Raw genomic sequence first — 57,671 nt, 5'->3', positions numbered from 1 at the left:
GGTCTGGGCCATCCCGTTCGGCATCATCGGCGGCCGGCTGTACCACGTGTTCTCGTCGCCGGACGCCTACTTCGGGCCGGGCTTCGACGGCACCGGCGACCTCTCGCTGATCCCGCAGATCCAGCGCGGCGGCCTCGGAATCTGGGGCGCCGTGGTGCTCGGCGTCGTGGGCGCCTGGATCGGCTGCCGCCGCAGCGGCGTCAAGCTCACCGCTTTCCTGGACGCCGCCGCACCGGGCCTCCTGCTTGCCCAGGCTGTAGGCCGGTGGGGCAACTACTTCAACCAGGAACTCTTCGGCAGCCCCACCACGCTGCCGTGGGGCCTGCAGATCGACGCCGACAACGCCAACTTCCCGGCAGGCGTGCCTGCCGACACCCTGTTCCACCCGACGTTCCTCTACGAGTCCCTGTGGAACGTGGCGGGCGTCCTGATCCTGCTCGCCCTGGACCGGAAATTCAATTTCCGCCGGAGCAGGCTCTTCTGGCTGTACGCCATGTATTACACCCTGGGCCGGGTCTGGATCGAAGCCATGCGCATTGACGATGCCGAACAGATCTCCCTCTTCGGCATCACCACCAGGCTGAACGTCTGGACCAGCATCCTGGTCTTTTCCGTGGCCCTGGTTGCCTTTATCCTGTTGGGCAGGAAGGGCCGTCCGGAACCGGACAGCGTGTACCTTCCCGGCCGCGAACCGGCGAAAACGGTCGCCGGAAATGCTGCCGGAAACACCGGCGATGAGGTCCGTGATCCGGACCCCGTTGTCTCAGATACTGAAGCGCGTGATAATCTCCCTGATAACCAAAGCGGTTCCAGGCCCACTTCCGCCCCCACGGAAGAGGCCACGGCGGTACCGGCGGGCACCAAGCCCGGCACGGACGCAACGGCTTCCGGACACTCCGGCAGCACAGCCACAGGAACCGCACCCGAGGCCGGCACCAGCAAGTAGCCGCCGGCCACGCAGGGCAGCAGAGCCACCGCTCGGAGCTCCCGAAACCACAACGTCGTGGCATGGGGCCCAGTCTGGTCAGCATAGAGCTGCTGCCGGACGAAGCCCTGGGCAGGGGCCTGCGTAACCGTTAGTTCAGCAGGCCGGGCTGACCTACAATTTCCAGTAAGTAACACTTTGTTGTGCCCATGTGAGCGGTGCCCGACGAGTGGGGCCAATGGTGTCCCTTCCATACGCACGATCAGGAGGAAGGACGTCTCCCATGACCCAAACTCTTCACACTCCCAGCTGGTCCGAACCGGATCAGCCTGAGGCTGCCATGTCGCCGTTCAAGCGCTTCGCAGCCCTGCCGGAGGCCGCCGGGCTCTACAACCCCGAGCAGGAGAAGGACGCCTGCGGTCTTGCGATCATCGCAACACTCCGCGGCGAACCCGGGTACGACATCGTCGACGCCGCCCTCACCGCCCTGCGCAACCTCGAGCACCGCGGTGCCGTGGGCGCCGACGAGGGCACCGGTGACGGCGCAGGCCTCCTGATGCAGATCCCGGACGAGTTCTTCCGGGCCGTCACCGAGTTCGAACTGCCCGCGCCCGGCCAGTACGTGGCCGGCACCGCGTTCCTGCCCGCCGAGCAGCGGGAAGCCGACGCCGCGAAGGCAGGCATCGAGGGCCTCGCCGCCGATGAAGGACTCAAGGTCCTCGGCTGGCGCGAGGTGCCCGTCGTCGCCGACCTCGTCGGCGCCATGGCCCGCGCCTGCATGCCATACTTCTCCCAGCCCTTCCTCGCGTCCGCCACGGGCGAGGAGCTGGACCGCAACGAACTCGACTCGCGCGCCTGGCGTATCCGCAAGCGCGCCCAGAACAAGTTCGGCGTGTACTTCCCGTCGCTGTCCTCGCGCACCATCGTGTACAAGGGCATGCTCACCACCGCCCAGCTGGAGCCGTTCTACCCGGACCTCTCAGACAAGCGGTTCAAGACCAAGCTGGCGATTGTCCACTCCCGGTTCTCCACCAACACCTTCCCGTCCTGGCCGCTCGCGCAGCCGTTCCGGACCATCGCGCACAACGGCGAAATCAACACGGTCAAGGGCAACCGCAACTGGATGCGCGCGCGCCAGTCCCAGCTCGCCAACCCGCTGCTGGGCGATTCGCCCGAAGAGCTGTACCCCATCTGCACCCCCGGCGCGTCCGACTCCGCGTCCTTCGACGAGGTGGCCGAACTCCTCTGGCTGTCCGGGCGGCCCATTACGCACTCGATCATGATGATGATCCCCGAGGCGTGGGAAAACCACGCAACGATGGATCCGGCCCGCCGTGCCTTCTACGAGTACCACTCCCTGCTGATGGAGCCCTGGGACGGCCCCGCCGCCGTCTCCTTCACCGACGGCAACCTGGTGGGCGCAACCCTGGACCGCAACGGCCTGCGCCCCGGACGCTTCTGGATCACCGAGGACGGCCTGATCGTCTTCGCCTCCGAAGTGGGCGTCATCGACGTCGAACCCTCCAAGGTAGTCAAGAAGGGCCGCGTGTCCCCGGGCAAGATGTTCCTGGTGGACACCGAGTCCGGCCGCATCATCGACGACGAAGAGGTCAAGGCTGAGGTTGCCGCCGCCAACCCGTGGGCGGAGTGGGTCAAGGACAACCTGATCGACCTTAACGACCTTCCCGAGCGCGAGCACGTGGTGCACACGGCTGCGTCCGTGAACATCCGCCAGCGCACCTTCGGCTACACCACCGAGGAACTGAAGATCCTGCTGGGCCCCATGGCCCGCACCGGCGCCGAGCCGCTGGGCGCCATGGGATCCGATACCCCGGTGGCCGTGCTGTCCAAGCGCCCCCGCCTGCTGTTCGACTACTTCGTGCAGTCCTTCGCGCAGGTCACCAACCCGCCGCTGGATGCCATCCGCGAAGAGCTGGTCACATCGCTGACGTGCGCCATCGGCCCCAACGGCAACCTCCTGGACACCAAGCAGGTCCGCCAGCCCCAGGTCCAGCTGCCCTTCCCGGTGATCAACAACGACCAGCTCGCCAAGATTGCCAACATCGAGGACGCCGACGGCAACCGCGTGGCCATGAAGGTCCGCGGCCTGTACCGCCCCGAAGGCGGCGAGAACGCCCTGCGCGCCCGGCTCACCGAGATCTGCGAACAGGTTTCCGGAGCCATCAACCGCGGTGTCCAGTACATCGTGCTCTCTGACCGTGACTCCAACGCGCAGTGGGCACCCATCCCGTCGCTGCTGCTGGTTTCCGCCGTGCACCACCACCTGCTCCGCAGTGCCAACCGCACCAAGACCGCCCTGGTGGTCGAGGCCGGCGACGTCCGCGAGACGCACCACGTGGCCGTGCTCATCGGCTACGGCGCTTCGGCGGTCAACCCGTACCTGGCCATGGAATCCGTGGAGCAGCTGATCGCTGCCGGCGACGTCACCGGCGTCACCCCGCAGGACGGCGTCTACAACCTCATCAAGGGCCTCGGCAAGGGCGTCCTGAAAATCATGTCCAAGATGGGCATCTCCACGGTCGCTTCCTACACCGGCGCCCAGACGTTCGAGGCCCTGGGCCTGGGCCAGGAACTGGTGGACGAATTCTTCGCCGGAACCCACTCCCAGCTCGGCGGCGTGGGCCTGGACGTTATTGCGGCCGAGGTCTCGGCCCGCCACCAGATGGCGTACCCTGAGGGCGGCATCGAGCAGCCCCACCGCCCGCTGCTGGGCGGCGGCGAGTACCAGTGGCGCCGCGACGGCGAACCGCACCTGTTCAACCCGGAGACTGTCTTCCGGCTGCAGCACGCAACCCGCGAACGCCGCTACGACATCTTCAAGGCGTACACCAAGGGCGTGGACGACCAGTCCACCAACCTGATGACCCTGCGCGGCCTGCTCAAGTTCAAGAATGAGCGCCCGGCTGTTCCCCTCGAGGAAGTGGAGCCCGTCTCCAGCATCGTCAAGCGGTTCTCCACCGGCGCCATGAGCTATGGCTCCATCTCGCAGGAAGCCCACGAGACGCTGGCCATCGCCATGAACCAGCTGGGCGGCAAGTCCAACACGGGCGAAGGCGGCGAGGACGTGGACCGGCTCCTCGATCCGAAGCGCCGTTCCGCGGTCAAGCAGATCGCGTCCGGACGTTTCGGCGTGACCAGCCTCTACCTGACCAACGCCGACGACATCCAGATCAAGATGGCGCAGGGCGCAAAGCCCGGCGAGGGCGGCCAGCTGATGGCGCAGAAGGTCTACCCGTGGGTGGCCCGCACGCGGCACTCGACCCCCGGCGTCGGACTCATTTCCCCGCCCCCGCACCACGACATCTACTCGATCGAGGACCTCGCGCAGCTCATCTACGATGCGAAGCGCGCCAACCCCTCGGCCCGTGTCCACGTCAAGCTGGTGTCCGAAGTGGGGATCGGTACCGTGGCGTCCGGCGTGACCAAGGCGAAGGCCGACGTCGTACTGGTCTCCGGCCATGACGGCGGAACCGGCGCCTCGCCGCTGAACTCGCTCAAGCACGCCGGTGTCCCGTGGGAGCTCGGCCTTGCCGAGACCCAGCAGACCCTTATGCTCAACGGCCTGCGCGACCGCGTGGTGGTCCAGGTAGACGGCCAGCTCAAGACCGGCCGCGACGTTGTGATCGCTGCGCTGCTGGGCGGCGAGGAATTCGGCTTCGCCACCGCTCCGCTGGTGGTGGAAGGCTGCATCATGATGCGCGTCTGCCACCTGGACACCTGCCCCGTGGGCGTCGCCACGCAGAACCCTGAACTGCGTGCCCGCTTCACCGGCAAGCCCGAGTTCGTGGTCAACTTCTTTGAGTTCCTTGCCGAGGAAGTGCGCGAAATCCTGGCCGAGCTCGGCTTCCGCAGCCTGGAAGAGGCCATCGGCCACGCCGAAGTCCTCGACACCCGGGAAGCGTTGGACCACTGGAAGGCCGACGGCCTGGACCTGGACCCCATCCTGCACGGGCTGGAGTTCGACGACGACGCGCCGCTTCGGAACATGACCGGCCAGAACCATGAGCTGGACAAGCACTTCGACCAGCGCCTGATCACCATGGCCACCGAAGCGCTGACGGACCGCAGCCCGGTGAAGATCGCCGTGGACGTCATCAACACGGACCGTTCCGTGGGCACCATGCTGGGCCACGTCGTCACCAAGACGTTCGGCACGGACGTGCTGGCCACGGACACGATCGACGTCACCCTCAACGGCACCGCCGGCCAGTCGCTGGGCGCCTTCCTGCCCGCCGGCATCACCCTGCGGCTGTACGGTGACTCGAACGACTACGTGGGCAAGGGCCTGTCCGGCGGCCGGATCATCGTCCGCCCGGACCGCACCAACGTGTTCAAGGCCGAGACGAACGTCATTGCCGGCAACGTGATCGGCTACGGCGCCACGAGCGGTGAAATATTCCTGCGCGGCCAGGTGGGCGAACGCTTCCTGGTCCGCAACTCCGGTGCCACGGCCGTCGTCGAAGGCATTGGCGACCACGGCTGCGAGTACATGACCGGCGGCCAGACGCTGATCATCGGACGCACCGGCCGCAACTTCGGCGCCGGCATGTCCGGCGGTACCGCCTACGTCCTGGACCTGGATACTGCCAAGGTCAACAAGGATGCCCTGCAGTCCGGCGAACTCCAGCTCCGCGAGCTGGACGCCGAGGACCGCGACATCGTGCACGGCCTGCTGGTCAAGCACGTGGAAGAAACTGACTCCCAGCTGGCTGCGCGCCTCCTCGAGAACTTCGACGACACCGCAGCCCGCATTACCAAGGTGCTGCCGCGCGACTACGCGGCCGTGCTGCAAACCCGCCTCGACGCCATTGAAGAGGGCCTCGACCCCGACGGCGAAGAAGTGTGGTCTCGAATCCTGGAGGTAACCGGTGGCTGATCCACGCGGATTTTTGAAAGTACGCCAGCGGGAAACCCAGCCACGGCGTCCCGTTCCCGTCCGCATCATGGACTGGAAGGAAGTGTACGAAGCTCAGGAAAAAGGCACCCTGAAGGCCCAGGCCGGCCGCTGCATGGACTGCGGCGTGCCGTTCTGCCACCAGGGCTGCCCGCTGGGCAACCTCATTCCCGAGTGGAATGACCTGATGTGGCGGGACAAGGGCGAGGAAGCGATCGAGCGCCTGCACGCCACGAACAACTTCCCCGAGTTCACCGGCCGCCTGTGCCCTGCCCCGTGCGAGGCATCCTGCGTCCTGGGGATCAACCAGCCTGCCGTCACCATCAAGCAGGTGGAAGTTTCCATCATCGACGAGGCCTGGGACAACAACTGGGTCCACCCGCTGCCCCCGACGCGCCTCACCGGCAAGACCGTCGCCGTCGTTGGCTCCGGCCCTGCCGGCCTCGCCGTCGCACAGCAGCTGACCCGCGTGGGCCACACCGTTGCCGTGTACGAGCGCGACGACAAGATCGGCGGCCTGCTGCGCTACGGCATCCCCGACTTCAAGATGGAAAAGGAGCAGGTGGACCGCCGCGTCGAGCAGATGAAGGCCGAAGGCACCCGCTTCCGGACCGGCGTCGCCGTAGGAACCGACGTGACATGGGAGCAGCTGCGCCGCCGCTATGACGCCGTCGTGGTCTGCACCGGCGCCACCGTCCCGCGCGACCTGCCCATTCCGGGCCGCGACCTGGACGGCATCCACTTCGCCATGGACTACCTGGTGCCGGCGAACCGCGTGGTGGCGGGGGAGACGGTGGAGAACCAGATCAATGCGCAGGGCAAGCACGTTGTCATCCTTGGCGGCGGCGATACCGGCGCGGACTGCCTCGGCACCGCGCACCGGCACGGCGCTGCATCCGTGACCACGCTGGCCATCGGCAAGCAGCCGCCGGCCGAGCGCGCCAGCCACCAGCCCTGGCCGACGTTCCCCACCCTCTTCGAGGTGGCCAGCGCCCACGAGGAAGGCGGCGAGCGGACCTACCTCGCGTCCACCGTGGAATTCGTTGGCGAGAACGGCAAGCTGACCGGCGTGAAGGTTGCCGAGACGGAGTTCGTTGACGGCAAGCGCCTGCCCAAGGCCGGCACCGAGCGGATCATCCCCGCGGACCTGGTGTTCCTGTCCCTGGGTTTCACCGGCGCGGAGCCGGCGGGCATCACCGAACAGGTGCACGCCGAATTCGATGGCCGCGGCAACGTGTCCCGCGACGGCTACTACATGACCAACACCGAAGGTGTCTTCGTGGCGGGCGACGCCGGCCGCGGACAGTCCCTCATCGTGTGGGCCATCGCCGAAGGACGCGCCGCCGCCGCAGCCGTGGACAAGTACCTGATGGGAAGCACCATCCTGCCGGCTCCCGTCGCGCCGACGGACCGCGCCATCGCCGTCCTCTAATGCAGCACCGGGGGCTTAAGTTCACCCCCGCGACAACTTAACCAATGCAAGAGACCAATAGGGTAGGTATATGAGACGCGCAAAAATTGTGGCTACTTTCGGCCCGGCAATTGCCAGCTATGAGAACACCCTCGCGGTGCTCCAAGCCGGCGTTGACGTCGCCCGGATGAACATGAGCCACGGCGATTACTCCGTGCATGACAACACCTATGACAACGTCCGCAAGGCAGCGTCCGACCTCGGCAAGCCCGTGGCGATCATGGCCGACCTGCAGGGTCCGAAGATCCGCCTGGGCCGGTTTGTCGACGGTCCCCACGCCCTTGCCGAGGGTGACACCTTCACCATCACCACCGAAGACGTTCCGGGCACCAAGGACATCTGCTCCACCACCCTGAAGAGCCTCACCGAAGACGTCAACGTGGGCGATGCCCTGCTGATCGACGACGGCAAGGTGGCCCTGCGTGCCATCGAGGTGGACGACGTCAAGGTTGTAGCCACCGTAACCGTGGGCGGCATGGTGTCCAACAACAAGGGCATCAACCTGCCCGGTGTTGCCGTCAACGTCCCCGCGCTGAGCGAAAAGGACGAGGACGATCTGCGCTGGGCCATCCGCCGCGGCGTTGACCTGGTTGCCCTGTCCTTCGTGCGTGACGCCACGGACATCAAGCGCGTGCACGAGATCATGGACGAAGAAGGCCGCCGCGTGCCGGTCATCGCCAAGATCGAAAAGCCGCAGGCCGTAGACCAGCTCCACGAGATCATTGACGCGTTCGACGCGATCATGGTGGCCCGTGGCGACCTGGGCGTGGAGCTTCCGTTGGAGGAAGTGCCGATCGTGCAGAAGCGCGCAATCGAGCTGGCCCGCCGCTGGGCCAAGCCGGTCATCGTGGCAACCCAGGTGCTGGAATCCATGATCGACAACCCGCGCCCCACCCGTGCAGAGGCTTCCGACTGCGCCAACGCGGTGCTCGACGGTGCCGACGCCGTGATGCTTTCCGGTGAGACCAGCGTGGGCAAGTACCCGATCGAAACCGTCAAGGTCATGGCCCGGATCATCGAATCCACCGAGGTCCACGGCCTGGAGCGCGTCCCCCCGCTGGGGACCAAGCCCAAGACCCGTGGCGGCGCCATCACGCGTGCCGCCGTCGAAATCGCCGACCAGCTGGACGCCAAGTACATCTGTGCGTTCACGCAGTCCGGCGACTCCGCACGCCGCCTCTCGCGTCTGCGCCCCATCAAGCCGGTCTTCGCCTTCACCCCGGTGGAGCAGGTCTGGAACCAGCTGGCCCTCACCTGGGGCATCCAGCCGGTGCTGGTGCAGATGGTGGACCACACCGATGCCATGACGGCACAGGTTGACCGCAGCCTGATGGAGATGGACCTCGTGCAGGACGGTGACCTGGTGGTCATCGCTGCCGGTTCCCCTCCCGGAAAGGCCGGTTCCACGAACTCGCTGAAGGTGCACAAGGTGGGCGACCTCGCCGACTCCACCCGCGCGGGGGAAGTCACCAGCAACAAGGAAAAGCTCGGCCCCTGGCCGGAAAAGAAGAAGAAGGCCTAGCCTTTCTGACAACGAAAAGGACCCCTGCCGATTGGCGGGGGTCCTTTTTGTTTGGAACGACGGTTAGTTCACCTGATTGATAATGGTCTCGGCCACTTCGCGCATGCTGAGGCGGCGGTCCATGGAGGTCTTCTGGATCCAGCGGAAGGCTTCCGGCTCCGTCAGGCCCATCTTGGTGGTTAGGAGGCTCTTGGCGCGCTCCACGAGCTTGCGGGTGGCGAACTGTTCCTGCAGGTCGGAGACCTCGCTTTCGAGGGCCTTGATCTCCTCGTGGCGGGAGAGTGCGATCTCGAGCGCGGGGATGAGGTCTGCGGGGGTGAAGGGCTTGACCACGTAGGCCATGGCGCCGGCGTCGCGGGCGCGCTCCACGAGTTCCTTTTGGCTGAAGGCGGTCAGCAGCACCACGGGGGCGATGCGGGCCTTGACGATCTTCTCGGCTGCGGAGATGCCGTCCATAACGGGCATCTTGACGTCCATCAGGACCAGGTCCGGCTTTAGTTCCTCGGCGAGCTGGACGGCCTTTTCGCCGTTGTCCGCCTCACCCACTACGTCATAGCCTTCGCCGCGCAGGATCTCGATGATGTCGAGGCGGATGAGGGTTTCATCCTCGGCCACAATGACGCGGCGCGCCGGCTGGGACGTGGGTTTTGACTCCGTCTGTTCAGTCACGGGATCTCCTTGGAAAGGTACGGCGGGGACATCACTATCTTAGGTGCCCCCGGTCCTGTACTTGATCTGCATGGTCGGTTGCGGCGTCGGCGGCGCGATTCTGGAATTCAGCCTATCTGCATGTAGAGTAATTCCGCGTACGTGAAGCAATCGCGTTGCTCACAGTCAGCTGTGGGCGTACTCTTTGGCTCCATGTATTCCGCGCCCGAGTGGCGGAATTGGCAGACGCGCCGCACTCAAAATGCGGTATCGAAAGGTGTGTGGGTTCGAGTCCCACCTCGGGCACAGTGTTTCCGCAGGTCAAGGGCCTGTTTCCTCTTTGGGTGTTGACAAAACCGCCCAAGGTGTTGACAGCGGCGTACCGTTTTTGGTGTGGCAAGCATTCGGAAACGCACCAAAAAGGACGGCTCGTCGTCCTACATGGTCTTGTGGCGGGACCCGAAGAGCCGCGAGCAGCAGGGCCTGACAGTTGCCACGATCGTCGAAGCTGAAACCCTGAAGAGGCTTCTCGACGCCAACGGCCAGTCGTTCGAAATCGCGCAGCATGCCATGCTCTCCAACGAGAAGCGCACACCTACCGTTGCTGAAGTCATTCAGGAGCACATCGACCTGCTGATCCGCCCGTCGAGCGGAACCACGAAGACGTACCAGACGATGCTGGACCTGCATATCCGGAACGTCATCGGCCACGTGCCCGTGGACAAACTCGATTACCGGCTGATCGCGCACTGGGTGAAGTCGATGATGGCGAAGGGCAAGGCCCCGAAGACTATTCACAACGTGCATGGCCTGATCTCGGCAGCCATGAATACGGCGGAGATGCTCGGCTACATCACGCGGAACCCCTGCCGTGGGGTGCAGCTACCGGGCGTTGAGAAGGCCGAGGACGAGGCGATGTTCCTTACCCATGCGGAGTTCAGCCTCATCATGGAGGGGATGGGGGAGCGGTACAAGGCCTTCACCAACTTCCTGGTCATGACCGGTACCCGTTTCGGGGAGGCCACCGCCCTATCTGTCGCTGACGTCGACCTGCTCTCGAAACCGCCTACGGCCCGGATCAACAAGGCCTGGAAACGGGACGGCCAGAACCAGTTTTACATTGGGGCGACGAAGACAGGTGCCGGTAAACGGACCATCGGGCTGAACCCCGCGCTTGTGGAATTGCTGATCCCGTTGGTGGCGAGCAGGCCCGGGAAGGAACTTGTGTTCACGACGCCCAAGGGCGAGCGCATCATCCACAAGCTCTACTGGCACCACTACTGGGTGCCTGCCGTTCGCACCGCCCAAGCAATTGGCCTGACCAAGAACCCCCGCATCCACGACCTCCGCCACACCCACGCGTCCTGGCTGATCCAGGACGGGGTGCCCTTGTTCACTATCTCGCGCCGACTCGGGCATGCCTCCACTCGGACTACAGAGCAGGTGTACGGGCACTTGATGCCGGAGGCCCTGCAGGCTGGTGCTGACGCGACTGAGCGGTCGATAACGGCCTTTCTCCGCTGACTGCGTCTACAGTGCGTCGGCCTGGATGCACGGGCAAAAATGCGAGGGTTTGCTCCAGCACGTCTTCGGTCATGTCGCTAAATCCCCCGGAGTGCATGAATCTGAGAAACATGCACCATTCCTTGGGAGTTGTCGTGGACATCGAATTCTTTGAGCCCGCAGAAGCCGCGGCGCTGATGCGCTGCACAGAGTCCTGGTTGCGTGATGGCGCAACTAGTGGACGCTTCCCTCACGCTTGCTGGGGAAAGGGCAAGATCATCTTCACCTCGGAACACATCCTGGAAATCGCCAAGTTGAGTGAGATCCTCCCCGGCAGCACGGGTTCCTCGCTCTCCGGCACTGGGCCCGTGACGAAGGAAAGGCTCATCGGTACTCGGTCCAGAGTCAGACTGGCTACGGCGCGTTGAGCAAACGTGACGTTTCCCGTGAGGGCGATGGTTCGAACAGTTGAGGCAACCAATGGCACCCGTAGCGGACCCCGGAGAGTACTAATGGCGCGGACGTGTGGCAGGCGCCACGGACCCGGTTACCTGCGGCAGGTGGTGGTCAAAGCTAGCGTGGAACAACGCCCTGTAACCAAAAGGACCATTAAGACCACCTGTTCTCCCGCCGAAGCCCTGGCCGCTGTCATCGCAATGATGCTGGCTGGGTCATTAGTAGGTTGTGACGCCGCAGCCAACGCTTACGAAATCATCGAGGCTGCTCCAGGCGCCGCCGCCGCTGCGCCGGCCGCTGTAAGTGACGCCGTCAAGGCCCTTGTACAACTGGAGAGCATGCGGGTGAAGGGGCGCGCTCCGAAGACCGGCTACACCCGCGATGAGTTTGGGCCGGCGTGGGCTGACGTTGACCGCAACGGCTGCGATACCCGCAATGACATTCTCGCCCGCGACATGACGAACGAGACGTTCAAGTCAGGCACCAACAACTGCGTGGTCGTGACAGGAAGGCTGGCGGACAAGTACACCGGCACCACCATTAACTTCACCCGCGGACAAGACACCAGCTCCGATGTCCAGATCGACCACATCGTCGCTCTCAGCGACGCCTGGCAGAAGGGCGCACAGCAGCTCAATGAGGTCCGGCGCAAGGAACTTGCCAATGATCCGCTGAACCTTATGGCCGTCGACGGTCCAACCAACAGCGCCAAAGGCGACAAAGACGCTGCCACGTGGCTGCCTCCGAACGAGGCTTTCCGGTGCGAGTACGTCACCCGCCAAACTGCTATCAAAGCGAAATACAGTCTTTGGCTCACGCAGGCCGAGTGGGACGCAATCGTGAGGACACTGAAAGGCTGCATTGGATGAGGGCACGAAGCGCCACCTAGTTGATGACTACGTTCATAGGCCGTTAAGGAGATCTACGGCGTACAGCATGAGCTCAGCCGCATTGGTTTCGTTGAAGAGGTGCTCCTCGACACCTTCGTGTCTCGGACGACAGCACATAGGCACACCCGCGTCACATAGGCATGGTCTCCGATCCTGGTTGTAATCTTCGACTAGACATCTAATTGGGGGAATCATGCAGTTCAAACCTGCCGCCGGGATCTTCGTAGGCGGCGTCACAATGTCTATCTGTGCGCCGCTCCTCAGCAGCGCATCGGGTTTCTTCGCGACCATGGCATTCGCTCCGGGCGATCAGTCCCTGGCAAGCATCTTTACCGCCATTGCCGTGCTCGGTGGCATCCTGGCCCTGATCGGGTTCATCATGGTCGTAGTTGCTACCTACCGAGCCTTGGTGAAGATCGACGCACTCCCGATTGCCCCCACAGCACGTCCCCGAGAGCCCTGGCCAACAGATCGTTAGCCCTGGCGAACGGGCTTGAGGTCAGCTCGTATAGTCACGAGCTCCACGAACCATGTGCACGTTGTTCGGCGATAAAGGCTCCGAGGGTCGGTTCGTAGGGCTGCTGCATCGAAGGCCGCACATTCCTTGCTCATACGCTCCTAAACTTCCCCAGCGAGCGTCCCAGCCAGGCAGATAGCCGCTTTGTTCGTGGCTTGATCCCGGCCGGCAATTTCCGGTTCAGGTCCCAGGACTTCACTTCTTCAGCCTCCCAAATTTCGAACTGATCGTCGGCACGGTTGCCGTGCCTGTACTCTGCTTCCTCCCAGAAGACGGGCAGCGCGTCCAGGAACACCACGTGCCGGCCATCGGGCAGGTCCAGTTGAGGAATCAGGTCATCGGGGCGCTCGGTCAGGACCCAGCCGGTGAAGTCCCGGCCCTTGATGACCTTCCAGCCACCGGCAACGAACACGCCATGCCGCGGCACTGTTCCGCTTTTCAAGACGCTGAGGGCCATGTCGGCGAAGCCTTCCAGGACAGCTTCGTCTCCGGCCTCCACACCCACGAAAAGTTCGACGGCGTGGTGGCGGGCGTCCGGGCCGTACGGGCTGGCGCCCGCGGAGGCGTAGAAGTGGACGCCCCGGCGGCTGGTGCCGGCGGGCCATTCGAAGACTCCCAGCTGCTGACGATGAAAGAGTGCAGCAGCCGGTCCGGGTTTTCGTCGAGGAACATACCTTGACATCGGGCTACTAGTTCGTGGATATGGGTCACTTGAACCCTCGCGGACGCAATGACGGAAAGGCTTCACCTTCACCGGCCCGTGTTTCTGACGTTCAGTCTTGACGGAACGTCGACGTCTGCTGGTTCGAGCTCGGGACGGACCCTGCGGAACCTCAGGGAATGCCGGAACGATTGGCCGGACCAAGCCGCGTCGGCAAGGACCTCAACGACGACGGGATCAACGAGCGTCAGCTCGGTCGGTGACGCGTCACGATTGAAGCGGTCCAGGGTTGTGCCCTTCACCACCGATGGCCAGGGGTGGATTCCCGCGGGCGGCCGCAACCAGGGGGCAAGTGCCCTGCTGTCAGCAGGTTTCAACGTGGAGCTGCGGCCGACGATTCGCAGCTCGCCATCGATAGGCAGCCCGGCCACGATCTCGGTCGGTCGCTCCATGGGTCCGATGACGGCAGCGCAAATGACGTCCACCTCTGAGACGTGCTTGGCCTTAAGCCAGATTCGTTTCCCGCCCATGTAGGCCTGACGGCTGCTCTTGGCCATCAGTCCTTCCATGCCAGCCCCGGCAAGACCTTCGAACCACTGGTGTGCGAGGTCCCGTTCAGTCGTTTGAGGGGATAGCGAGAGCGGGGGAGCCCAGACCGTTGCCAGCTCCTCCAGCAGGGTGCGACGATCCGCCAGCGTCAGGTCCCTGGCGTCGTGTCCGGCTACACCGAGAATGTCGAAGCAGACAAAATGGACCGGGCTCTCTGCAGCCATAGATTGCAGTCTCTCCCTTCCTGCGGACAACCTGCGCTGGAGGGCTTCAAAGTTCAACCTCCCCTCTGACCACACCACAGCTTCGCCATCGACTACGCAACCAGGCAGAACCATGGACGCTGCCGCCTCTGCCAGGTCCGGAAAATACCGTGTCAGCTCTTTGCCCTGGCGCGACCATATGCCCACCCGGTCGCGGTCCCGAAAAATTAGGACCCGGTAGCCGTCGAACTTCGGCTCGAAAAGCATCTGACCAGGCAACGCTGCAGGCGGAGGAACGCCCTTCACAGCCTTCGCCAACACCACCTCCAGCGGCGGGTGAAGCGACGGAGGAATTACCTGACCAGGCTCTGCCATGCCCTCAGAATAGGCCTTTCTGTGAGGATGCAATATTTAAAAGGGTGCGCTGATGAATCTGAGCGCTGGTCGATTTGTCGCTACCCGTATTTGCACGACGTGTGAAGGGCGAATGGTCTTCGGAACTCAATATGCCCCTGCGGAGCGTGACATACAACGTGGTGGCTCAAGTGGATGGCGGCCTGCAGAACGCAATCAACTTGATAAGGGACAACAACTGACACTTGGCCGCAGTGAAGGGCCACACCACGTCCACGCTCGCTGGAGCGCGCCGGGCTTTTTCCGCAGAACGAGTGGCAGAACCGGTACAGGGGAACGGATAAGAAGCGACTCAAGAACCGATAGAAAGACCCCCGTGAAGCAGAGTATATTCACCCGCGTGCCCCAGCTCGCCAAGGCCAACCTGAACGCCCTCGTGGACTCCGCGGAAGACCCGCAGAAGATGCTGGACCAGATGGTCCGCGAATACTCGAACAACATCCGCGAGGCCGAGGCCCCCGTCGGCCAGACCATCGGCAACCTCCAGATGGCCGAGGACGACCACGCCCGGGCCGTGAACGACGCCAACACCTGGGGCAACAAGGCGATCGCGCCTCCCGGAAGGCCGACGAGTTCCGCGCCGCCGGGAAAAGTGTCGACGCCCACAAGTTCGATGCCCTCGCCAAGGTCGCCCTCGGCCAGTAGATGACCGCCGAATCCACCGCCAAGGCCCAGGAGCCGAACCTGGCAGCGCAGAATCAGGTCCTCGACAAGCTCAAGGGGGCACGACCAGATGCGGGACAAGCTGCCGAGCTGACCGCAAAGCGCAACCAACTGGTCAACTCGCTCGCTCCCGCGTCGCCGCCCCACAGTCCCAGGTCCACGATGCGCTCAAAGCCCTGGACGCCGGATGCCCGACCTCTGCCGTCGGCCGGTACGAGGAGAACATCCGCCGCCAGAAAGGCACCTCCTGGGCCAGCAGGAACTCGCCACCTCATCCCTGGAGGCGCAGTTGGCCTCCCTGGAAGACCTCGGCGAGCAGACCGAAGTGGAAGCACGGCTCGCAGCTCTCAAGTCCATCGACCGGAAGGCCATCGACTACTAGGACGCACCGCCTTCTTCTGATTTTGTTGTGCTGCTTGGTGCCTTAGGCATCTTCACGTTCCGGATTTTCCAGTCGGAAAAAGTTGGACTGGTTTCCGTCGCTTCGCTGCTCTTGATAGATGAAATTGAGTCGGCGGGCATCAAATGTGTTGAACCATTCCTCCCAGCTGACGCGGCGCAGGTTCTTGTCCTCGCCGCCAAAATCGATGCGCAGAACGCCCAGGTGGTCACCATGCTCCGTGCCCTCAACGGTTGCCGGAGTGCCACCGCGTTCTTCAGCCCACTGCCTGATGACCTCGCGATGAGTGGTCGCTAAGCTGCGGCCTTCGCGTTCAGCCTCATCCTCCGTCGAAGTAATTTCCTGCGAATACTTCAGTGACTTGGAGGAGGCTTCGCCATGCCGGATCTTGCCGCCTTCCGGACCGGCGCCCAAGTCCTCCGGATCAGTATCCTCACCTTTGCCTCTGCTGGCTCCGCCTGCCTTCGATCGGGCGTTGACCACTTCCTTCACCAGGTCTTCCTTGCGCATCCCGGATGCGCCGGCAATGTTTTCCTCCCTGGCCTCCTGGCGGAGTTCGTCCACCTTCATCTTGCGCAGCTCGGTTTCGCTCACATCCGGGGTGTTCGGAGTATCGTTGCCCGGTGTATCAGCGCCATGCTGCTTGCTGCCGCCTTTCCGACCGGTGCTCACGTCGTCCGTATCCGAACCGTCACCTTGGTCTTCGTCCCCATTGCCCTTCGATCGGGCGTTGGCGACTTTCTTCACCAGCTCTTCCTTGCGCATCCCGGATGCGCCGGCAATATTTTCGTCCCTGGCCTCCTGGCGGAGTTCGTCCACCTTCATCTTGCGCAGTTCTGTTTCGCTCACATCCGGGGTGTTGGGCGTCTGATTACCAGGCTTGTCGCTCATAGCATTCCTCCTCTGACGGGACCAGCAAAATAATAAGGCTGCTTACTGTCTAGTCCGTGTCGGGAACGCCGTCAAGCTTGCATCTAGTGTGAAAGCCGTCGACCATACTGATGTAGCTCTGGACATGTCCAGAGCGGAGGCGTTCAATTGAAGCTGGGGCGTCTGCGGTGCTCCGGTGGCAGCTGTCGATGGCAGCCACGCTTGCTGTCCGCTGCGAGGAGGGGGCGGTATGGACCAGCAAAAATCGGATGAACAGGGGCCAGCGCAGGTTGCGGCTGCGGCGTTCGTATCACTGCGGCTACCCAGCCACCTGACGCTGGAGAGGCTCATCGTAATCGTGGCTGTCCGACGACGGCGTCGAATCGAGATCGAAGCCACGACGATCCTCAACGGCACGTCCGTCTGCGGTCTCTGGTTGTCGACGGATACTCGGGAAATCATTTTGCACGCCGTCACGGACTCAGCGCTCCATAGGCAGCAGTTCATCCTTCATGAACTTGGACACATGATCCTGCGCCACGATGAGCTGGGAATTTCCTCCGACTATGCAGCCAGCCTCTTTCCCAATCTTGACGGAGAGATGGTGTCGCGAGCTTTGGCACGGAGCAGCTTCGTCGACGATCTGGAGGCCGCAGCTGAGACTCTCGCTGATCTTCTTGCCGGCGCTATCCGCGACAGCACCATGGAGCCAAGGTCATTTGAACAGGTCTTCGGGTGATCCAGGCAGTCGCGGCCACGGTCATCTGGGGCCTCGTCCTGTGCTTGCTGCCCGGCGCGCGCACGAGGAAAGACCACAGCATCCTCGTTGCCGCCCTCGCGATCGCAACCGCGCTCACCCTGAACGTCGATCCAATCTATCTCGCGGGTGATCGAGCCCTCGGCGGCCACAACCTCCTGGATCTCCTCGCGAACATTTTGATGGTCGTGGGAATCTACTTCCTTTCCCAGGCGATCCTCCGGGCCGCAGAGCTTAATGATGCACCTGTGTGCAGAGACCGTCGCGGCCTCCTAATTTTGGGTTTAGTCTCCGTGGGGCTGGTCCTTGCATTCCTCTGCATTGAAGCACCGGCGTCCTCAACAAAATTCATGTTGGATTACGGGGACCAGCCTGCTGCCGCCCTCTATTCGGCGATCCAGTTTGTCTACATCGGGGTGGTCGTCGGCGTGACCGGATACGTGTGCTTCAGATTCCGACGGCGGATGGCCGCTTCCTACTTTCGCGTCGCCTTCACCCTCATTGGCATTGGCTGCTTCCTCGCTCTCGTCGTAGTGTTCTCAGTCTTGGGAATGGACCTAGCCCATCTTCTCGGAGACCACTCGACCATGCAGCAGTTGGCTGCCATCTACGACACCAGTTTTGTCGGGGCGATGTTGTTCCTGTGTGCTGGACTGGCCCTGCCGCCAGTAGCACGCCGGATCGTCCAGCGAACGCAACAGAGGACTCAAGCTGACTTACTCGAAGACCTCTCATCCACTTGGGAGAAAGCAACAGCTACCCGCAAAGATGGACGCTTGGTGACGCCCGTTGGAGTCATTGAGCGGGGGGACCCAGAGACGCGGCGGCTTCATCGGATGCTCGTCGAGATCGAGGATGCTCTCCTGATGGATCCCGCGGCTGCTAAGTTGCTGGATGAAGCTGATTTTCAAACATTAACTCGCACAGAGAATTACCTCGCTTCCCATAGGGACACGCAGGGTGGTCGATTGGACACGACGCGACGGGGGAGGGGAAAGAACCCAAGTGGCAGATGATGCCGTAGAACCCCTGGAGCCGCCGCAGGCCAGGCTCGCTCGCAAGATCAATCTCTTGCTGGATTTGTATGAGTCCCGAGGAGCAGGGCCCTTGTCCTACAGGGAAGTCAGCGAAGCTATGTCCCAACATGGCACGCCGTTGTCGCGGTCAAGATGGGCCTACATGCGGAGCGGTGACAGCTCCCTGGCTATGGACAAGGGTCTGCTGCAGAACCTTGCGGCATTCTTCGGCGTGGATCGCCGATACCTTCTTGATGACTCAACAGAGATACCGGAACTCGTGGAAGCCCAACTCAACCTCCTTAGGTCGATGCGGGAGGCTCGCGTGAAAAATTTCGCAGCAAGGCAATTGCAGGATTTGTCTCCCGAGACGCTGGCGCGACTTAGGGAGGTCATTGACAAGCATGTCAGGAGCGCAGATGAAGACTCCTAAGATGCTGCGCCTTCTCACCATTGCAGCCGTATGCGCATCTTCAGTGACGTTCTTGGGAGCTGCCTACTTTGCGCGCAGGGTGGTCGTGCCGAGCACTTCACGACGGGAGGATCTTTCCATCAGGAAAGTCTTCTCCGGCGAGGATGGATCCCTGAGGATTGAACTGCCAGCGACCCCATTAACCAGAGCACCAGGCCGCTACAGCTTGTGGTTCGGCAACGGCAAGGGCCATGCCTGCATTGGTGCTGTCGTAGACGAAGGCACGAATGCGGGAACAGTGACTCGGCTCGTGGAGCGAGTCGACTCCGGTGACATACACGCTGCTACCGCCGGCATTTGGAGCGGGTACGCATACTCCAAACCAGAGCAACTGGGCCTGCCTTTTGAGGACGTGGAGATTCCGGTCGACGGCGGTATGGCACCAGCATGGAAATTCGCGCCCACGGTCGCCGGTCCAGTGTCTTCGACGTGGGCCATCCACGCGCATGGAATGGGTGGAAAACGAGCCGGCGCCCTTCGCGGTGTTCCTGTTGCGAGCAGACTCGGCATCACATCGCTGGTCGTGTCGTTCCGGAACGACGGCGAAGCGCCGCCGTCGAAAGATTCCCGGTACTCCTTGGGCCAGAACGAGTGGTTGGATGTCGAAGCGGCTATTAGGTACGCCGTGGACCACGGCGCAGAGCGGCTCGTATTCTTTGGATGGTCTCTTGGCGGTTCCATGGCTCTGCGTGCAGCAAACCTCTCAGCCCATTCTGATCGGATCATCGGCCTGGTGCTGGTGGCTCCCGTCCTGGATTGGACTGAGACCCTAACGTCTAACGGGAGCGCCAGTGGATTGCCGAAAGTTATTGCCAAGGCTGGGCTGAGCATGTTGGGTTCGAAAGCAGGCCGCTGGGTCACGGGCCTCAAGCAATCCATTGACCTCTCCGCGCTGAACTGGGTAACCCGCGCCGGTGACCTCAAGACGCCGACCCTCATATTGCATGGGATCGACGATAAATCGACACCGGTCACAGTCTCTGAGCGATTCGCTGAGCTACGACCCGACCTCGTTCAGTTGGTTCGGTTCAAGGTTCCGGGACATTCACTCGAGTGGAATGCCGACACCGAGAGGTGGGAGTCATCCGTTACGCGGTTCCTGAAGTCGCTGCCCGCGGATTGAAACGAAGCCGCAAGGTCTGCAAGTTCCCTTTCGACCTCATCCGGCCGCGCTGTGTACGTTCCCGACCCGAGGATGACTACGCCTGCTTCGCATAAAAGACTCAGATGCTTGCGTATGGAGGAAACAGACACGTCGAGGGCTGCAGCGACTTCGCGGCAGGTCGCCGGGCCATGGGTGAGCAAATAGCGAATGAGGCGGCTTCGCGTCCGGTTCATCAGGATGTTCGCCATGAAGACCACAATCAAGTGACGAGGGAATCGCTTGTAGCCCGCTGTAGACGGGTCTACAGCAAAACGATACGCTCATGCACATACGGATGGAAGGACGAAGCCCCGCTTATTGCATGTGGGGTTGGCCAAGGCAATACTGGGCACAATTAGTGACTCACTGACGATAGTCATGTCTGGTCTGGGAGGTGAAGCGTGTCTGGAGACGACAAAGGTCTCAAAGGCGCGGAACTGTCTCCCCAAGCCGAACTTGCACGCCGCCTAAACTTGCTGCTCGACGTCGTCGTTGCAGAGCGAGGACAACCCGTCACATTCCGCGAAGTCCAGCAAAAGCTGGCGGAGAAGGGCATCAAGCTTTCCAGGGCCCGCTGGTTCTACATGAAGGACGGCACAGGCAGGCTGGTGAGCGACCCGGCGCTACTGGGCGCCTTGTGCGACATCTTCAATGTGGATCCGGCATATCTGATGGGCAGCGACGCCGCAGATCTTCCCGAGCGCATCGATTCCCAGCTTGAGTTTGTGAAATCTCTCCGCGCTGCGAGAGTGAAGACGTTCGCGGCCCGCACCCTTGGCGACGTATCACCAGAGACACTTCGGGCGATCACGGAGTATCTGAACAAGGACATCAGCCGCCGGCCAGAAGGGGAGAGGGCCGAGGCCGGTCCGCGGTTAGACGCGGACGAGGCGCCGGAGCGCGCCGACTAAACGTCGGGCTCATCTTTCCAGCCCACTGCGGCTACTTTTCCATCAAGTACTTGAGGTGGGCGTCGAGGAGTTCCTTGATCCGGATAGGGTTCGCCGAATACCGCGGTGACCGTCCCTGCCTACGCCCAGGCTCGACGTCGACCATGACCACACCGGCCTCTTCGAGTGCGGTCAGATGCTTGGCCACGCTGGGATCGCCCGCGCTGACAGCAGCGACGATGTCTCCGCGCGTCGCCGGCCCGCTGGCCGTGAGGAATCGAAGAATTTCGTTTCGCGCCCGGTTGCCGAAGGTTGCGACGGCAGCTTCGACGTCGGCCGACCAGGCGGCATCGTGAGGCTGCGTAATTCTCGGCATAAAGTCATTCTTCCCGAAGGCAGCGCAAAAAGTAAGAACAGCACTCTTGACGATACTTTAGCTATCGTCGACAATAATTCTTGTAGCTTCTTCTGATCGTTGTTGGATCTTCGCATCCACTAACTGGGGTGGCCGTTTGCGCGACTCTGCGAACTACTCGATCTGAACAGTCAAAGCGGTGAAGCCATGGAGATTGAGGCCAAGGCGTATCAATCTACAGAAGGACCAGAGACGGTCGCTGACGTTGATGTCTCATTGCGAAGCGCACCTCCGCCGGGAGAACCCGTCATCCAGATCGACCAGATCATGGTCGCGGTCGATGGGGTGCACCGTTACGTCACTTCTCGGCTCGCGCGTATCGGGCGATCCTGCGATGTGGACGATGTCATGCAGGACATCCGGGTCGCCGTTTGGGACGGGGTTGCGCGTGGACGCTACCGGGAGCTGCCCGGTATCCCGTTTGAAGCGTGGGTCCAAGGTGTCTGCAATAAGATCTGCGCTGCCCACATCCGGCGCGAGCTTAGCCATCAAACGTTGCCCTTGCTTGTTGACTTCACGACGACGGAAAGCTCTCCGGAGCTTCTTGCTGTCGTCCATGCCGGTGCAGCAGGAAACGACGTCGAGAACTATGTTGATCAGGCCTGGGCACACGCCATGCTCGGCCTGGTCCAGCGCAGCGTAAGCGAGGAAACCTGGAGGCTTGCCGTATCCAGCCTCACAGGGCCGAGACATTACGGACCTCCGTCTCCCAAGGACCGGCGTCGCTGGCATGCCGTAACCGTCGTTCGTCAGACCGCTAAGACAATCAACACGGCATTGAACTGCCACCCCGAACCCGGACTAGGCGTCGACGATCTCTGCCGGTGCGCTGCCAACTGCCTTCCCACAAACATTCTTCGAAGCGTCGCGGAGACTATCGTCCGTCCGGGCCTGCGGGGACTGGATAGGTCCGTTCAGATGGCCGCTCTGGCTTGTGAACTCGGCGTCACTGAGAGGTACATCGCGGTGAATATCGGATTTGCCCGGCAGCTGTACCAGGCAGCTTGGCGCGTGCTTCAGCACGAAGTTCATAGACCGGCTCTGTAGGTCGTGGGTTTCGGACATCGGTTTGGACGATGAATTGGTTCCGTAGAGTTAGCCGCCGGGAGTGGCTGGCGGCAGGGCTGGTTGCCCTGCTCATGATTAGTGCGGTCTTCCTACTTTGGCCTGCCAATAGCCCCAGCGAACCGGTCCCTCCGACCACGTCCGCAACCGCGCCTTCAGGGGCTAAGCCATCAGGCACTGCCACTGCACCAGGCGATACGTCCGGTGTTCCTAACGAGGCGCTCGCTACGGCGGAGGCAACGCCGGATGCTTTGCCACGTACCCGCGATTACCGGGCGCTCGCTGTAGCGGCAGCAAAGGGAGTCTATAGCTGGGACAGCCGTTCGTCGTCGTACTCGGATATATATGCCAGGGTGCGGTCCTGGTGGGAGTTGCTGCCTGATGGATCCAATCCCTTATCTGTGCTGGTTCGAGAGTTTGAAGGGACAGGCGTGACAGCGGGGACGTTCACCACCCTGGCAGACCGGTCCGCTCGCCGAAGCGGCACCGCTGAATTCCTGCGCTGCGATCTCGAGTTGGCCAAAGTTCAGGAGTATCCGGCCCCGTGGGAGGGCCTTCACGTGTGCACGGTGACGGTGCAAGTTGTGGACGAGTCCAGCAACGGCAAAAGTGCCTATGCGGCACCCGTTACGGTGATGGTCAACTGTCCTCCTGCCACCACCGCTCCATCTGGACGCTGCGCCATGGTTGCCTTCTACGCAACCGCAGAGAGAATCGTTTACTAGTGGCTGGACTGGTGGCCGTCGCAGGCTTCATGCGGCGCCGGGCATTGGTGAAGGCCGTATCGGCTGCCGCTTTCCTCGCTCTGATAGTTGGCGCCATGGCATTTGCCGGAGGCGTGGCGGCGCTAACGGGTATGGCGCGCCAATCCGCAGTCGCCTGTACACCAGTGGGATCCGAGGTGGCCACTGCCCCTAACGTCACTGGTGCCGGTTTGGAAGTTCGGAACGCCGGACGCTTGCTCTACGAGCTGACGCCTCGTCAGGAGAGCGTTGCACGGACATACATCGCGGTCGGCAAGCAGCTTGGAATACCGCGCTCCGGGCAGATCATCGCCATCATGATGGCGCTGCAGGAGTCAAGCCTGCGTATGCTCGCGAACCCCAGCGTGCCAGCTTCCCTACATTTCCCCAATGACGGCCTCGGACGTGACCACGACTCGATCGGTTCGGCCCAACAACGTCCGGCGGCAGGCTGGGGGACCGTTGAGCAACTGATGGATGCCTCCTATAACGCGCGTGCCTTCTTCGGCGGGCCGTCGGGACCGAATCAGGGCAGTCCTCGAGGACTGCTGGATATTCCCGGTTGGCAGACAATGGACAAAGGTCTGGCGGCCCAAGCCGTCCAGGTGTCTGCTTTTCCTGAACTGTATGCACGTTGGGAGCCGGCGGCCACGGCAATCGTGGCTGCGCTTGAGGGCGGCACTGCTCCTGCCTCTTGTGCAGATTCCTCGCCAGCGCCTCGGCCTACGGGATCTTCAGGTAACTTGAGCCAGCTACGGCAGGACATTCTGAAGTTCACCAAAGAAGGTTTGGGCGGAAGATATGTGTGGGGAGGGACTGCCTTCAAAGCCTGGGATTGCTCCGGCTATGTGCAGTGGATATACAGGCAAGCCGGAATCGAGCTGCCCCGAGTAGAACAGTGGCGCGTTGGTGTCCGAACAGAGGATCCCCAACCAGGGGACCTCGTGGTTCAAAACCCGCAGGGGCCGGATAACTGGGGTCACGTCGGCATCTACGCGGGTGACGGCCTGATGTGGAGTGCCCTCAACCCGGCGGTAGGGACACTGCTGCACCCCGTCAATTGGAATCCTGGCGCGGCCTACTTCGACCTGCTAAGGCGCTGAGTACATCTAGCCTGAACGTTCGGCCACAGGTAGCCCTTGTGCTGACCCTCTCACGGGAGTCTTGCTTGCGACCGCCGGAAGGCTAGCTAGCCTTTCGGAGCTACTAATTCACCACCTGCAGCGCATGAACGATGATGGCACTTGCTTCGCCAACTGCTGGAGGGCAACCGGCGCCCGCATCGCTGCAGCGGGTGCACAGGAAGCGTCTCGAGCTCGGGCGGCGGTGCAAGGGCACGACCTGGTGTATCTGCTCGACGCGAATAAGAAGCTCAGTAAGCATGCGGCACGCTAAAGAATCCTCTTGCCGGCCAAGGGCGCCCCAATGCCGTTATTTATGTCTGATAGTCCTGGGCCAGGACAATCCCTAGGAGCACATTCGAGCGGCATGTTGCTACGTTGAATATGAAACCTACAATCGTATTCACCCGCTAGGAGTCTGTTCGCCTGAGTCTTCTTGCGCTTCTTTTCGAAGTGCTTCAATCAGTTCTTCGATTTCGTCCACTGGAATGTCGCCGACCCCCAAGAAGTTGAACAGCAATTGCCCACCGTTGCCCAGTTCGAAGTCCGCTAGATCCATATTGAACAGCCCGAGTCCCAGCCGGGGTGTCTTCTTTGCCGGTGCACCCATGATGCTGAGTCCGAACGGCCCCATTGCCCTAAGCTCCTCGTGGACGGCCCATCCTTTCCACGAATTGATACCTTGACCGACTTCGATGCCGCCGAGGTCGAATTCTTCCTTCCGCCCAATCATGGAAATTAGGCTGTACTGCGTCCACGTAAGTCGCTCAGCGGTGTTGATCATCCAAACGGCCGTTTCCAGAGGGATCTCGTCGTGATAAGCAATCTGCGCGAGAAGACAGCCCAAATACTCAAGTTTCCTCTCCTGCGGCTCACGTTGGGCGGCGATGAGGACTGCCTCCACGACTTCTTCTCCTGGGCTTGGAAACCCCTTGCTACTTGACCAAAAGCCATCGTTTCGCACTCGGCCGCCATCATCTTGAATCTGCTTCATAGATTCCATGGCGAAGATCATCACAGCCCCAAGCCGATGCTCTTCCTTGCGACTCATTATTCGATTCGCGAGATCGTGCGCGACGCCAGCGACTACAGGGCCGGCGGCAGCACCGATATACGCAGCTTCCGGTCCGGCGGCACTAAGCAACATACCGATGCCTACTGCACTGACATCCCCAAGCGAGTCGGTCGCGCGAGCGATTATTTTTTCAAGTCTTCCATCCGGCATATCCAAGATATACATCACGTGTTCGGAAATCGCCGGGAGACGTAGTGGGCAAGTGTCATCTCCACTTCACACACCTGAGAACCCATCGCTACTAGAATCGAGCGACTAAAACTTCTGCGGCAAGAAAGTGAGACGAAAGGTTTAGTCGAACTGTTCTGGCGACGGAATGAAAGTCATGTCGCTCCGCACCGCGGCCTCCATGAACCCGTGAGCTCATCTGCTCACTCCATGGAATACAACGGACGGAGCACCAATGTTTTTCGCAGCGGTGGACCCGGGGATCACCCCGAACGCGAGCTTTCCCTTTCTGGAATCGCTCAAACAGATAGGCGGCGGCATCCTCGTCGGCGCCTTCATCATCATTGCCATCGTGGCGATCATCGGTGCCGCGATGCTGCTGGCCGGCAAGCTTAGCCAGTCGTCGCGCCTTGCCTCCGGTGGGGGAGTGATCCTCCTGTGGACAGGTCCGGTGGCTGCCATTCTCGGCGGCATCAACGGCTACATCCTCTGGTCGCAGACCGCCTTCCCACTCGGGTTCTAAGTCATGCCCGTTGAGTGCGACCTCAATGGATGGTGGCCGCCCGGCTGCGGTTTGGTCTCACAAACGAACGACAACGCCATGGGCGCAGTCACGTCCCTCTTCGCCAACATCCTCCAAAACATGGCCTCCTGGCTTTGGGCCTTTATTACCGGCGCCTTCTCTGTATCGAACGTCGACGACTCCCAGTGGCTCTCCATCGAGGGTCTGACGAGCTGGTGGGTCGTCGTCATGATGACGCCCCTCGTCGTCGTGATGATCCTCCAGGTCCTGTCGGGCCTGATCAGCCAGCAGCCGAGACGGATCGGCCGCGCGATGCTCGGCGGCGCAGCCGCCATTCCACTCGTCGGGGCTGCCGTCTATCTTGTTCGGCAACTCACGCGGGCGAGTGACTTAGCCTCAGCCGCCTTGCTCGAATCGATTGGCTCGGACCCATACCTCGTGTTCATGAGGCTTTTTGGATTCGAACGGGCACCAGAAGGAAGTGGTCGAGAATGGAACTTGGTCTCGCTGGCACCTGGGACGACAGGGGGCCCAGTCGGAGCCGTCGTCGTCACAGTGATGGCAGTTATTGTCGTGTGGATCCTTGCCTTCATCCTGATGTGCTCAATGATCTTCCGTTCCTTTGCGCTCGTCGTGTTAGCGGCCGTCGCGCCGGTGGCCCTGATGCTGCTGCCCTGGGACAAGACAAAATCCTGGGCACGCCGCTGGTGCGAGGTGGTCATTGCCCTGGTGTTGGCGAAACCCTTAGCAGGAACGGTCTTGGCCGTTGCGGTGAAGCTCTTTGCAGAGTCCAAGTCCTTTGCCGGATTGGCAGCCGGAACGGTGGGTATGGCGCTTGCCTGCGGCGCCCCTTTGATGGCCCTGCGCTTGGTTAGCTTCGCGGGCGGGGAACTCGCGGCAGCGGCCCAAACGGCCGGCGGGGGCCATGTTCTGTCCCGCAGCAGTAGTGTGGCGGCTCGGCAGATCAGTAGGCAGACAGGGGGCCGCCTTACACTCGCGAGCCTGGTAAGTCGTTCTGCAATGACTCGCCCCATCAGCTCAAGCCGCAGTATTTTCCCGACTCAAGCGCTGGCACCCGCTGTCCGGTCCGGGATGCCGTCGAACCAAGGCGACGGGGGCCAATTGTCCCTGAGAAGCGGGCCCTCGACAGGAGCTCCGAACACCCTGCACTCACCAGGGTCGCAGCAGGGGTTGGTGCGCGTAGATCCTCACGAAAAAGGCGGGACTGCCCCAGCAAACGCGCGGCAGGCCTCAGTCGGAGGCGCCGAACCGCGAGCGCATCCCAACGAAAGCGCACCGGACCCTTCGAGGGCGCGGCCTCCGAAACCCCAATCACCAAGAATCAACCCTCCGAACGGAGGTACCCCACATGTCTGAGGACGCGCGTGCCCTTGAGGCCGTCAAATTCCCGAGGTACGAGCGCCGCGGCTTCTTCCTTGGCCTCAAGTGGTATCAGTTGCTGATCGTCGCAGGGGGAGGGGCGGTTGCCATCGTGGCTTCTGCGAGCAGTGGGCCGGTCGGTCTGTTCTCCTCCGGGCCCCTATGGCTTGGGCTTATGCTGCTCGGGCTCCTCCAGTATTCCCGAATCCCTTATCCGGTATGGGCGAAACAGCTCGCTTTGTTCTTCTACAGGGCCGCGGTGGGACAAACCCGGTTCCTTGCAAGACCCACGGCTCCACAGCTTGCTGGTCGGCTCGCTCTGCCCGGCGGCCTCGGCAACCTGGAGATCAGAACAACGGCCGGTGGAGAATGCTTCGTGGTCGATCGCCACGGCAGGGAGGCTATCGCGGTGCTGCGCTGCAGCACGCGGTCCTTTGCACTCCTGGATGCGGATGACAAAGCCTGGGCGGTCCAGGCCTGGTCGCGTGTGCAAGCGGGCATGGCCCAGCGGCCAGGCGTAGCAAGAATCGCGGTCCAGGATTACACGTTGCCCTACCCGTCGTCGGCGCTCTGGGAGTTCTACAAAGACAACGCCCCGCCGGCACAAGCCGACGAGAAGGCTGCGTGGGGACAACGCGCGTATGAGGACTTGCTCGGTGCAGCCGGATCAACCATGAGCCACGAACTCCTCGTGGCGGTAGTCCTGGACACAAGCAAGGCTCGACGGCGGATCAAGGAGTCCGGCGGAGGGCTGGTAGGCCTGGAACGCGTCCTGCGGCTGGAAGTCGAGGCGATGAAAACGTCGCTGGGTACCCACAGCGTGAAGGTGGACGAGTGGATTGGCGAACCCGGACTGCTAACCATCATCGGTGCCGCATTCGATCCCGCTGCTTTGCCGGCTGCTAAAGCGCCGGCGGCGGAAGCCCCGCCGTCGGACGAGCCGGCAAGTAAGGCGATGGATACCCTCCACCGCCACGGCCCGATGGCAGTTGAGGAACACTGGACCTACCTGCGGACCGACACCGGGTTCCACCAGACTTTCTGGATCGCTGAATGGCCGCGCCAGAAGGTCTTCCCGGGCTTCCTGCACCCCTTGATCTATGTGGGAGAATTCCGCCACACGTTCACGGAAGTTATACGGGCAGTGCCTACCGCGGAAGCCCTCCGTGACATCCGCTCCGCCCAGGAGGCGCATGAAACCCGTCGCCGTATTAATGCCCGCTTCGATAGGCCTCTCACCCGTGAGCAAAAGGCCGAGGAAGAAGAAGTGATCCAGAGGGAGGAAGAGATCGTCGCCGGCCATGGTGACGTCCGCCCGGCTGCCTACATTACGGTTACCGCGACTTCGCTCGAGGACTTGGCACGGCATCGCCAGGAACTTGAGTCCGCTGCCGCAGGAGCATTCGTTGAGCTTCGGCTTCTCTACGGACAGCAATGGGCCGCGTTTGTCGCCGGCAGCCTGCCGCTTGGGAGGGGACTGCGTTGAAACAAGCATTGAAAAGCTTCGAGTATCTACCGTCGGGAAAGAACCGACCGCAAGGGAAAGCACGACGGCGGCCCGCGCCACCTGCCGCAGGGTGGGCGAGTGCCGGGGAAGGCAAGAAGCAGCGCGACCCCCAGGGGCTTCGCCTCGCGGGTGACTGGGGGAGTAACGAGCCAAACTCGCTGCGGGGTCCGCATCGGTTACGGCCCGCGCCCCACCGTGCATCGACCATGACGTTTGCGGCCGCCTACCCGTTCCTTACAGAGTCGGGGCTTGGACACGAGGGAACCTACATCGGCACCGACGTGTTCGGGTCGGGGGCCTTCTCCTACGATCCATGGATCCTGTACGACAAGGGGGTCATCAGCGGCCCCTCCATTGTTGTGATCGGGACGGTTGGCACCGGCAAGTCAATGTGCGGCAAGTCGTTGGTAACGCGGTCAATCACCCTAGGACGAAAGGCAGCTGTCGCGTCTGACCCCAAGGGCGAGTGGGTTGCGGTAGCGGAGGCTGTTGGCGGCAAAGTCATATCCATTGGCCCGGGCCGCCCTGCAAGGGTGAATCCCCTCGACGCCGGTCCCCGCTCCACTGCCCTTACAGAGGCTCAGTGGCAAGCGGTGGTGAGGCAACGCCGTCGCTATCTCCTGGGGGCCTTGGTTTCACTCATGCGGCAGGGCACGCCCCTTCGGCCTGTGGAGCACACGGCCTTGGACATCGCACTCATGGAAACCATGAGAGAGAACTCAAACCCAACCCTGCCCATGGTGCTGGACCACCTCCTCAAGCCGTCGAAGGAGATGACCGCCCTGGTCGGCTCAGACGGAGCAACCGCCGTCAGCCATTCCCTGCGACGTACAGTGTCCGGTGATCTCGAAGGGATGTTCGACGCACCATCCACGGTGGCCTTCGACGCAGACGCTCCCATGATGGTGATGGATACGTCAGCACTGATCGGCGCATCCGAGCAGGCGCTTTCGCTGGCCGCAGCGTGCGGCGCCACGTGGTTGGAAGCGGCCATCACCAATCCCGACGGCGGGAAGCGGCTTGTGGTGTACGACGAGGGTTGGCGGATGCTCGCAGATCCGTACATGTTGGCAAAGATGAGCGAGCAGTGGCGACTCGCCAGAACCTACGGGATCGCGAACCTGCTCATCATGCACAAGGTCGCGGACCTGAACGAGATCGGTGACAGCACGAGTGGACACAGGCAGAAAGCCCTGGGCCTGCTGACTGAGGCTGACACCAGGGTCATTTACCGGCAGAAGCACGATGCGATGCGCCTGACCAAGGAAGCGCTCGGCCTGACCGAAGCTGAATGCGAGCATGTTGAGAACCTTCCGAAGGGTGTCGGGCTCTGGAAAGTGGGCAACCGCTCCTTCATCGTTGCCAATCGAGTGACCACTGACGAGCTTGCCGTTTTCGGGACAGATGACAGGATGCTGTGAGACGGCCAGCGAGCTCGCGGGCGGCAAGCGACAACCCTTTGGTCACGGCTGGGCTTTTCGCCGCCGCAGCCTACGTAAGTCTCTGCGCAGTGGTGCAGGCAGCAGCGCACGTGGCCGGCTCTTGGCAGTGCGGCACCATGCCGCCGTCGCCCTTCAACCCTGCCGCCGCCGTCGGACTCATCGCCAACAGAGTGGAATGGATCATTGTTCGCCGGGCTGATTGTGTGCTTGGCACAGACAGCGTCTGGTGGGTTCTCACCCCGGCTCTACTGCTGGTTGGTGCGCTCGCCGTCGGTGCGGTGGTCCTTTGGCGGCGATGGAAGCAATCGGGTGGTTGGCTGCGCCAAGACATCTTGAACCGCGACGGCGTTGCCCGCCGTGCGGAGATTCTTCACGATTTTGGCGCGAGGGCCGTGCGGAAAAGAGGAAAGTTCACGCGTCCAGGACTCGCGAATCCTTCAGTGCAGGACGTGTCATGGATGCTGGGCCGCTCCCGCGGTGTCACCGTCCACGTCTCCACGGAAGAGTCGTTGGTGATTCAAGGTGCTCCGCGATCAGGCAAGGGGCTTTATGTCGTCATCAACGCCATCCTTGACGCGCCGGGTGCTGTGGTCACGACGTCAACGCGCGCGGACAACCTCGTGGTGACGATGAAGGCACGGACATCCGGAGGCCGACCCGTCACCGTTTTTGATCCGCAGGGCATGTCAGGACTTCCATCGTCCCTTCGCTGGTCGCCCGTACGTGGGTGCGAGGACCCTGACATTGCTACCCGGCGGGCGCTAGTTATCACGGCGGACACCGAGATGAAGGGCGAGAACGCTGCCTGGCAAAAGCGCTCGCTGATAGTTCTTCAGTGCCTGCTCCATGCTGCGGCGCTGTCTGGCGAGGGAGTGACGGCTTTCCGACGCTGGTCTTCCAGTCCTGTACTGGCGCGGGAAGCACTGGAGGTGCTGAGTCGGCCGGGTGCTGCACTGGGCTGGCAGGCCGACCTGATGGGCATCCTGGAAGATGATCCGCGGAACACGTCCAACTCATGGATTGGGGTTTCGGCGGCGGTGGCACCACTGTCATCGCCCAAAGTGCTCGCCGCACTGAATCCGCAGGACGAGTCGGAAGAGTTCGATCCCAAGGCCTTCATACGGGATCGGGGGACTCTCTATCTCATTGGTACACGAGCCGGTGCAGCTGCTGCAGGACCGTACCTATCCGCACTGATCGATGACATCGACAATGCAGCACGGGAAATGGCCTTCGTATCCCCAGGGGGCCGGCTGGATCCGCCGCTTTCCCTGATCCTCGACGAGATCGCCAACCTTGCCCCGTGGCCTGGGCTCCCGGTTGCACTGTCCGACGGCGGCGGCATTGGGATCTCAACGCTGGTGGTTCTGCAGTCCCTATCCCAGGCCCGTTCGGGCTGGTCCATTGACGAGGCATCGACCATTTGGGATTCGGCCATCATCAAGGTGATCTTTGGGGGTGGATCCGACGAACGGGACCTGCGCTCACTCGCTGCCTTGCTGGGGGAGCGGAGCCTCACACTCACCACCCGGTCCTGGTCCTCGCAGGGGCGGCAGGACGGTGAGCAGATACGCGAAAGTCCAGTAATCGCCCTGGACGAGATTCGACGCCTGCCTGTGGGCACGGCACTCATGCTCGGCAGGCGGACCCGGCCCATCCTGTTGGACCTGCTTGAGTGGCACAAACGAAAGGATGCGGGGGAGCTCCGCCGCCTGAAAGGCGAAATGGAACGTGTATTGGCCGACGGGCACAGGGACCGCCAGCAGAAGAGCGAAGGGGCGCCGGATGCGCAGCCATAACGACACTGACGAGTTCGACGTGCCGTCCTCGGGTTCCTTCGGGGACGACGAGATCACCGCGCAACTGTTCAGATCGGCTTTTGCTCCACCTGGCGGCTCCAAGACCGTAACCCGACGCTGGCGGGAGATGACGCCAGAGCAGTCGCAGGACGCCTGGCGATCTCTGTTCTCTTGGGTGAGATGGCTTGTCGCCACGTACCAACTGACGACGTCGGTCGTTCCAGACTGCTGGTGGCGTCACCCCGAGACGGTGGCCGAGCTATATGCGCTGCAGCGCGCGGAGCTTGCCTCCTACACACCAGATGACCCGGGCTTCGGCCCGCTCGCCTTTCACGAAAGGCTCCCGCACGCCGTCGAACGCCTGAGGACGCATACCAGGACTGCAGGATGCGTCGGGCTGCAGCTGCACAAGGAACCCGCACCGAGGATTCTGGCCAACAACGACCCTGCCTTTCTCGAGTGGTGTAAGGCCGCCCATCAGCTGGTTCCTGACTTCTGAGTCATGTCGCTCGTGCGGCACCCAACCATGAACCGATGTCTGCGCAGCAATGCTGCGGTCCAAGAAGCATGAAGGGTGGCTGTCGTGGCCGCTAGATCTGAAGCACCTTCCACTATCCCCTCTGGCCAGACTCCCGATCAGGACGGACTGGGCGCTCGCCGTATGGCGCCGGAGGAACGCATTACGGCCTTGATGGATGGCCTGCATTCAATTCTGGAGCAGGCCGTTGACTCGCCATCGCATTGGCAGGTTTTGCTCGACGCGTCCGCCACCCTGTGGCGCTACTCCGGCGGCAATGTTGCCTTGCTAATGATGCAGATGGCACAGCGAGGGACCGATGAGCCGACGCTGGTCGCGGGGTACAAGGAATGGGAGCGGCACGGCCGCACTGTCCTGCGGGGTGAGCATGCGTTATGGGTTATCGCACCCAGGACCGCCCGGGTTCAACAGATGCTTCTGCCCGACGGTACGCGTCAGCGCGTCCCCCTGGGCGATAAGCTGCCCAGCGGCGCAGTCGACGAGGGGAAGAAGACCCTCATCACCGGTTGGCGCGGTCAGGCAGTATTCGACGTTTCCCAGACCCAGGGCGCACCGCTGCTGGTTCCGAGACCAGCTAATCATTCGTCTGTGGAGGCGCCTCAGCTGTGGGAAGCATTGGCTGGAGTCGCCCGCGCGCGTGGTTTCTCAATCCACGTCACTGACGCGCAGTACGGACTAACGAGCGGCTTCACCGACTTCGCTCAGCGCCAGGTTCAGGTGGGCGGGTGGCTAAACGCTGAGGAACGAATTGCCGTGCTGGCCCATGAGCTTGGGCATGTTCTGCTGCATGGTCCGAACGACAATGTGGGCAAGCTGTATGGGAGCAGCGTGGACCACCGCGGATTGGCTGAAGTCGAAGCTGAGTCAGTTGCGTACACCGTCCTGAAAGCGCACGGAATTGACCGGGGTCCCCAGTCAGCAAGCTACCTATCCGGCTGGGCTGACGCAGTGATTGAGGCGGAGCATTCAGCCGCGGGTAACGACTCCTCCCGCAGCCAACCTCCTTCCCGCGTGGAGATAGCGAAGTCAGTCCTGGGGCGGGTCACGGCAGCCGCAAAGCAAATCCTTGAAGTAACTGATCCTCCGGGTACCGGTGGAAAAGTTCCGGTGGCTGAAGCCGGTCCTAAGCTCCAGAGCCAGGAAACCTATGCGGGCTTGCAGCAGCCGGACGGGCCCTCGCGAGGGTTGGAGATCTCGGGCCCCTAGCCGACCAAAAGCGTTGGACGGGACCGCCCCGTCCGCGAAGGAAAGGACAGAAGATATGAGCACAAAGATTCCGGTCAACATCGTCGGCAATCTCGTTGCCGACCCCGAGCTCACCTACGGGGAGTCGGGTGTGGCGCACGCCAAACTCCGGGTCGCTGTGAACCAGCGGATTCAAGGAGCAGACGGATCCTGGCAGGACGGAGAGCCTGTTTTCCACAACGTCTCGGCTTTCCGCGCGCTCGCAGAGAATGCTTCGAACTCCTTGAAGAAGGGTGACCCCGTTACGGTGTCCGGCGAACTTGAGTTCCGTGCCTTCGAAAAGGACGGGGAGAAACGTGAAGCCCGGCGCATTGTGGCTGAAACCATCGGTCCTGACCTCCGCTTTGGCACGGCCGCGTACCACCGTTCTCCACGTGCCGCGGCTGGTCCAGAAGCTGCAATGGGAGCTGGTCTGCAGGCAGCCCCAGAAGCAGCCCAACCCGCCTACAGCATCGCTACGAAGGGTCCCGTGGCGGTGCCCCCTTTAGGCGGGCAGGAGCGAGCTGACATAAGCATGTAGCTGATTGCTGCTGGCAGTGTGATGGCCTGATCCTCATTGGACCAGGTCATCACCTTGTCAACGCTCCACGTGACGCTCAGACGCTTTCGGCCGCCGCTCTAAGACAGTCGGCGAAATTGTCCAGGCTTCAGCTGCACCAGGATCGGCAGCGCGAGCTGGACCGGTGCGGCGCCGACCGGTTTGTCGAGAAGATCGTTGATCGACGTCTGTCCTCTCAGCTCCCCTGAGGGATCTCTTTCCATGCCCACGACCCTAGGCACGACCGCGAGCCTTGCGTTTCTTCGACACGCATGGCGCTACTCGATAATTACCTGAGCGTCGCCGGAATGGCTGCCAACTACAGCGCACTACTGCCCTTCCACTCATCAGGCTTTACACGCCTGATGCTCGAGGAATGCGCCCAACCCATGCGGTATTTGCCGGAAGTATCCAGCCACTCGATGAGGCCGTACTTGTGGGTCCACCCGACGGCTTTGCCGTAAATTCCGCTGACGTACACGAGCGGACGCCCATACTTCGGGAAATCTCGGATGGGTGCGGGGTCATCTATTGGCCGGCTTGCTTCGGCGTCCATGCGCATCATCATTCGCTCAACATCTTCAGGGGAGCCGGACTTGATCATGAAGCTATTTTAGAACATACGTTCGAATGTTTGTATCGACCGGAGCGTCGTGACAGTAAATGCGACTAGGGGTTCCGGCCTTCGGCGGGTGCCCAAGCCAAGCAGTCGGCGGCTCGAATGAAATATGTCTCTGGCCAGGGTGTGCTGGGCATTACTTGAGTGGGGTCGGGGGCGATGAGCAGGACGGATCCTGGCCATAGTGGTTCGGGTAGTGCTTCTATCCAGGCACGTTGAACGTGGTTAAAGCGGTTCCACAGGATGGTGACCCACGCGCCGGTGGGTTGCACCGCGTCGACGCTGAGGAGGGTAACCTCTGTCGTGGTCCCGCCGGCCAGCTTAGCGCTGTCGAAGGATCGCCATCTGTTTGCTGCGTTTGCCAGCCAGGTCCGCCGTTGGGCAGATCTTTTCCCCCACAGCAGCGCCAGCACTAGAAGAGTTGCCAGCAACAAGCTGCCAACGATGACCTTCATGACGAAAGGAAGTTCCGTGGCGGCCAAGGCTATGAATGAGAGGGCAAAGACTATGAAGACAACCGAGCTGGCTATCACTAGTCCGGTTGTCGCTACCTTGGGTCTTACCGCCGGATTGACGACCATTCGCATTACCTCCTTACCAGATTAGAGCTGCCAGCCGGCACTTGTAAGGACGACTTGCTGAGAAAGGGCTGAATCCACAGGTGAGTCATCTAGCTGAGCGGTGCCACGGCGATGAGCATTTCTAATTGCTGCGTTGATTCGTTCACGCTGGCCCCCTTGTTCCCATTCGTAATCCGCAGGAGACGGGCCCAGGGGGAGGGGAGAGTCCGGCAGCGCCCACCTGTCGCGAAAGACGGCAACGTCATGGACCAGCTGCCAGGTTTCGCCGCTGGTGCTATCTCCGACGGCCTCGAGCAAAGCACATTTCCACTCAGGATCGGTTGTCAGCGCTGCCATGCTCACGGCCTCCGTTCTTTGGGAGATCCGTTCCCTGACTTGCTGAATCATCGACGCTAAGTCAGGGCGCGGAATGGTGAGCTTTTCAACCAGAGGTTCCTCAACCGCCGTCGTCCTTCCTTTCATGAATCGGCGTAAGCGCACGCTGAGGACAGCGCAGCGATCGTTGGCACTGCTAGTTTCCTGGCAGAACCGGCTCAGTATGCGCTCGGTACCCTGCCGGCTGGTGGCTGTTGCCTTCCGCCACGCCGCGACAGCTGCGCCCCACGATGGAGATTGTTCGAATTCCTGGGAGGCTCCAGGGGCAAGATCGTCTAACTGCTGCCTGAGGTCCAGTTCCGCCGCGATCTGCGCGAGATAGTCATACTCCGCGTAGAGCCGCTCAAGGCTGTCAGCCTTCCTCCGCTCCGCGTCGCGCACCTCGTGGGCGGTACGCTCAGCGCCCTCAGCCGCCAGCACCTCGCCAAGAATGCCCTGCCATGAGAGCTGCATGGATGGATCGACAGCAGGATGGTCGGCGTCGTCACCTTCGCTGACGTAGGCATAGTTACCGGAACGGCCACGAGTCATGCTTACATACAGCAACTCGCGCGTGAGCCGGCCCTGAGTGACCACGGTGTGGCCGGTGTCCACCGTGATGCCTTGGGAACGGTGTGCTGTGGTGGCATAGCCCAGCTCGACGGACGCCCCCAGATAGGCTCCGGGGAGTAGGACACTCGCGCCTGTGTCCCGCCGTCGTGCCAGCAGGGAGCCGTCACGCCGACTGATGCCTTCGACGTCGAACAGCGTTCCATTCCGCACGAAAGCACCGCTGCTGTCCACGAGCTTCCGGTCATTTCCCCGGGCGATGATGGCGTCACCGGAACCCGCACGTAAGCCATCGCTGAGCAACACCGTCTGATCGGGATCAACCTCACCCCGCGCCACTCGATCCGCCTGCGCCCGTTCATTGAGCATGCTGACCGTTTCGTTGTCGGCGGCGATGAGGATGGACGACTTTCCTGCCCGGGTATCGGCCTGCCACGCGAGGTACGCCTTGTCAGCCATATCCAGGTAGCTACCGTGCTGGATCCTTCCATGGTGTGCGTAGTCGGATATAGCTGCGTAGTCACCCTTCCGAAGCTTCAGCGATGCTGTGCGCTCCCACTCCTCATGGAATCTCCAGATCGTGCTCAGCCGTGTTGCCTTCCATTGCCGGTCCAGCCAGCCAAGAACGCCGCCGGCGTCGATGGCGTCCAGCTGCCCGGGGTCGCCGACCAGGAGGATCTTCGCGCCGGCTTCCTGGGCTTGCTGTACGAGAGCTGCGAGTTGGAATGTCGAGACCATTGACGCTTCATCAACGATGATGAGTTGATTCGCATGGAAGCACCAGCGTTGCTGGGTGGCAGCGAGCTGCGCAGCCTCCTGCGCTAATGCGATGCTCCAGTCCTCGCCGACGTGCGCATTGGCCAGTTGCGTCTGGACGCTGAAGAAGCGTCCGGCCCTTGAGTTTGCGCCTTGACCGGCCGATTCATGCAGCCACTTGGTGACATTCTCGGTTGCCATGGCGAGTTCCCGGCCCAGCACTTCGGCGCTGGCAGCTGCCGGGGCGAGGCCAACAACGCTGCCGGCGCCGTACTCCGCTTCCCATACTGCCTTCACTGCACTGAGCGTGGTCGTCTTTCCCGTGCCCGCTGGTCCCACGATGGCGTCGAGCCTGTGGCCGCTCAGGACTACGTCGGCAACGGCGGCACGCTGGTCAAAGTGAAGCACTCGGCTCTCTGGCTGTTGGACTTGGTCAAGGAGATCCATGATGACGTGTGCGCGGACTGCCGGGCCGCCGTCGTCGTTCCTTGCTGCCATGACCGCGTCCTCACAGGCGAGCGTGGACGTATCGGTGTAGAGGCGCGATCCGTGGAAGTCGAAGACGCTTCGTGGTCCATACAGGACATCTGCCTCGGCATGGGCGGGGACGGTGTACCGGTAGTCATTCAGCGGCACGGACTGCTGCTCGGCCGCGGTGGCGACGGCGTGCATGAGCGTGCTCCTGTCCGCCGCCGTCCGGCAACGCACCTGCGCGCAGACGCGTTCCGCTTCAGCAACAAGATTCCAGCGGTTCCAAGTGGAGCGTTTGTGGGCCACCCGCTCACGGGTCAGGGTTGCGACGGCGCATATCCAGTCAGAGGTGAAGTCAGTGAAGCTAAATGGGGCAATTCTGGAGCGGTTGATCGTTGCCGCGATAACGTCGTTCGGTGGGAATCCTTTTGCGGCGGCGCGTGCCTTCCATTCTCTGGATAGCTCGTGTAGGGGCGTGGGGAGCTCGGACTTGGGGACACGTGTCGCCAGGGTCGCTTGCTGCCGCAGCTTGATGACCGTTGCTGTGCTTGGCGTATGGCCGTGTTCCGTTGTCCACTTCGCGACGAGGCGGTCTGTTTCCACATTGATCAGACGCGACCGGTTCGAGAACTCGCGGATGAGGTCCTCATCGACCCCGGTGAGCTGTTGGCTGGGATTGCCCGTATTGACGACAGGGAAGCGGATGTCCGTGACGCTGCCAAGGTGGCAGTGGAGGGCGTCGAACAAGAGACCGTTGTAGTGTTCGCTAGCAGCAACGGCAGCCTTGTAGAGCGTCCGGGAGTCAAGGGTCACCCAGGCGCCATCGGTGATGCGCTGGATGCGGTTGGCGATGACAAGATGTGTATGAAGTTGCGGGTCGCCGGTGCGTGATTCCCAATGGTCGAAGGCGGCGGCGATGGCGCCCATCGTCCCGACGTGGGCGACGCCGTTTCGGCCGGCACGTGTATGGATGACCTGCTCTTCCAACCAGGCAAGGGTTGCTTCCACTGCCTGGTGATGGGTGCGCAGGATTTGCTCTTGCATGCTGTGAGGGCTGAGTGCCCAGAGGACTGACATTGACTTCGGCACGCTGAAGGTGAGGTCGAAACCTACGACGGCGTGCCTTACAGTGGGCGGGCCGGTTTTGTTTTCGACGGCGGTGGGTGGGCTGTGCGGGCGGCCCAGCGGTGTGCTGGTGTCCGGATGTACGGCTAAGTCGAACAGTGCTCTCGCGTCTGTTTCGGTGACGACGTCGCCGGCACTTCTGTTGATGCCTGGTAGTCCGCTGCCGATCCATCGGCCTTCGGGCGTCCCGGCTTTCATGTAGTAAGTGGTGGCGTCTGGGGGAGCGGCGGTGAGGTCATCCATCATCGTGGTCTTGAACAGGTAGCGCAGCCCTGATTGTGCCGAGAGGCGCGCGATGGACATCGTCATGGCCGCGCCGCTCTTGCCTGGCGCTTGGATGGATGCCATCCGCGGCGGTTGAGGATGTCCAGCGTTGCGGGGTCCAGGGCAACGCCTTTTGCGTTCGCAAGCGAGACCAGCCATGCTGCGAGATGCGCGAGGTCCTGCACGTTGGTCCGTTGCGCACGCTTCAGCCTGGCTACTTCGAGCTGGAGGACATTGTTGTTTTGGCGCTGCTCGGAGTTTTCGGCCTCAAGCCGATCAATCTCACAGGACTGGGAGCGGAGCTTGGACTGGAGAATCTCGCCACGGCGCTGGCAGATTTTTGTCCTAGTTGCCAGCTGGCGCTGCAAAGCCTTCAGCTCGTCCTTGGGAACTACGGCTCCGGTGGCAGCCTCTACCGCCACTGCGGGACGGCGCGCTGTTCGACGTATACGATCACGTTTCCTGTTGCCGCAACGGATTGAACAGAAGCGCTGACTTTTGCGGGAAGGCTCGAAGCCGTCCGCACACTCTTCGCAAATCTTGACGGTCACGATGGTTCATCAGTCCGTGGCCCAGTTTCGACATGACCAGACGTGAGTTGTCCTCACGCTGATGACCTTGGATGCCAGAGGTGTGAGGAGTTGATCCGTTATGAGAAGGTGGGGGGCCAGGGACAACTGTGGCATCGGTATCGAGGCTGGGCGTGTGGAGGATGAGGCGGACCGCTGAATAGTGCCACAGCTTGTGGCACTATTGCCGCAGATTCGAAGACAGGCAAAGGCTCGGACAGGTAGAGACCCATGTAGTTCGGATTCTCAATTGTCCAGATGGCATCTGGACAATTGCGCAACACGTTGTTGCACAATTGCCAGGCACCCGCCGACACAAGCTCAACAACAGGGGCGGCAGTCAGGTTTGAATCTAAGACTTTCACTGGGCAGGTGCAGAAACCGCCTTTTGGACCCTGTCCTGACGGTCTTTTCAGCGTTTCCTGACGTCAGGTTGAGGTGTCCCTCTCCCTTGTACAGTCTGATCGCATTCTGGCAGGCACGCGGGAAACGAGTTGATGGCCGCGGAGGCGACAAAGCTGGGCCCCAGTACGGCTGGAAGGAACAGCTCCATGCCTCAGCACAGTGTGTTCTTGTACCGGGGCGCTGACGCCTCTGCAGGCTGGATGCGCCTTCGGCTCAGATTGCCGCAATTTGTCGCGTCGATGGGTAAAATCTCTTCCCCTTGGCGTTTCTGCTGCCTACCGTTCGTGTCGCCAGGGTGTCACTTAGGGACTAACGTCGGCAAGAGCGTGGTGGTAGGACAGTGTCTGGGGCTCCCCGACAGATTTCGAAACCGATGGGTTGAGGCACGTTATCGGCCGCATTGGTATGCCAGGGGGCAGCCCGGCAGCGGATCAATGCGCGACCGGCCGCTTGGCCATTCCTGTCTACCGACCACATAGGCGGGTGTTTAATAGATGCTCCGCTTGCGGAGCAAGAGGAGCACGGCGCCCGGCAACAGCATTGCGAACGGTACTGTGAGGTGTCAACGCTGGTGTTGGCCAGAACGCTGCCATTGCCGGTTGTGATGCTGCGGTAAGAGTCGGTAGCAATCACGCCGCCGACGGTGGTGGATCTCTCGGGGCAGCTGCCGTGGCGAGCACGTAGGACGCAGGTAGTAGACGGCGCTGCCAGTCAGGGTCTCAGCGGTGTGGAAGAATCGGTCCCACCAGTCCCGGGGCCTGGAAGTCCCCACGAGTTCGCTGCCTTCCTTCTGTTGAGAGTCGGAGACTGCCATGGCTCAGTCTTACCGTGCCTGCTGGCTGTCGGCAGGCAGACAACTTTCGTCCGCTTCCCGTTTTGTTTTTGAGCAGCAACAAGTAGCCTCACTGGCCGGCCAAGATACAGCTTGGCACCGGGTTGTTCACGTGGCGGCTGTTTGCTGCGTCATTTACCCGCTGAGGACCAAGTCATCTTCATAGACCAGTGGTGTTGCGGCACCGGCGGTTCCGACGCCGCTTGATACTCGTTCCCAGCAGCGTCTTCAGCCGGCACCGTTGGCCGACATCCACAACGGACTCAGCTCTCGAGAAGTATGCGAGGCTGCTTCGAGCAACCCGGTATGAACATGGTGCAGCATAGGGTTCCCTGTGAGGGTGATGCGGCCCCTCGGAAAGACTCCCTGCCGCGTCTGGCGGACGTTCATTCCACTGACTGCCGCTGGCTGCGGAGCCAAACCCGCTCCCCACTCCCTGTGAAGTCCGAATACCCGCCGTCTTAGCCGGCTGGTATGCAGGGTTGGACTGCGCGAAGGAGGCGACTGGTTACGTCGTCAATTGTGCCGAGCCCGTTTACCCTGGCCACGATTCCCCGTCTCGAGTACTTGGCGACAACCGCCTCCGTCTGCTCGTGATAAAGCTTGAGACGACGCCGGATGACGGCCTCGTTGTCATCGCTGCGCCCAGTCGCCTTGGCGCGGCCCAGCAGGCGTGCTGCGAGTTCCTCGTCGTCAGCGGTTAATTGCAGCACGACGTTCAGTTTGTGGTTGCCCTCGGCCAGGACATCGTCCAAGTAGTCAACCTGCGACACAGTGCGCGGATAGCCATCGAGCAGGAACCCGTCCTCTACGTCCCTCGCACGAAGGCGTCCACGGACCATCAGGTTGGTCACACTGTCCGGCACGAAGTCACCGGCATCCATGTACTTCTCAGCTTCGACGCCCAAGGGCGTCTTATCCTTGACGTTCGCACGGAAGATGTCCCCCGTGGAGATCGCGACAACCCCGAGGCACTCCGAAATGCGTTCAGCTTGCGTGCCCTTTCCCGAACCGGGAGGTCCTATAATCAACATTCTGGCCACTGCGTGATCCTTTCTCTTGCTTAGTTGCAGTTCCGCATTTTCTATTGCAGTTCGAGTCCGCGAGTCACGGTGGCGCCGCATCTGCCCGCCAAAATTGGGGATCGATGTCCGTGGCCGTCGAGGACGCGCTGTCCACTATGCCGTGGGTGTTCGTGGCCGAATGCCTCGGACGGAGAAGGGGCGGTGCATCCCAGGGGAAGCGCGCATAGACTTCGCTACCGTTGGCCCTTCCACCATTTGGCGCCGGTTAACGCCATTGGCCGAAATCCAAAGTATTGAGTTGTCGGGCATCGCGTCCTCAACTGTTCCTGTTCGCAGTCTCGCCGTCACTGCGTACTTCGTCGTGCTGCCCCAACACCCACTGCCAATTCGGTTGTTCATCCGTTGTGAGCGGTGACGATGAGGCGCCGATGCAAAGCACGGACGAGGGCGCGGGAGTCAGGTCAGTCGGAGAAAGCCGCCTGATAAAGGCTGGCTGTGCTGGCCCCCAATTGCAGGCTCAGCATGCGCAGAATCGACGACTTGCCGACATCGTCTGGCCTGTTTTGTAGTCATATCCGACATAGATGATGAGAATGATCATGTCATTTTCCTGGATCAGGTGCCCAGCAGGTCCGTTGATGCCGATTACACCGGTGCCACGGTCGCCGGCGATAGTCGAGGTCTCCAGACGGACATCGTTGGTTACGTCGACGATCGCGACGAACTCGCCCGGCAGGTTGTCGGCTGCCTCCAGCGGGTCCAGATCCACCGTTACCGAACCAACATAGTGCAGGTCTGCATGCGTGACTATGGCCCGTGAATTTTTGATTTGAACATCATGCGAGTCGTCAGATGCATCGAGATTACCCTGAACAGACAGAACGCAGGCCGCGTCGTGTTGCTTGGCGAACAGACGGTGAGGTGCCGTAATCGTTGCGATATTTTGATGATCCGGGTGATCATCGGACACCTCACCGCTGGAATCGAGAGGCAATAAGATTGCCAGCTACATGGATCGCTGCTCTACCCCGTTGTAGGCGCTTAGAGGGCGGATAAGGGAGTTGGATGCGGACTGTTCCATGATGTGTGCCGTCCAGCCGGTGATGCGGCTGGCCACGAAGATGGGCGTGAATGTCGGCGTATCGAAGCCCATGAGGTGGTACGTGGGTCCAGCGGGGTAGTCGAGGTTGGGTTTGATGGCTTTGGCTTCGTCCATGGCCTGTTCCAGGCCGTTGTAAAGTCCGAGGAGTTCAGGCCGACCGTAGTGGGCGATCATCTTGTCCAGTGCGGCTTTCATGGTGGGCACACGGGAGTCGCCGTGTTTGTAGACGCGGTGGCCGAACCCCATGACTTTCTTCTTCTGGGCCAGGGCGTCTTCCATCCAGGCCTTGGCCCTTGCCGCGGCGTCCTCGAGGGACTCGTCGTTGCGGATGCCGATCTCGTCGAAGGTATGCATGACGGCTTCGTTGGCACCGCCGTGTAGAGGGCCCTTGAGAGCGCCGATGGCAGCGGTCACAGCAGAGTGCAGGTCCGAGAGGGTGGAGGTGACAACCCGGGCGGTGAATGTCGAGGCGTTGAAGGAGTGTTCTGCATACAGGATCATCGAGACGTTGAAGGCGTCCACCACCTCCGGGACCTGCTCTTCGCCGAAGGTCATCCAGAGGAAGTTGGCGGAGTAGCCAAGATCGTCGCGTGGTTCGACGATGTGCTGTCCGTGGCGGCGGCGCTGGTCGTAGGCCACGACGGCGGGCATCGCCGAGAAAAGGTCGATGGCCTTGTTCATATTGGCCTCGGGCGACGAATTTTCTGCCAGTTCATGCCGTGCTCCCAGCACCGAGGCTGCCGTACGGCAGATATCCATGGGGTGGGCATTCTTGGGCAAGGCGTCGATAATGGCCTTGAGTGCAGGGTCGAGTGCACGACCGGCCCGTTCCCGGGCTGTGAATTCCGCGAGCTGGTCCGGGGTGGGAAGTTCACCGTTCCAGAGCAGGTAGGCCACCTCTTCGAAGCTGCATTTAGCGGCGAGCTCCTGGACCGGGTACCCGCGGTAGAGCAGTGAGTTGGTGTCGGGGTTGACCTTGGAGACGGCGGTGTAGTCCACGACAACACCGGCGAGGCCCTTTTTGATCTCTGTGTCAGTCACGCTGAACTCCTTCGTTGCAGTTCTTGGTATTAGCGGGTGTGGGGGATCTGGAAGTTGAAGATGCCGGAGTCGAATTTGTTGTAGGCCTCGTAGTCCACGAGGTCATAGAGGCGTGCCCTGGTGAGCATTTCAGGAACACGTACTTCTTGGGTTCCCAGACTCTTGAGCGTGTCCAAAACCCGTTCAGCTGCCCCCATGGCGCTTCGGAGCAGGGTGACGGGGTAGATGACCATGTTGACGCCCACGGCCTGCAGCTCTCTCGTCGAGAAGAGGTCGCTTTTGCCGAACTCGGTCATGTTGGCCAGGATGGGCACGTCCACAGCGTCGCGGATGGCCTGGAATTCGGCGAGGTCGCGCATGGCTTCAGGGAAGATTGCGTCAGCGCCTGCGTCCACCAGTGCTTTGGCGCGGTCTTTGGCAGCTTGCAGTCCGTCGGTGGCGCGGATGTCGGTGCGGGCCATGATGAGGAAGTTCGGGTCGCGGCGGGCGTCCGCGGCGGCGCGGATGCGTTTGGTGGCGGTATCGAGGTCCACGACGTTTTTGCCGTCGAGGTGGCCGCAGCGTTTGGGGTTGAACTGGTCCTCGATGTGCAGGCCGGCCAGGCCGGCGTTTTCGATTTCCTGGACGGTGCGGGCCACGTTCATCGGTTCGCCGAAGCCGGTGTCGGCGTCCACGATGGCGGGCAGGTCGGTCATCCGCGCGATCTGCCCGGCCCGGGTGGCGACTTCAGTGAGCGTGGTCAGCCCGATGTCCGGCAGGCCAAGATCGTTGGCGAGGACCGCGCCGGAGATATAGACACCGGCGAAGCCCTTCTCCTCGATCAGCCGGGCCGAGAGCGGGTTGAACGCGCCCGGGAACTGCGCGATGGTGCCGGCGGCGAGGAGCTCGCGGAACCGGATCCTTTTCTGCTCGGGTGTGACTTTGGAATACAGCATTAGAAGAGTCCCTTGGGTGCGGCGTTGGGGTCGATGATGCCGGGGGCGGCGGTGATGTTCAGCTGGTCCAGTTCCCCGGAGCCGAGTTCGGGGAGGCGTTCGACGGCGGCGAGGAACCGTTCGATTTCGGCTTCCTCCACGAGGCCGGCGGCGAGGGTGCGGAACTTGTGAATGTACTGTTCCCGGCCGAAGGGGCGGGCACCGAGCGGGTGCGCGTCGGCGACGGCGATCTCGTCCTTGATGACGGTGCCGTCGGTGAGGGTGATCTCCACGGACCCGCCGAAGGCCTTCTCGTTGATGTCCAGGGAGTGGTAGCGGCGGGTCCATTCCGGGTCTTCCTCGGTGGACACTTTCTGCCACAGCTCCACCGTGTCCGGTCGGGCTGCACGGGTGGGGGAGTAGGAGTCCACGTGGTGCCAGGCCCCGTCCTGCAGGGCCACCGTGAAGATGTAGGGGATCGAGTGGTCCAGCGTCTCACGGGAGGCGGTGGGGGAGTACTTCTGCGGATCGTTCGCGCCTGAGCCGATGACGTAGTGCGTGTGGTGGCTGGTTTTGATCAGCACGGATTTCACGTTGGCCGGGTCGGCGGCTTCGGGGTGCTCCTTATGCAGCTTGCGGGCGAGGTCGATCCAGGCCTGGGCCTGGTATTCGGCGGAGTGTTCCTTGGTGTAGGTGTCCAGGATGGCGCGCTTGGCTTCCCCGGGAGTGGGGAGCGGGACCTGGTAGGAGGCGTCCGGGCCGTCGAGGAGCCAGGCGATGACACCATCTTCGCCTTCATAGATCGGCACCGGGGATGTCTGGCCGCGCATCGCCCGGTCCGCCGCCTCGACCGCCATCTTCCCGGCAAACGCGGGAGCGTGGGCCTTCCATGTGGAGATCTCACCCTTGCGCGACTGCCGCGTCGCCGTCGTGGTGTGCAGCGCCTGGCCCACGGACTGGAAGATCGTCTCGACGTCGAGCCCCAACAAGGTGCCGATGCCCGCCGCGGCGGACGGGCCCAAGTGGGCCACGTGGTCGATCTTGTGCTTGTGCAGGCAGATCGCCTTGACCAGGTTCACCTGAATCTCATACCCCGTGGCGATACCGCGGATAAGGTCAGCCCCGCTGGAACCCACATGCTGTGCCACGGCCAGAATCGGCGGGATGTTGTCACCAGGGTGGGAATACTCCGCCGCCAGGAAAGTATCGTGGTAATCCAATTCGCGGACAGCTACCCCGTTGGCCCAGGCCGCCCACTCCGGCGAAACGTTGTCGCCGATGCCAAAGACCTTCGACCCCTTGCCATTGGTGGAGGGGCCGTGAGTGAGGGCCTGAGCCCGCGCGGCCACGATCGGGGCACGGTTCAGCGAAGCGATCGCCACCGACGCGTTATCGATGATCCGGTTGATCACCATCTCCGTGACGTCGTCAGTGACCTCTACGGGGTCGGCGGCGACCAAAGCGATCTTGTGCGCCAGCTGTTCCTTGCGGGGAAGGCTTTCTTCGCTCTTATAGACACGGACGTGGTTGTTCTTGACCATGGTGCTCCTTATTGAGGCGTGTGGGTGGCCTTGAGATGGGTAAGACTGCGGTGCAGATGAAGCGTGGTGGCTGCTTCGGCAAGTCGGGCATTGCCGGCGGCAATGGCTTCGGCAATGGCTGCGTGTTCCGCGGCTGCGGCTGTAAGCCGGGTGGCGTCATCGGCGGCCAGCCGCCGGACCCGAACAAGGTGCACCCGAAGGCCGCGCATGGTTTGGGCCAAGTAAGAGTTAGAGATGGCCGCCTCAATGGCCTCATCCAGCCGGCCAACCAGCCCGTAGTAATCATGACGGGCAGGATCGCCATCATTGATGAGCCCAGGCGCGGCCAGCAGCTCTTCCTGCAGCTCCCGGAAAACTGTTGAGTCTCCCCGTTCCGCCGCCAAGGCAGCCGCCTTGCCTTCAAGTGTCTCGCGTAGCTCGAACAGTTCGTCAACGTCCTCCAGCGAGACGTCACTGACGACGACTCCGCGACCCCGGGCAGTCCGGGTCAAACCTTCGGCGCCCAACCTTCCCAGAGCCTCCCGAAGAGGAGTTCGGGACACTCCGAGCCGTTCCGATTGTTCGACTTCGGCCAGAACCGTTCCCGGAAGGAGACTCCAATCCAGGATCTCTTCTCGGAGAGTTTGGTAAGCCCGTTCGCTTGCACGCATGGAGATAATGTATACAAGGAACCCGCCAGATGCAAGAATAGGTCCAGGAAAGGCACTTCATGTATACATTCGAGCGATGGAAAGATACGTGGGCGGTTGGCAGCCAACTACCGAAGGACGCACCACCCATGTCGTCGCCGAAAAAACCTCATACGTGTTGAGTATGGCGGGCATGTAAGTCATCAAGGTTGGGGGCAAGAAGCGCGTAAAGCCAGGTCATAACGTGCGACGAATTTTATGAGTGTTCCCAACAGGCTGAGCAGAGCGCTGTCGTCCAAAGCTGTCGTTAGAACGAAGTACTCGATTGGCATCCCTATGACTAAAGGACCTGTGGCCGATCCCAGTCCGAAACCTGTCTGCTGGACATCTGTTGCCAACGCTGGGTAGTCGGTGTTTTGCCGGACAACCACGAGCTGGGCGAGGCCAGTCCCACTTCAGCCGATTGCGACTGCAAAGAACGCACCGACGAACATCCGTCACCGCCGAACGCGAGGGCAGTGAAACCTGCACCTCCTAGTGATATGAGCACCAAGATCAATGTGGGTGCAGATTTATCGTGAAGGTGGCAGGGCAGACTCACAGAAGGATGCCGGCCAATTGGGTACCACAGAGCAAAGAATTGCGACGCTGCCAGCGGAGGAGAATTGCCCCGGCTGTGGGCGGGCTGACCGGACTTCTCTTCGAAGGCATATCAATCCCGGTTGTTCTGAGGACCAGGCGGGGGACCATGTGTCAGCTTTGGGTGTACTTCAGTGACGGGACGAATGACGTCCTTGAACGGATCCGGCACATACATGGGTAACTCCCGGGGGAGGTGTTAACTCACTGGGCTGCTGGCCAAACCAGCGCGAATTGAATGTAACCGGGTACCACTTCCTACAGGAAGATTCACCGCACGAGATCGGGGAGGCGCTCTCCGTCTTCGTCCGTGAACCAAGGTCCAGGGCTTAGTCGGACAGTCGAACCCTTGTGCTGCTTGCACGTGGATGTTGGTATCGGGCAAGCCCAGGTCAGTGAGGCGGACTATGAGGGTGATCCCAACAGGCCCTTCCTCGACAAGCGTCTGGTCACTCGGCTGCCTACCTCGGTGCCCTAACCTGCTTCGGTGGAGATTCTTGCCAACGCAGCTCTTCAAGTCATCCCGCCGCTCGACCGGGACTACGAGCTGTACCAGTTTGCCGTGGAGTTTTTGTGTGACTGGGGGCTGGGCAGGTGCCAGTCCTCATGGACCATCGTCCCGGCTTCGCCGTTAAAGCCGAGTTGATCCAGGCTCGCGAATTGATCTCAGCCGTTAGAACGAGAGGGCTTGTCACTCTCTTCTTCAAGTGAGCATGCTGGGGCGAAAGCGAGGACGTCCGGAACTGCACTAGCCGCACATCTTTGGGCCGACCCGGCACATCGATGCGCGGTCGGTGAGAGAGTTGAAGGCCGAAAAAACTTGCCAAGAACTGCCGTCAGCAAAGTTTCGAGTCGCGGAAGGCCGGCTGCCTCCTTCGGGGAAGGAGATGGCATTAGCGTAACCCTGCCCATGAGCTGTCCACCGTTCCTTGAATTCCAGGACGGGAGCCGAACTCTTTGCGGCGTCCGAGCCTCACCACTTCCTTGCCCTCGCTCGACGGTTGCCACCACCGGCGCGGCCGGCGACGAGCCCAACGGAAGCGGGAATCGCAACGACCGCGAGAGCCCGTTTTCCACTGCTTGTCAGTTTCCTTCATTATGGCCTCCTTGCCATCTGTCGCCAGCCGTCAGTCGACATCGGTAGTATACCATCGCTCCGCAGAGTGGCAATGGATCACTTCCCGTGACTTTGACACCCGGCACGAGGCTAGAACATCAATGGTCGACAGCATGCAGTCGGCTATAATTTGGTACAGGTCGCCAGGAAGGCAGCAACACATGGACACAGCGAATCGGTTCAGCGTCAAGAAGTTCTCCGACGTCGCAGTTGAGGTGGTTCGAGAGAAGATCCTCTCCGGCGAACTCGCTCCGGGGCAGCGCATCAACGAGATCGCTCTGAGCGAGGAACTGCAGATCAGTCGGTCTCCGCTCCGGGAAGCGCTTCGTGATTTGACCAGCGAAGGCCTGGTCACGATGTCACCCGGCAAGGGATCGTTCGTTGCCAGCTTTGACATAGAGACCGTCACTCAGATCGGCGAAATCCGACTCACGGTCGAATGCGCTGTAGCACGGTTCGCCGCCGAGCGGGCCGATGAAAGCGATCGCGCGGAGCTGAAACAGATGATCGGCGAGATCGAGGAAGCGATCGCGGCACCCGATCGCCCGTACCCGCACCACCTCAACTTCCACCACCTCCTTGGCCGAGCCACCAAGAATCCTCGCCTGAGCCAGCTGAGCGACGAGGTGGAGCGACAGCTGCGACTGGCCCGGATCGCTTCAGGCAACTCGCCCACGCGAGCGCGAGAAGTCCTCGCCGAGCACCGCGCCATCTCGGATGCCGTTCTAGCCGGTGACGTCGAGCGCGCTGACCGCGAGATGCGGTCCCACATCACGGCGAGCAACGACGCGATCATCGCCCTCATCGTCTCCTGACCGCGCACGAAAGGGGGTGGCGGGCGGCCAAGCGCGCGTATCGCCTCTTTTGCCTCGCTGTTGCCCGTCAGCTGCGCGTCAGATCGTCGACGTAGACCACGCCTGCTGCGATCCTGCGCGCTGTGCGTGTCACACCGACCGATGCCACTCCATCCTTATCATCGAGGAGCGACTCGACCTCGACGACGCCCTTCGGGTGCCGGATCCGGATTGATGCGCCTGATACTGCCGCGTGAGAGTGCACGAGCGTGCCGTGAAGCCGCGCTGCGGCCGCGATACACATCGCCGCGGTCATCGGCAGCGCCCGATGAGGGCGACCCATCGAGAACGACCGAGCCAGGAGATCGACATCATCCGCCCCTGGTCCGACCATCGCTATCCGCGGCCATGTAGGTCCAGGGCCGCCATCCGCGTGCAGTCCTGATTCCTCCAATAGATGTGCTGCTGCGTTGCGGATGCGCTCCACCTTTTCGACCAGCGCGATATCGCCGTCGATCTCGTCGACTGCGAGCTTCCCCCCGAGGACTGCCATATCGACCAGCACGTAGGGATGGGTCACCGCTACGATCGAGCACGGGATGTGTTCACCGTCGACGACGAGCGCGTCCATGGCCCGCCCCGTGGGCAGCGCTCGTCCCGAGATCGCCGGATCGAGATAGCGTGTCGTGATGGGCGATCCCGATCCGGGGACGCCGGGGACAATCTGCTCCCCCTTAACCGCCGCGCGCCCGTTGCTCGTGAAGAGTTCGGCCTCGATCGAGACGTCCGTGTTCTCGTTGAAGAGTGGCACCTGCATCCGCCCCCCGGTGATTGGGACGAGACCCTCGTCGATCGCGAATGGCGCAACCGCTGTGGTGAGGTTCCCGCAGTTCCCGCTCCAGTCCACCACGGCGCGCTCCACTCCCACCTGCGCGAAGCGATAGTGGATCTCGTTTCCGACGGCACGGACGATCACGACCTTGGATGTGCTCGAGTACGTTCCCCCAAGCCCGTCGATCTGCATCGGATCGGGGCTCCCCATGATCGAGAGCAGCAGATCGTCCAGGCAGCCCGCGTACGGCGCCACATCCGCGGCATGCAGAAATACGCCTTTGCTCGTCCCTCCCCTCATGAGCACGAATGGAATGCCGAACGAATCCTGAATCACGTTTTCCTCCTGTGGTTTGCATCGTCGCGACGGTGCCTAGCCGTTGCATCTGTGAACTGTCAACATTTGCTGTTACATTTCCGGAATCGCTAGGCACCATCGCGATGAATGCTCGGCAAGGCGCCGTTCATCCCCGACTGACCTTGCCGAACAATCGTGCGATGGGGACGAGCACGACGGGGCGCGCCGCGATCCAGCCTGAGGCGATGACGACGAGGGATGCCGCGAAGATCCAGAACCCGTCCCAGCTCACGGCATCCTGGCCCGCGTACATGTGGTTGAGGTTGCGAAGCATGCCCGTCGCGAACACCAGTGCGACGTGCATGACGATGAACACGACGAAGTAGATCATGACGGGGAAGTGCACCGCGCGCGCCCACTCGATCGGGTAGGCCCTACTGAGGCGTGTGGCCTTCTTCGGCCAGACGTGGCTCATTCGCACGCCGCTCGCGATCGCGAGCGGCGCCGCTAGGAACACGGTAGCGAAGTACGCAAGCTGCTGCAGGCTGTTGTAATTCACCCAGCCGTTCTCAGTGGGCCAGTCCAGCGCCATGTACTGCAGGCCGGCGCTGACAGCGTTCGGGATAACGGTCCACGATGTGGGGACAATCTTCATCCATTGCCCTGTGACGAACAGCAGTACGATGAAGACGATGCCATTGAGGATCCAGAGGATGTCGAGCGCCTGGTGGAACCACAGGCTCATGCTGATCTTGCGGTCGCTGTTGTTGCGCGGCGACCAGAGGAGGGCGGGCCGCTTTTCCGTGCGCACTCCTAGACCCGACCGGATGATCAGCACCATCAGGAACACCGTGAAGAAGTGCTGCCAGCCAAGCCACGTCGGCACCCCGGCTGGCGCGCCAACTGGAAGCTCGTACTCGCCGGGATAGGTGGCGAGGAAGTCCTGCATGAATTTAGCGCTCAGGAACCAGCGCGTGAGCGCCACGACCATTCCTGCGGCCACCATCAGCCCGACACCGCTCATAACGGCGCGTGCCCACCGACCTCGCGAGAACCGGCCGTCTCGATTCGGCGGCGGCGTGGGCTGCGCAGCGATCTCCGGTTGCTCCGTGCGGGTGGACGGGAGAAGCGGGTGGGGAGCGGGATCGACGGAAGTCGCGGCCGGTGTGGTCGGGGCTGCCACGGGAGCGGCTACGGCTTGGCTGGCCGCTGTTGTTGCCGCGCGCGGCAGGCCCATCCGCCGCGCCGGTACAGCGGCTGCCGTCTCCTCCACGTCGCCGTGGATGCCCGCCGCGGCAGGGTGGGCGGCGAAAGCCGCGGGCCAAGGTTCGCCACCGGCGACCCGCGGCAGACCTTGGCGCGGCGACCTGGGTGCGGTTCCGGCGTCGTTCCACGCTTCGGCTCGCACCGAAGCCGGGGCGGATACCGCAGCCGGGGTAGGATCCACAACCACGGCCAGATCAGGGAAGATCGGATCCGCGATCACGGGACCTGCGGCATCTGTTACAGCCGCGACGACGGCAGGCCAGGAATCTCCTCCGGGAATGCGCGGCAGTCCTCGACGAAAGGATCGGGGTTGGGTTGCCACGGCAGTCAGACCTTCTTCGCTTCGAGTGCAGAAATTAGTTGAGGCATGATCTCGAACAGGTCCCCGACCACCCCGAAGTCGGCGATCTCGAAGATCGCGGCATCCGGATCTTTATTGATAGCGACAATTGTCTTGGCAGTCTGCATGCCGGCCCTGTGCTGGATCGCGCCGGAGATACCTACCGCGATGTACAGTTGCGGCGACACCGATACGCCGGTTTGCCCGACCTGGTATGAAGACGGCACGTAGCCCGCGTCCACTGCCGCGCGCGATGCGCCGACGGCCGCGCCGAGCACGTCTGCGAGCTGCTCGACGAGCGTGAATTTCTCGGCCGATCCGAGCCCCAGGCCTCCCGAAACCACTTTCGTGGCACCGCGCAACTCGGGGCGCGAAGAGACGACGACGGTTTCTTCCAGCGATTCTACGGATGCCGCCGGCTTTCCAGAGTCGCGCACCTCGAGCTCATGCACGACAGGAGTGCGGGCCTGCGCGCGATCTTCGACCGCGCCCTGACGGATCGTGATCACGGGTGCGCCCCACGTCACTGCGGAGTCGACGCTGTAAGCACCGCCGTACACGGAGTGATGTGCTACCACGCCCTCCTGGTCCCGCGATACGGCGACGGCATCCGCCGCAAGACCAGATCGCGTCCGCGCGGCGAACCGGGCCGCGACCTCACGTCCCTCGACGGAGTTTGACACGAGCACGGCGTGCGGGCGCACGCGATCCGCCGCAGCCGTGAGCGCGTCCACGTGTGACGCCGCCACGAGGGCTGCGTCACCCGGCGCCGTCAGCACCACGGCTGCGCCCAGATCCGCCGCCTGCGATGCGAGGGATGCGGCATCTGTCGCCACGATCACTGCGACCGGCGTGCCGATCTGCGCCGCGGCCCCCAACAGTCCTGCCGACGACTTAGCAAGACCCCCCGAGGGGTCGACATCCACTAGCACTAGGATCGGGTCTTCCGTAAATTCCGACATTTAGCCCTCTCTTACACGAACCGGTTCTGGATCAGGAATTCCGCGAGACGCTCGCCCGCGTTACCCTCATCAGTGATCTTCAAGCCCGCCGCGCGCGGCGCCGTCTCGCTTAACCCGATGACGATCGACCGAGAGGCGGAATGGTCCTCCGCATCGATAGAGAGATCCGCGAGCGAAAGCGTCTCAAGGGGTTTCCTTTTGGCGGCCATGATGCCCTTGAAGTTCGGGAGCCGCGCATCAGGCAGCGCTTCGGTGATGGAGATGACGGCCGGCAGCGTCGCCGACACCGCCATCGTCGCGCCATCCAGTGAGCGGACGCCGGAAACCTTTCCGGGATTGATCTCGACGTCGCTCAACGCCGTGGCGCTCGGCACGCCCAGCAGCTCCGCGATCATCGCCGGGATCACGCCTCCCGATCCATCGGTCGAGAGGTTGCCCGCGATCACGAGGTCGAACCCGGTCCGTTGCAATGCGGCGGCGAGTACTTCGGCCGTGAGGCCGAGATCCGCGCCCAGGAGCCGCTCGTCGGCGACCTGCACTGCTGATCCCGCACCCATCGCCAACGCCTTGCGTAGGGTCGCCTGCGCGGTCGCTGGAGCCATCGACAGCACGACGACCTCCGCGTCCGGATTCTTGTCAACGTGACTCAGCGCGAGCTCCAAAGCACGCTCACCAATCTCGTCGATCACCGCGTCGCTCGCAGCACGATTCGCGAGACCTGTCTCCAGGCTCAGCTTGCGGTCTCCGTAGGTATCGGGGACCTCTTTAACTAAGACAACGATCTTCATCGGACTCCTCTCTTCCGTCTACGCCTCCCCATGGGCACGGGAGTATGGATCGCCTCCCGTGCCCTGATTCGAGGGGGCCTACAACACCCCGGCTGCTGCAGCGCCGGCACGTCCGCCGAACACGACGTTTCGCGTCATTCCGGTGCACGACGGGTAATTGTGGAAGAAGAGGCCGAGGATGTCGCCGGTGGCGAACAGTCCCTTCATCGGCTGCCCCGACTGATTCAGCACCTGAGAGTCACGGTTGACTGCCAGGCCGCCGAACGTGAAAGTAATGCCTGCGGTGACCCGATAGGCGAGGAAGGGTCCCTCTTCGATGGTCAGACACCAGTTTGACTTGTTGGGCGTGAGACCGTGAGTGCGTCGGCCGTCGTCCTTCGTCGCGTCGAACGGGACGCTCTGGTCGATCGCGGAGTTGAACTCGTCGACCGTCGTCGTGAGTGCGGCAGGGTCGAGGCCGAGCTTCTCAGCGAGTTCGGGGATGCTGTCGGCGACGATCGGCGTCGCCTGCGCGTACTCGACTGGGAAATATTCGACGGACTTTTGGTCGTAGATCTGGAACGCATAGCCGCCGTTCTCCCGGAGCACGGCCCAGCCGGTCTTCGCGTAGGTGTAGGTGCGGTGCGCCTCGGCCTCGTCGAAGAAGCGCTTGGCCTCGGCGTTGACCGTGATGCCGAAGGGGTAGGCGTACCGGTTGACGGAGTCGTCGATTTCCGCCGGGGGCGTGTCAAGATCGACAGGGCTGGCGTGTGCCCCCTGCCACTGACCGGCAGTCTTCGCACCGAGATCGATCGCCATCTGCAGGACCTCGCCAGTGTTGTGGCGGCTGCCCCGAACCTTCATCAGGTCGGCGTTCTGCTCGAGGTATCGACCACGTCGCTCGGCGCTCGCTTGGAACCCGCCGCTCGCCAGGATGACTGAGTCGCACTCGACTTCATAGCGTCCCTGAGGTCCGTCAACCTGCACGCCGTGGACGCCGCGGTAGTCACCAAGCAGACCAGTCACGGAGGACTCGGTTCGGAAATCGATGCCCATGCCTTCGGCGATCTTGATCCAGCGCTCGACAAGGCCGAGGCCGCCGTCGACCGGGCAGACCGCCGTGCCGGGATCGTAGTGGGTGTAGTCACCCATGTCGACCGGGTTGCGGAAGCGCCATTTGTGCCCGAGGCTAGTCATCCAGGCGATTGCATCACGAGAATCGTCCGCTAGGACTTCGGCCAGTTCGCTGTCAATCCGCCCACGCGTGACCCGATTGAGGTCAGCGATGAACTTCTCCTTCGTGTACGGAGCGACTCGCGCCCGTGCGTGCTCCGCCCGCTCGTGTTCCGGGATGAGTTGCATCAACTCGTCGGTTCCGTCGTGAACGAAACGGAATCCCATGAGCGAGTAGCGGCAGTTGCCGCCAACTAGGTCACGAGTCGCCTTTTCGAGGACGAGAACCTTCTCCGCGCCAGCCTCCTTCGCGGCTGCCGCCGCTGCGAAGCCAGCGCTTGCCCCACCCACGACCACTACGTCGTATTTTTCGGTCATTGCTACTCCTAGCCTCTCCTGCGGTGCTACCGCCAATACACGGAGCGCATGCTCTGCCACAGGCTTTCCACCGTGTTGTGCCAACGCCACGTTGTGTGAACGATGGCAAAAGTGTATCGCATTCTGTCGGCTGCCGACAGGCGACAGGCCAAGTTTGCCCCTAGTGTCCGCAATGGCGTCGTTGATTCGTTGCGAACGAGGACATGCCAGTGGACGCCGCGAAAAGGAACGCGTTCCGCCGGATACAAGGAAACTAGCCTTAGAAGTTCACTTCTTCGCGGGTTGTATCTATTCCTGCCCAACTCGGCGATGCCTTCCACAAGGTCGTCATCGACGGGAACATCCGCGGGCCCGCCGACGGCGGGGGAGAGGCCGAGGGGCCCCGAGAATCCAAGCAGAGGACGGGCCGCATCCGTGCCTTCCCTCCAGCGGGTAACTCCGACAGGCTGCAGAGCTGCTATCCGGCGAGCGACTGTGCTCCCGGGACGGTGCGGCCAGCCCCCTTAACTAAACAAGCCTGGACGATGCCACGGTGAAAGGGCCGCCAGGGAAAGCTACTGCCGCTTCAGGTAGCCGGTACGGATCAATTCCTGGACCACGTCCTCGACAAGTTTGACCAGCCGCCCGCTGCCGCGTCCCGCCATCCGACTGTCCTGTAGGAGGTCCGTCACATTGCCGGAACCGTGTCTGAACCGTTCAATAAGAACGTAAAACTGCCAGACGGATACACCCAGCTGCGTTGCAGCATCGGTGGCAGCCCTGCGGCCAACCAGATCTTGCCGGGCCAGAGGAGCAATCAGGGCAGCGTTGCGGACCGCGGGACCCCATCGCGCTGCGGACAAGGCAAGAGACCATGCTCAATGATCGGCACGCCGTTGTCCGTCATGTCGTCACCGCTGGAGAGTTCCCCCGCCAGTGGGTGTGGGAGCGGTAATGTGGAGTCAGCTGACGATCGTCGCAGTCACGGCCGTGTGGTCCGCTCCCGCGGCCATACGTGCTGCACGACTCAGAGATCGCTGTTCGATGGCGGAGAAGAGGACGAGCGATGACCGACCTGACACAATTCCGAACTCGTAAATTCTCGGATATCGCCAGCGACTTGATCCGCGAGGAAATCCTCTCCGGCAAGCTCGCTCCCGGGGATCGCATCAACGAACTGGCACTGAGCGACCGTCTGCAGATCAGCCGCTCGCCGCTCCGTGAGGCCCTGCGCGACCTCAACGGAGAAGGACTCGTACGCATGGTGCCCGGTCGAGGAGCTTTCGTCGCCAGTCCCGACGCGGAGGGCGTCAACCACCTTGGCGAAGTACGGCTCGCCATCGAAATGCAGGTCGCCCGCCTCGCCGCGGAGCGAATCGACGATGCGGGGCGTGACCGGCTGAAGTCGGTCATGGACCAGCTCGAGAACGTCCTCTCCAATCCGGCCCGAAGCTACCCCCACCAGATCGACTTCCATCACGCGCTCGGGCAGCTCACGCAGAACCCGAAGCTGCTCCAGTACAGCGACGAGATCGAACGACAGCTCCGAGTGGCGCGCCTCGCCCGTGGAGCGGCCCCGGACCGTGCCCAGGAGGTGCTCCGAGAGCACCGCGCGGTGTTCGAAGCCGTCGTGACGGGCGACCCCGATGCCGCGGCGGAGCAGATGCGCCTCCACATGATCCAAAGCACGCGGAGCATCGTCGCCATGATCCACGCGCACACTCTGGACTGAGACGTATCCGCCGTCCCCCTGGCCTTCGACGCCGATCCCGTCGCCCTCTTGACCGATGATGTCGATGCGTCTAGCCTTGAAGTCTGTCGACAGACTACACAGAAGGAAGGCATTGTGGCCTACTCCGCATCCATGATTATCGACGGCTCGGC

General features: G+C 62.2%; 47 protein-coding genes, 1 tRNA gene and 3 pseudogenes (1 of these 51 running past the window's edge). 28 read left to right on the top strand and 23 right to left on the bottom strand.

The genetic code is table 11. The annotated features are described in order from the left end of the window. The 4 genes from lgt to pyk form a co-directional block, all read left to right on the top strand. Positions 1-946: the 3' portion of a prolipoprotein diacylglyceryl transferase gene (gene lgt / locus B5520_RS10755; RefSeq protein ID WP_079597064.1), read on the top strand. Its footprint begins 221 nt before the window's first position; the window shows 946 of its 1,167 coding nt (coding positions 222-1,167); the start codon falls outside the window, past its left edge; it ends in the stop codon at positions 944-946. A 262-nt stretch (positions 947-1,208) separates the two neighbouring features. Continuing rightward, positions 1,209-5,822, top strand: coding sequence for a glutamate synthase large subunit (gltB, locus tag B5520_RS10750; protein WP_079597063.1), 4,614 nt, complete (start codon positions 1,209-1,211; stop codon positions 5,820-5,822). Further along, a complete protein-coding gene (locus B5520_RS10745) occupies positions 5,815-7,272 on the top strand; it encodes a glutamate synthase subunit beta (protein ID WP_079597062.1) in 1,458 nt (485 codons plus the stop codon). Before gltB ends, B5520_RS10745 begins: the two co-directional genes overlap by 8 nt. Before the next feature lie 70 nt (positions 7,273-7,342). Then, positions 7,343-8,833: a pyruvate kinase gene (pyk, locus tag B5520_RS10740; RefSeq protein ID WP_079597061.1), complete on the top strand. Its 1,491-nt coding sequence runs from the start codon at positions 7,343-7,345 to the stop codon at positions 8,831-8,833. A gap of 63 nt (positions 8,834-8,896) precedes the next feature. On the opposite strand, the gene B5520_RS10735 is transcribed toward pyk, so the two are convergent. After that, positions 8,897-9,502 carry an ANTAR domain-containing response regulator gene (locus B5520_RS10735; protein WP_009358190.1) on the bottom strand — a complete coding sequence of 202 codons (606 nt, stop codon included), beginning with the start codon at positions 9,500-9,502 and terminating at the stop codon, positions 8,897-8,899. A 203-nt stretch (positions 9,503-9,705) separates the two neighbouring features. On the opposite strand from B5520_RS10735, the gene B5520_RS10730 reads away from it, so the two are divergent. The 5 genes from B5520_RS10730 (at position 9,706) to B5520_RS10710 (ending at position 12,808) form a co-directional block, all read left to right on the top strand. Next, a tRNA-Leu gene (locus B5520_RS10730) sits at positions 9,706-9,787 on the top strand. Positions 9,788-9,874: 87 nt separating this feature from the next. Next, a complete protein-coding gene (locus tag B5520_RS10725; protein WP_079597060.1) occupies positions 9,875-11,005 on the top strand; it encodes a tyrosine-type recombinase/integrase in 1,131 nt (376 codons plus the stop codon). Positions 11,006-11,139: 134 nt separating this feature from the next. Beyond that, complete coding sequence (locus B5520_RS10720) at positions 11,140-11,412, top strand: hypothetical protein (RefSeq protein WP_139386240.1); 273 nt, start codon at positions 11,140-11,142, stop codon at positions 11,410-11,412. 150 nt (positions 11,413-11,562) lie between these two features. Next, on the top strand, positions 11,563-12,309 hold the full coding sequence (locus B5520_RS10715; protein ID WP_254865547.1) for an HNH endonuclease family protein: 747 nt from the start codon (positions 11,563-11,565) through the stop codon (positions 12,307-12,309). Between the two features lie 214 nt (positions 12,310-12,523). Then, positions 12,524-12,808: a hypothetical protein gene (locus B5520_RS10710; protein ID WP_079597058.1), complete on the top strand. Its 285-nt coding sequence runs from the start codon at positions 12,524-12,526 to the stop codon at positions 12,806-12,808. A 130-nt stretch (positions 12,809-12,938) separates the two neighbouring features. Here B5520_RS10710 and B5520_RS10705 read toward each other — a convergent pair whose 3' ends face one another. Next, positions 12,939-13,529, bottom strand: a complete 591-nt coding sequence (locus B5520_RS10705; protein WP_079597057.1) for a suppressor of fused domain protein — start codon at positions 13,527-13,529, stop codon at positions 12,939-12,941. A gap of 68 nt (positions 13,530-13,597) precedes the next feature. Next, positions 13,598-14,527 (bottom strand): ATP-dependent DNA ligase, encoded by a 930-nt coding sequence (locus tag B5520_RS10700; RefSeq protein WP_368483724.1) that lies wholly within the window; start codon positions 14,525-14,527, stop codon positions 13,598-13,600. Between the two features lie 463 nt (positions 14,528-14,990). On the opposite strand from B5520_RS10700, the pseudogene B5520_RS10695 reads away from it, so the two are divergent. Beyond that, positions 14,991-15,719: pseudogene (locus tag B5520_RS10695) on the top strand (PspA/IM30 family protein). Positions 15,720-15,761: 42 nt separating this feature from the next. Here the strand turns inward: B5520_RS10695 and B5520_RS10690 are convergent. After that, a complete protein-coding gene (locus B5520_RS10690) occupies positions 15,762-16,628 on the bottom strand; it encodes a Rho termination factor N-terminal domain-containing protein (RefSeq protein ID WP_079597055.1) in 867 nt (288 codons plus the stop codon). A gap of 229 nt (positions 16,629-16,857) precedes the next feature. On the opposite strand from B5520_RS10690, the gene B5520_RS10685 reads away from it, so the two are divergent. From B5520_RS10685 to B5520_RS10670, 4 genes are read left to right on the top strand one after another with little or no spacing between them, the layout of a single operon-like run. Further along, positions 16,858-17,346 (top strand): hypothetical protein, encoded by a 489-nt coding sequence (locus B5520_RS10685; RefSeq protein ID WP_079597054.1) that lies wholly within the window; start codon positions 16,858-16,860, stop codon positions 17,344-17,346. Next, positions 17,343-18,380: a hypothetical protein gene (locus B5520_RS10680; RefSeq protein ID WP_079597053.1), complete on the top strand. Its 1,038-nt coding sequence runs from the start codon at positions 17,343-17,345 to the stop codon at positions 18,378-18,380. Before B5520_RS10685 ends, B5520_RS10680 begins: the two co-directional genes overlap by 4 nt. Beyond that, positions 18,370-18,813: a hypothetical protein gene (locus tag B5520_RS10675; protein ID WP_254865546.1), complete on the top strand. Its 444-nt coding sequence runs from the start codon at positions 18,370-18,372 to the stop codon at positions 18,811-18,813. The genes B5520_RS10680 and B5520_RS10675 overlap by 11 nt, the downstream gene beginning before the upstream one ends. Then, complete coding sequence (locus B5520_RS10670) at positions 18,800-19,975, top strand: alpha/beta hydrolase family protein (RefSeq protein ID WP_176156840.1); 1,176 nt, start codon at positions 18,800-18,802, stop codon at positions 19,973-19,975. Before B5520_RS10675 ends, B5520_RS10670 begins: the two co-directional genes overlap by 14 nt. On the opposite strand, the gene B5520_RS23250 is transcribed toward B5520_RS10670, so the two are convergent. Then, positions 19,867-20,190: a helix-turn-helix domain-containing protein gene (locus B5520_RS23250; protein WP_368483723.1), complete on the bottom strand. Its 324-nt coding sequence runs from the start codon at positions 20,188-20,190 to the stop codon at positions 19,867-19,869. The genes B5520_RS10670 and B5520_RS23250 overlap by 109 nt on opposite strands. Before the next feature lie 207 nt (positions 20,191-20,397). Here B5520_RS23250 and B5520_RS10660 point away from each other — a divergent pair, with 207 nt between their 5' ends. After that, positions 20,398-20,907 carry a hypothetical protein gene (locus tag B5520_RS10660; protein WP_231454644.1) on the top strand — a complete coding sequence of 170 codons (510 nt, stop codon included), beginning with the start codon at positions 20,398-20,400 and terminating at the stop codon, positions 20,905-20,907. A 31-nt stretch (positions 20,908-20,938) separates the two neighbouring features. Here B5520_RS10660 and B5520_RS10655 read toward each other — a convergent pair whose 3' ends face one another. Further along, entirely contained in the window at positions 20,939-21,262 is a 324-nt protein-coding gene (locus B5520_RS10655; RefSeq protein WP_079597050.1) for an ArsR/SmtB family transcription factor, read from the bottom strand. A 186-nt stretch (positions 21,263-21,448) separates the two neighbouring features. Here B5520_RS10655 and B5520_RS10650 point away from each other — a divergent pair, with 186 nt between their 5' ends. The 3 genes from B5520_RS10650 to B5520_RS23050 all read left to right on the top strand — a co-directional run bounded on the left by B5520_RS10650 (position 21,449) and on the right by B5520_RS23050 (position 24,212). Beyond that, positions 21,449-22,348 carry a sigma factor gene (locus tag B5520_RS10650; RefSeq protein ID WP_079597049.1) on the top strand — a complete coding sequence of 300 codons (900 nt, stop codon included), beginning with the start codon at positions 21,449-21,451 and terminating at the stop codon, positions 22,346-22,348. Between the two features lie 449 nt (positions 22,349-22,797). Continuing rightward, the gene (locus B5520_RS10645; RefSeq protein ID WP_079597048.1) at positions 22,798-23,091 is read left to right on the top strand and encodes a hypothetical protein; all 294 of its coding nucleotides are present in this window, start codon (positions 22,798-22,800) and stop codon (positions 23,089-23,091) included. Continuing rightward, entirely contained in the window at positions 23,091-24,212 is a 1,122-nt protein-coding gene (locus tag B5520_RS23050; RefSeq protein ID WP_079597047.1) for a C40 family peptidase, read from the top strand. Before B5520_RS10645 ends, B5520_RS23050 begins: the two co-directional genes overlap by 1 nt. Positions 24,213-24,633: 421 nt before the next feature. On the opposite strand, the gene B5520_RS10630 is transcribed toward B5520_RS23050, so the two are convergent. Next, positions 24,634-25,470 carry a hypothetical protein gene (locus tag B5520_RS10630; protein ID WP_139386238.1) on the bottom strand — a complete coding sequence of 279 codons (837 nt, stop codon included), beginning with the start codon at positions 25,468-25,470 and terminating at the stop codon, positions 24,634-24,636. A 238-nt stretch (positions 25,471-25,708) separates the two neighbouring features. Between B5520_RS10630 and B5520_RS10620 the strand changes: the two genes are divergently transcribed. The 8 genes from B5520_RS10620 to B5520_RS10585 all read left to right on the top strand — a co-directional run bounded on the left by B5520_RS10620 (position 25,709) and on the right by B5520_RS10585 (position 34,427). Continuing rightward, on the top strand, positions 25,709-25,996 hold the full coding sequence (locus B5520_RS10620) for a hypothetical protein (RefSeq protein ID WP_056084497.1): 288 nt from the start codon (positions 25,709-25,711) through the stop codon (positions 25,994-25,996). 78 nt (positions 25,997-26,074) lie between these two features. Further along, the gene (locus B5520_RS10615) at positions 26,075-27,373 is read left to right on the top strand and encodes a type IV secretion system protein (RefSeq protein ID WP_176156839.1); all 1,299 of its coding nucleotides are present in this window, start codon (positions 26,075-26,077) and stop codon (positions 27,371-27,373) included. Next, on the top strand, positions 27,366-28,862 hold the full coding sequence (locus tag B5520_RS10610; RefSeq protein ID WP_079597042.1) for an SCO6880 family protein: 1,497 nt from the start codon (positions 27,366-27,368) through the stop codon (positions 28,860-28,862). Before B5520_RS10615 ends, B5520_RS10610 begins: the two co-directional genes overlap by 8 nt. A gap of 227 nt (positions 28,863-29,089) precedes the next feature. Beyond that, positions 29,090-30,304, top strand: coding sequence for a hypothetical protein (locus B5520_RS10605; RefSeq protein WP_079597041.1), 1,215 nt, complete (start codon positions 29,090-29,092; stop codon positions 30,302-30,304). Positions 30,305-30,393: 89 nt separating this feature from the next. Further along, positions 30,394-32,124: a type IV secretory system conjugative DNA transfer family protein gene (locus tag B5520_RS10600; protein ID WP_139386236.1), complete on the top strand. Its 1,731-nt coding sequence runs from the start codon at positions 30,394-30,396 to the stop codon at positions 32,122-32,124. Further along, positions 32,111-32,623, top strand: a complete 513-nt coding sequence (locus tag B5520_RS10595; protein ID WP_079597039.1) for a hypothetical protein — start codon at positions 32,111-32,113, stop codon at positions 32,621-32,623. Before B5520_RS10600 ends, B5520_RS10595 begins: the two co-directional genes overlap by 14 nt. Positions 32,624-32,785: 162 nt before the next feature. After that, positions 32,786-33,868 carry an ArdC-like ssDNA-binding domain-containing protein gene (locus B5520_RS10590; RefSeq protein WP_079597038.1) on the top strand — a complete coding sequence of 361 codons (1,083 nt, stop codon included), beginning with the start codon at positions 32,786-32,788 and terminating at the stop codon, positions 33,866-33,868. Positions 33,869-33,923: 55 nt separating this feature from the next. Beyond that, positions 33,924-34,427: a single-stranded DNA-binding protein gene (locus tag B5520_RS10585; RefSeq protein WP_176156838.1), complete on the top strand. Its 504-nt coding sequence runs from the start codon at positions 33,924-33,926 to the stop codon at positions 34,425-34,427. A gap of 98 nt (positions 34,428-34,525) precedes the next feature. Here the strand turns inward: B5520_RS10585 and B5520_RS22745 are convergent, their stop codons facing one another. The 11 genes and pseudogenes from B5520_RS22745 to B5520_RS10535 all read right to left on the bottom strand — a co-directional run bounded on the left by B5520_RS22745 (position 34,526) and on the right by B5520_RS10535 (position 47,264). Further along, on the bottom strand, positions 34,526-34,669 hold the full coding sequence (locus B5520_RS22745; RefSeq protein WP_176156837.1) for a hypothetical protein: 144 nt from the start codon (positions 34,667-34,669) through the stop codon (positions 34,526-34,528). A 95-nt stretch (positions 34,670-34,764) separates the two neighbouring features. Beyond that, the gene (locus B5520_RS10580; RefSeq protein ID WP_139386235.1) at positions 34,765-35,049 is read right to left on the bottom strand and encodes a hypothetical protein; all 285 of its coding nucleotides are present in this window, start codon (positions 35,047-35,049) and stop codon (positions 34,765-34,767) included. 65 nt (positions 35,050-35,114) lie between these two features. Continuing rightward, complete coding sequence (locus B5520_RS10575) at positions 35,115-35,645, bottom strand: hypothetical protein (protein WP_079597035.1); 531 nt, start codon at positions 35,643-35,645, stop codon at positions 35,115-35,117. A gap of 21 nt (positions 35,646-35,666) precedes the next feature. Then, positions 35,667-39,269 carry a MobF family relaxase gene (gene mobF, locus B5520_RS10570; protein ID WP_079597034.1) on the bottom strand — a complete coding sequence of 1,201 codons (3,603 nt, stop codon included), beginning with the start codon at positions 39,267-39,269 and terminating at the stop codon, positions 35,667-35,669. Next, positions 39,227-39,607 carry a hypothetical protein gene (locus B5520_RS10565; RefSeq protein ID WP_254865545.1) on the bottom strand — a complete coding sequence of 127 codons (381 nt, stop codon included), beginning with the start codon at positions 39,605-39,607 and terminating at the stop codon, positions 39,227-39,229. The genes mobF and B5520_RS10565 overlap by 43 nt, the downstream gene beginning before the upstream one ends. 1,845 nt (positions 39,608-41,452) lie before the next feature. Continuing rightward, positions 41,453-42,025 (bottom strand): adenylate kinase, encoded by a 573-nt coding sequence (locus B5520_RS10560; RefSeq protein ID WP_079597224.1) that lies wholly within the window; start codon positions 42,023-42,025, stop codon positions 41,453-41,455. A 543-nt stretch (positions 42,026-42,568) separates the two neighbouring features. Further along, a pseudogene (locus B5520_RS10555) lies at positions 42,569-42,853 on the bottom strand (aspartate 1-decarboxylase); the annotation flags it as partial. 169 nt (positions 42,854-43,022) lie between these two features. Next, positions 43,023-44,159 carry a bifunctional 2-methylcitrate synthase/citrate synthase gene (locus B5520_RS10550; protein WP_079597033.1) on the bottom strand — a complete coding sequence of 379 codons (1,137 nt, stop codon included), beginning with the start codon at positions 44,157-44,159 and terminating at the stop codon, positions 43,023-43,025. Positions 44,160-44,188: 29 nt separating this feature from the next. Beyond that, a complete protein-coding gene (gene prpB / locus B5520_RS10545; protein WP_079597032.1) occupies positions 44,189-45,094 on the bottom strand; it encodes a methylisocitrate lyase in 906 nt (301 codons plus the stop codon). Next, the gene (locus B5520_RS10540; RefSeq protein WP_079597031.1) at positions 45,094-46,614 is read right to left on the bottom strand and encodes an MmgE/PrpD family protein; all 1,521 of its coding nucleotides are present in this window, start codon (positions 46,612-46,614) and stop codon (positions 45,094-45,096) included. The genes prpB and B5520_RS10540 overlap by 1 nt, the downstream gene beginning before the upstream one ends. After that, positions 46,583-47,264, bottom strand: a pseudogene (locus B5520_RS10535) (GntR family transcriptional regulator). The gene B5520_RS10540 and the pseudogene B5520_RS10535 overlap by 32 nt, the downstream one beginning before the upstream one ends. Positions 47,265-49,160: 1,896 nt before the next feature. On the opposite strand from B5520_RS10535, the gene B5520_RS10530 reads away from it, so the two are divergent. Then, entirely contained in the window at positions 49,161-49,814 is a 654-nt protein-coding gene (locus B5520_RS10530) for a GntR family transcriptional regulator (protein WP_176156836.1), read from the top strand. A gap of 67 nt (positions 49,815-49,881) precedes the next feature. Here B5520_RS10530 and B5520_RS10525 read toward each other — a convergent pair whose 3' ends face one another. From B5520_RS10525 to tcuA, 5 genes are all read right to left on the bottom strand, one after another. Then, the gene (locus tag B5520_RS10525) at positions 49,882-50,961 is read right to left on the bottom strand and encodes a PrpF domain-containing protein (RefSeq protein WP_079597028.1); all 1,080 of its coding nucleotides are present in this window, start codon (positions 50,959-50,961) and stop codon (positions 49,882-49,884) included. 127 nt (positions 50,962-51,088) lie between these two features. Next, a complete protein-coding gene (locus B5520_RS10520; RefSeq protein WP_254865544.1) occupies positions 51,089-52,408 on the bottom strand; it encodes a cytochrome b/b6 domain-containing protein in 1,320 nt (439 codons plus the stop codon). Between the two features lie 107 nt (positions 52,409-52,515). After that, on the bottom strand, positions 52,516-53,490 hold the full coding sequence (locus B5520_RS10515; protein WP_079597026.1) for an electron transfer flavoprotein subunit alpha/FixB family protein: 975 nt from the start codon (positions 53,488-53,490) through the stop codon (positions 52,516-52,518). 11 nt (positions 53,491-53,501) lie between these two features. Next, positions 53,502-54,278, bottom strand: coding sequence for an electron transfer flavoprotein subunit beta/FixA family protein (locus tag B5520_RS10510; RefSeq protein ID WP_079597025.1), 777 nt, complete (start codon positions 54,276-54,278; stop codon positions 53,502-53,504). Positions 54,279-54,356: 78 nt separating this feature from the next. Beyond that, a complete protein-coding gene (gene tcuA / locus B5520_RS10505) occupies positions 54,357-55,808 on the bottom strand; it encodes an FAD-dependent tricarballylate dehydrogenase TcuA (protein ID WP_079597024.1) in 1,452 nt (483 codons plus the stop codon). A 1,045-nt stretch (positions 55,809-56,853) separates the two neighbouring features. Here tcuA and B5520_RS10500 point away from each other — a divergent pair. Next, positions 56,854-57,519, top strand: a complete 666-nt coding sequence (locus B5520_RS10500; protein WP_079597023.1) for a GntR family transcriptional regulator — start codon at positions 56,854-56,856, stop codon at positions 57,517-57,519. Positions 57,520-57,671 lie beyond the last annotated feature (152 nt).

The organism is Arthrobacter sp. P2b (genome assembly GCF_900168295.1).
In the GTDB taxonomy this organism is placed as follows: domain Bacteria; phylum Actinomycetota; class Actinomycetes; order Actinomycetales; family Micrococcaceae; genus Arthrobacter.
This window is presented reverse-complemented; position numbering and strand designations above follow the sequence as displayed.

Coding starts and splice junctions, on each gene's coding strand:
- gltB (WP_079597063.1), top strand. CDS start 1,209: ATGACCCAAACTCTTCACACTCCCAGCTGGTCCGAACCGGATCAGCCT.
- pyk (WP_079597061.1), top strand. CDS start 7,343: ATGAGACGCGCAAAAATTGTGGCTACTTTCGGCCCGGCAATTGCCAGC.
- B5520_RS10710 (WP_079597058.1), top strand. CDS start 12,524: ATGCAGTTCAAACCTGCCGCCGGGATCTTCGTAGGCGGCGTCACAATG.
- B5520_RS10705 (WP_079597057.1), bottom strand. CDS start 13,529: ATGTCAAGGTATGTTCCTCGACGAAAACCCGGACCGGCTGCTGCACTC.
- B5520_RS10700 (WP_368483724.1), bottom strand. CDS start 14,527: ATGCTTTTCGAGCCGAAGTTCGACGGCTACCGGGTCCTAATTTTTCGG.
- B5520_RS10690 (WP_079597055.1), bottom strand. CDS start 16,628: ATGAGCGACAAGCCTGGTAATCAGACGCCCAACACCCCGGATGTGAGC.
- B5520_RS10685 (WP_079597054.1), top strand. CDS start 16,858: ATGGACCAGCAAAAATCGGATGAACAGGGGCCAGCGCAGGTTGCGGCT.
- B5520_RS10670 (WP_176156840.1), top strand. CDS start 18,800: ATGAAGACTCCTAAGATGCTGCGCCTTCTCACCATTGCAGCCGTATGC.
- B5520_RS23250 (WP_368483723.1), bottom strand. CDS start 20,190: ATGAACCGGACGCGAAGCCGCCTCATTCGCTATTTGCTCACCCATGGC.
- B5520_RS10655 (WP_079597050.1), bottom strand. CDS start 21,262: ATGCCGAGAATTACGCAGCCTCACGATGCCGCCTGGTCGGCCGACGTC.
- B5520_RS10650 (WP_079597049.1), top strand. CDS start 21,449: ATGGAGATTGAGGCCAAGGCGTATCAATCTACAGAAGGACCAGAGACG.
- B5520_RS10630 (WP_139386238.1), bottom strand. CDS start 25,470: ATGTATATCTTGGATATGCCGGATGGAAGACTTGAAAAAATAATCGCT.
- B5520_RS10620 (WP_056084497.1), top strand. CDS start 25,709: ATGTTTTTCGCAGCGGTGGACCCGGGGATCACCCCGAACGCGAGCTTT.
- B5520_RS10615 (WP_176156839.1), top strand. CDS start 26,075: ATGGGCGCAGTCACGTCCCTCTTCGCCAACATCCTCCAAAACATGGCC.
- B5520_RS10610 (WP_079597042.1), top strand. CDS start 27,366: ATGTCTGAGGACGCGCGTGCCCTTGAGGCCGTCAAATTCCCGAGGTAC.
- B5520_RS10605 (WP_079597041.1), top strand. CDS start 29,090: ATGACGTTTGCGGCCGCCTACCCGTTCCTTACAGAGTCGGGGCTTGGA.
- B5520_RS10595 (WP_079597039.1), top strand. CDS start 32,111: ATGCGCAGCCATAACGACACTGACGAGTTCGACGTGCCGTCCTCGGGT.
- B5520_RS10590 (WP_079597038.1), top strand. CDS start 32,786: ATGGCGCCGGAGGAACGCATTACGGCCTTGATGGATGGCCTGCATTCA.
- B5520_RS10585 (WP_176156838.1), top strand. CDS start 33,924: ATGAGCACAAAGATTCCGGTCAACATCGTCGGCAATCTCGTTGCCGAC.
- B5520_RS22745 (WP_176156837.1), bottom strand. CDS start 34,669: ATGGAAAGAGATCCCTCAGGGGAGCTGAGAGGACAGACGTCGATCAAC.
- B5520_RS10580 (WP_139386235.1), bottom strand. CDS start 35,049: ATGATCAAGTCCGGCTCCCCTGAAGATGTTGAGCGAATGATGATGCGC.
- B5520_RS10575 (WP_079597035.1), bottom strand. CDS start 35,645: ATGGTCGTCAATCCGGCGGTAAGACCCAAGGTAGCGACAACCGGACTA.
- mobF (WP_079597034.1), bottom strand. CDS start 39,269: ATGGCATCCATCCAAGCGCCAGGCAAGAGCGGCGCGGCCATGACGATG.
- B5520_RS10560 (WP_079597224.1), bottom strand. CDS start 42,025: ATGTTGATTATAGGACCTCCCGGTTCGGGAAAGGGCACGCAAGCTGAA.
- prpB (WP_079597032.1), bottom strand. CDS start 45,094: ATGCTGTATTCCAAAGTCACACCCGAGCAGAAAAGGATCCGGTTCCGC.
- B5520_RS10540 (WP_079597031.1), bottom strand. CDS start 46,614: ATGGTCAAGAACAACCACGTCCGTGTCTATAAGAGCGAAGAAAGCCTT.
- B5520_RS10530 (WP_176156836.1), top strand. CDS start 49,161: ATGGACACAGCGAATCGGTTCAGCGTCAAGAAGTTCTCCGACGTCGCA.
- B5520_RS10515 (WP_079597026.1), bottom strand. CDS start 53,490: ATGTCGGAATTTACGGAAGACCCGATCCTAGTGCTAGTGGATGTCGAC.
- B5520_RS10510 (WP_079597025.1), bottom strand. CDS start 54,278: ATGAAGATCGTTGTCTTAGTTAAAGAGGTCCCCGATACCTACGGAGAC.
- tcuA (WP_079597024.1), bottom strand. CDS start 55,808: ATGACCGAAAAATACGACGTAGTGGTCGTGGGTGGGGCAAGCGCTGGC.
- B5520_RS10500 (WP_079597023.1), top strand. CDS start 56,854: ATGACCGACCTGACACAATTCCGAACTCGTAAATTCTCGGATATCGCC.